Genomic DNA, 57158 nt, shown 5'->3' with positions numbered 1-57158 from the left:
GGGCGACGAGGTTGACGTCGTTCTCCAGGGCGAAGGGCACGCCGACCGCGGAGCGGAGCCGGTCGACGAGACCGGGCTCGTGCCAGCCGAGCAGGTGCTTGGCGTAGCGGAGCTCCCCCGTCTCGGGGTCGAAGGAGCCCGGGGTGCCCGCGACGACGGCGTCGAGGTCCGCGCGGGTCGTGCCCGCGGCCGCGGCCGCGGAGTCGAGCGCGCGGGTCACCGAGCCGACGGCGTCGGGCCCACGGCGGGTCACCTTCACGACCGCACGCCCGAGCTCGTTGCCGTGGAGGTCGACGACGGCGGCGGTGACGCGTCCGGGGCGCACGTCGAGCGCGCCGGCCCGCCCCGCGGTGGGGTCGACCTCGAAGAGCTCCGCCGCAGGGCCGGGGCTCCCGGTGCTGTGGCCGACGCTGCGCACGAGCCCGGCCTGCGACAGCCGGGTGAGCAGCTGGCCGCAGGTGGGCTTGGACAGCCCGGTCAGGGCACCGAGCTGCGTACGGGACAGCGGGCCCCGGAGGAGGAGGAGGTCGAGCGCGGCCCGGTCGTTGAGGGTGCGCAGGAGGCTCGGCGTCGCGGGGGCGGGCTCCGTCGTCACGCGCTCCTCCTGCCGGTAGTTAGGAAACCTTCCTTCTAGTCAGGGACCGTAGGAGGTCCCCGAGCCGCGGTCAAGGGCGTGCAGCGGGTCGTTGCGCAACCGTCACACGGCCGGTACGCGGGGCCGCTGTGACGCGGGTCCCCCGGGCTGGGGCGGCTGCGCCGGTGTGGCGCGCCCCGGGGCCGGGGACGGGAGGGGGACACGGACAAGACGCCCATACCGGCTCATCCCCACCTTCGGAGGACCCCCATGGCTCGCGACACCCTCTCCCGCTCCCTGCACGACCTCGGACTCGCCGCGTGGTTCGGCGGCACGCTCGCCAACGCGGTCGCCCTCAACCCGGCGGCCGGGGAGGCGGGCTCGAGCTCGCGCAGCGGTGCGGTCGCCAATGCCGGCTGGGACCGCTGGACGCCGGTCAACGCCGCCGCGATCGGCGCCCACCTCGTCGGCTCCGTCCTCCAGCTCGCCGGCAACAAGGGCCGGGTCGCCGGCCAGCAGGGCGTCGCGAGCATGGCCGTGGTCAAGACCGGCCTCACCGCGGCGGCGCTCGGCGTCACGGCGTACAGCCGCGTGCTCGGCTCGAGGGTCTCCTCCCTGCACGCCGTGCCCGCCGAGGACGGGACCACGCCGTCCGGGTCGACCCCGCCCGAGGTGGCGTCCGCGCAGCGCCAGCTGAGCGCGCTGCAGTGGGCGGTCCCCGCGATCACCGGCGCGCTCGTCGTCGTGAGCGCGTACGCCGGGGAGCAGCAGCGCGAGACCGAGGTGAAGACGGGCGTCGTGAAGCGCCTGCTGCCCGTCGGCTGACCCCGCCCGACGCCCGTACCCCGGCCCCGGCCGGCCCGCTCCCCGCGGGCCGACCGGGGCCGTCGTCGTCCTCGGGGAGGGGCGGTGCGCGGCGGGACGGAGCGCCTCGGAAGCCCGAAGGTCACGATTGGAAAACGGTATCGACAACGGTTGACACACCTCGGTGCCGGTGGCAAGGTCCAGGCATCCCCGATACGCCGGACCGATGGACGGGCCCCTCGGCTCTTCATCGATGTAGACCGCTCGTGGCGCAGCCGCGGCGGACTCCGGTGCGGGGGGAGCTGCCGCGGGCCCGCGGCCGCTCGCGCTCTTGCACGACCTCGCAGCAGTCAACGGAGAACGGAACGAGGATGAGCATGAAGACGTCCGTCGTGGTGAAGTCCAGTGCCCTGGTCGGCGTGCTGGCGCTCGCCGCAGCGTGCGGCGGCAGCAGCGGCTCGAGCAGCTCGAGCGCGGCGGCCTCGGGCGCAGCCGGGGGGAGTGGTGGCGGCAGCGGCAAGTCGGTGACGCTGACCTTCTGGCACAACTCGACCACCGGCGCAGGCAAGGCGTTCTGGGACAAGACCGCGGCGGACTTCACCGCCGCCCACCCCAACGTCAAGATCAAGGTCCAGGCGATCCAGAACGAGGACCTGGACGGCAAGCTGCAGACGGCGCTGAACGCCGGCTCCGGGCCGGACATCTTCCTCCAGCGCGGCGGCGGCAAGATGGCGGCGATGGCCAAGGCCGGTCAGCTGATGGACATCACCGGCGTCATCACCGACGCCACCAAGAAGGTCATCCCCGACGCCGCGCTCGCGGCCAACTCGATCGACGGGAAGACCTACGCGATGCCGGTCGCCGTCCTGCCGGGCGGCTTCTGGTACAGCAAGGACGTCTTCAAGAAGGCCGGCATCACCACGAACCCCACCACGGTCGCCGAGCTCCAGGCCGACGTCCAGAAGATCAAGGGGGCTGGCACGTCCGCCATCGCGCTCGGCGCGAAGGACGCCTGGCCGGCTGCGCACTGGTACTACTTCTTCGCGCTGCGGGAGTGCAGCCCGGACACCCTGAGCAAGGCGGCGTCGTCGATGACGTTCGACGACCCGTGCTGGCTGAAGGCCGGGCAGGACCTGCAGTCCTTCGCCGCGACCAAGCCGTACAACCCCGGCTTCCTCACCACCTCCGCGCAGCAGGGCGCCGGCTCGTCCGCGGGCCTCGTCGCCAACCACAAGGCGGCCATGGAGCTCATGGGCGCCTGGGACCCGGGCGTGATCGGCTCGCTCACCCCCGACAAGAAGCCGCTCGCCGACCTGGACTGGTTCCCCTTCCCGGAGGTCTCCGGCGGCCAGGGCAAGCCCGGCTCCATCCTCGGCGGCATCGACGGCTACTCCTGCTCGGCGAAGGCCGACAAGCAGGCCTGCGGCGACTTCATGAACTACATCGCCACCACGCCGGTGCAGGAGGGCTACTACAAGGCCTTCGCCGCCCCGCCCGTGAACACCGAGGCGCAGGCCGTGGTGACCGAGCCGTACCTGAAGAACGTCGTCAAGGCCTACTCGTCGGCGCCCTTCGTCTCGGAGTGGCTGGACACCGTCTACGGGCAGAACGTCGGCAACGCGCTGAACGTCGCGGTCGTGGACCTGCTCGCGGGCAAGACCGACCCGGCGGGCGTCGTGAAGGCGGTCTCCGCGGCTGCGAAGAAGGCCTGAGCTCCTCCGATGGCAGCCCACAGTGAGGGCACGAGCGCTGCGGCGCCGACTCGCACGGGCGTGGTAGGGGGCGGGGGCAGCGCGGCGGTCGCGCTGCCCCCGGCCCGCCGCCGCAGCCGGGGGAGCGGCAGCTGGCGCGCCCGGCTCGAGATCGCGCTCCTGTCCGCCCCCGCGCTGGTCGTCTTCCTCGCCTTCGTCATCTTCCCGGTCGCTATGGCCGCCTACTACGGCTTCTTCGACTGGCACGGCTACGGCAAGGCGACCGACTTCGTCGGCTTCAGGAACTACACGACCATCCTGGAGGACCCCGACTTCCATAGCGCCCTGCTGCACAACGGGCTCATCGTGGTGTTCTCGCTCGTCATCCAGGGTCCGCTCTCGATCCTCCTGGCGCTGCTGCTCAACCGCAGGATGCGCGGGCAGTCCCTGCTGCGCGTGCTGCTCTTCGTGCCGTACGTCATCGCCGAGGTCGTCGTCGGCACCGGCTGGTCGCTGATGCTGCAGACCGACGGCGCGGTGAACGGCCTGCTGCAGAAGGCGGGCTTCACCGCCCTGAAGACCGACTGGCTCTCCAGCCCGTCGGTGGCGATCTGGACGCTCATCGGCATCATCACGTGGAAGTACGTCGGCTTCGCCGTCATCATCATGCTCGCCGGCCTGCAGGGCATCCCCACCGAGCTCAACGAGGCGGCCGCGATCGACGGCGCGAGCTACTGGCAGATCCAGCGGCGCATCACGCTGCCGCTGCTCGGGCCCACGCTGCGCATCTGGGCGTTCCTCTCGATCATCGGCGCCCTGCAGCTGTTCGACCTCACGTACATCGTCTGGGGCCAGTACATCTCCTCGACCGCCGGCACCTCGACGATGGCGACGTACATGGTCTCCAACGGCCGCAACGCCGGCGCCTTCGGCTACGGCAACGCCGTCGCCGTCGTGCTCTTCCTGATCTCGCTCGTCGTCGCCCTCATCTACCAGCGCTTCGTGCTGCGGCGCGACACGCAGGGCGCCCTCACCGGAGGTGGTCGCTGATGTCCGCCGTCGCCGTCCAGGCTGCGCCGGCGCCCGTCGCCCCGCAGCCGCGCCGGTCCGGCCGCCCCGGGTGGGGCAGCCCGTCGGTCTACTTCGTCGCGCTGCTGCTCGTCGGGGTGATGCTGGCGCCCGTCATCTACATCATCCTCGGCGGCTTCCGGACGAACTCGCAGATCACCAACGACCCCTCGGGCCTGCCGCACCCCTGGGTCTTCTCCAACTACGTCGACGTGCTCACCGGCAGCACCTTCTGGCACGAGGCGTGGAACTCCGCGGTCGCCGCGACGCTCACGACCCTCGGTGTCGTCGCCTTCGGGCTCATGGTGAGCTTCGTGCTCGCCCGCTACCACTTCCGCGGGCGCGGGGTGATGTACGCGCTGTTCGCCTCGGGGCTGATGTTCCCGATGACGGTCGCCATCACGCCGCTCTACATCCTGGTCAAGGACCTGGGGCTGATGAACAGCCTCGCCGGGGTGATCCTCCCGCAGATCGGCTTCGGGCTGCCCACGACGGTCATCATCCTCGTGCCGTTCCTGCGGGCCATCCCCGCGGAGCTGCAGGAGGCCGCCGAGGTCGACGGGTGCAGCCGGCTCGGGTTCTTCTGGCGCATGGTGCTGCCGCTGTCGAAGGCCGGTGTCATCACCGTCGGCATCCTCGCCTTCATCGCCAGCTGGAACAGCTACCTGCTGCCGCTGTTCATCCTCAACAACGACTCGTCGTACACCCTGCCCCTCGGCGTGCAGGCCTTCGCCTCGGAGTACTCCGTGGACACCGCGAAGGTCCTGGCCTTCACCTCGCTCTCGATGCTGCCGGCCCTGGCGTTCTTCAGCCTGTTCGAGCGGCGCATCGTCGGAGGCCTCACGGGAGCCGTGAAGGGCTGAGCACCGGCCGCGAGCCGGGCCGCCTCCCCCACCGAAGGAGATCCCTCCGATGCCCCTGCCTGCCGTCCCGGACGTGTCGCCGCGCGTGCACGCGCTCCACGCGCGGATGACCCTCGAGGAGAAGCTGGCCCAGCTGGTGGGGTTCTGGGTGGACCAGGGGGGCGGTGCCGTCGCCCCCATGCAGGACGCGATGACGGGCACCCAGGACCCGGCCACGTCGGAGGAGCTCCGCGCGGCCACCCGCCACGGACTCGGCCACCTCACCCGGGTCTACGGGACGCGTCCCGTCGACCCGGGGGAGCGGGTGGCGTGGCTGTGGCGCCAGCAGCGGCGGCTCGTCGAGGAGACCCGCCTGGGCATCCCCGCGCTGGTGCACGAGGAGTGCCTGACCGGCCTGGCGGCGTGGCGAGCCGCGACGTACCCGACTCCGCTGGCGTGGGGCGCGTCGTTCGACCCCGACCTCGTCGAGCGCGCGGCGCGGGCGATCGGCGGCTCCATGCGGCAGCTGGGCGTCCACCAGGGCCTCGCCCCCGTCCTCGACGTCGTCCGCGACGCGCGCTGGGGCCGGGTGGACGAGTGCGTCGGCGAGGACCCGTACCTCGTCGGCACGGTGGGGACGGCGTACGTCCGCGGCCTGCAGTCCGCCGGCGTCCACGCGACGCTCAAGCACTTCGTGGGCTACTCCGCCTCGGTCGCGGGACGGAACCACGCCCCGGTGAGCGCGGGGCCGCGGGAGATCGCCGACGTCTTCCTGCCGCCGTTCGAGATGGCGCTGCTCGACGGCGGGGCGCGCTCGGTCATGAACGCGTACGTCGCGGTGGACGGCGTGCCGCTCGCCTCCGACCCGCACTACCTCACCGAGGTCCTGCGCGAGCGCTGGGGGTTCACGGGCGTCGTCGTCGCGGACTACTTCGCCGTGGACTTCCTCCACGTGACCCAGCAGCTCGCCGCGGACAAGGCCCGCGCCGCGGGGCTCGCGCTGCAGGCGGGCATCGACGTCGAGCTGCCGACGGGCGACGCGTACCTCGAGCCGCTCGCCGGTGCCGTCCGCGACGGCGACGTGGACGAGGCGTACGTCGACCGCGCGGTGCTGCGCGTCCTCGCGCAGAAGGAGGAGCTCGGGCTGCTGGACGAGACGTTCGCGGGCGAGCCGCCGGCCGCTCCGGACCTGGACTCCCAGGAGCACCGGGACCTCGCGCGCGACCTGGCCGCCGAGTCCCTGGTGCTGCTGGCGAACGACGGCACCCTGCCGCTCGTCGCCCCGCGCCGCATCGCCGTCATCGGTCCGAACGCCGACCGTCCCGAGGCGCTGCTCGGCTGCTACTCGTTCGTCAACCACGTGCTGGCCCACCACCCCGAGGTGCCGACGGGGATCGCCATCCCCACGGTGCTCGAGGCGCTGCGCGCCGAGCTGCCGTCCGCCGAGGTGGTGCACGCCGCCGGCTGCACCGTCGAGGGGGACGACCGCTCCGGCTTCCCGGGCGCGGTGGAGGCGGCCCGCGGCGCGGAGGTCGCGGTGGTCGTCGTCGGGGACCAGGCCGGGCTCTTCGGCCGCGGCACCGTCGGGGAGGGCAACGACGCCGAGTCCCTCGAGCTGCCGGGGGTGCAGCGCGAGCTCGTCGAGGCCCTCGTGGCGACGGGGACGCCGGTCGTGCTCGTCGTGCTGACCGGCCGTCCGTACGCCCTCGGCTGGGCCCTCGACGGCGAGGGCGCCGTCGCCGCTGCTGTGCAGGCGTTCTTCCCCGGGGAGGAGGGGGCCGTCGCCCTGGCGCAGGTCCTCTGCGGGCGCACCACGCCCTCCGGGCGGCTGCCCGTGAGCCTCCCGCGCAGCGCCGGGTCCCAGCCGTACTCGTACCTCCACCCGTTCCTCGCCGGGCCCTCCGAGATCACGAGCACGGACAGCACGCCGGTGCGGCCCTTCGGGTTCGGCCTGTCCTACACCACCTTCGAGCACCGCGACCTCGTCGTGGACCCGACCGTCGAGGCGGGTGGCTCGTTCGTCGCCCGCGTGCGCGTCACCAACACGGGCAGCCGCGACGGCGCGGACGTCGTGCAGCTCTACGCCCACGACCGCGACGCCAGCGTGGTCCGGCCCGTCGCCCAGCTGCTGGCGTACGCGCGGGTGGAGCTCGCCGCCGGCGCGGCCGCCGAGGTGGTCTTCTCCGTGCCCACCACGCGCCTGGCCCTGAGCGACCGGTCGATGGTGCGGGTCGTCGAGCCCGGACCGGTCGACCTCTGGGTCGGCAGCAGCTGCGCCCACCGCGAGGTCGAGGCGTCCCTCGAGCTCACCGGTGCCGTGCACGTCGTGACGTCCGGGGACCCGCGGCTCGTGGAGGTCAGCACCACCGCGCTCGACGCGCTCGGCGCGCCGGCCTGACCACCGCCCACCGCTGAGCCCACCACGAGTCCAGAGGAGCGCCTCGGTGCCCGCTGCCGCCAGGATCATCGTCAACGCCGACATCCCCGGCCCGACCATCAGCCGCCACGTCTACGGCCACTTCGCCGAGCACCTGGGGCGCTGCATCTACGGCGGGTTCTGGGTCGGCGAGGACGCGGAGACCCCGCACGTCGGCGGCATCCGCAAGGACGTCGTGGACGCCCTGCGCGAGCTGGCCATCCCCAACCTGCGCTGGCCCGGCGGCTGCTTCGCCGACGAGTACCACTGGCGTGACGGCGTCGGGCCGCGGGAAGCCCGCCCGCGCATGGTCAACACGCACTGGGGTGGCGTCGAGGAGGACAACTCCTTCGGCACGCACGAGTTCATGGCCCTGTGCGAGCTGCTCGGCGCCGAGGCCTACGTCGCCGGCAACGTCGGCTCCGGCAGCGTCCGCGAGATGAGCGAGTGGGTGGAGTACCTCACCCGCAGCGGTTCCTCGCCCATGGTCGAGCTGCGCAGGCAGAACGGCCGGGACGAGCCGTGGCCCGTGCGCTTCTGGGGGATCGGCAACGAGCCGTGGGGGTGCGGAGGTCACATGCGCCCCGAGGCGTACGCCGACCTCGCCCGCCAGTACGCGACGTTCTGCCGCGACTACGGCGACAACGTGCTCTACCGGGTCGCGGCCGGCGCTTCGGAGGACGACGTCGCCTGGACCGAGGCGCTCATGCGCGCCGTCGCGGAGCTGCGGACGGGCCCGTTCCCCGCGCTGCCGTTCCAGGCGGTCTCGGTGCACTACTACACGATCGGCGGCACCTGGACGGCGAAGGGCAGCGCCACCGAGTTCGACGAGGACGACTACTGGCGCACCATCCGGGCCGCGCAGCGCATCGAACCCCTGCTGCGCCAGCACATCGCGGTCATGGACCGCTACGACCCCGACCGCGAGGTCGGCCTCGTCGTCGACGAGTGGGGGACGTGGTGGGACGTCGAGCCCGGCACCAATCCGGGGTTCCTCTTCCAGCAGGGGACGATGCGCGACGCCCTGGTGGCCTCGCTGACGTTCGACGTCTTCCACCGGCTGGCCGAGCGCGTCGTCATGGCCAACATCGCCCAGACCGTCAACGTGCTGCAGGCGATGCTGCTCGTGGACGAGCAGACCGGCGCACTGGTGCGGACCCCGACGTTCCACGTCTTCGAGATGAGCACCGTGCACCACGACGCCGTCGCGGTGCCGGTGCACGTGGCCGCGCCGACGGGCGAGCGCGACGTGGACGGCACCGCTGTCCGCACGGTGTCGGCGTCGGCGAGCGTGCGCGACGGCCGCTGCCACGTGTCCGTGTCGAACCTCTCGGCCGAGCCGCTCGACGTCGAGCTCGACCTGCGCGGGAGCGCGGTCCGGACCTTCTCGGCGCGGCTGCTCGCCGCGGACGCCGGGGTCGCGCACAACACCGCGCAGCGGCCGGACGCGGTCGTGCCCCGTGCGGTGGACGACGCGCTCGTGCCGACGGCGGCGGGGGTCCGGCTCACCCTGCCGCCGCACGCCTTCGCGGTGCTGTCCGCGAGCTGACCCCGCCGGCCCGCCTCCCGGTGCGTGCGACGATGGGCGCGGGCGGTCGAGGGGGGTGGACGGTGGCGACGATGGCCGACGTCGCCCGGCTGGCCGGTGTCTCCACGAAGACGGTCTCCAACGTCCTCAACGACTACCCCTACATCCGCGCCCAGACCCGGGACCGGGTGCTCGAGGCGGTCGCCGCTCTCGGCTACCAGATCAACGCCTCCGCGCGGAGCCTGCGCTCCGGCCGTACCGGCGTCATCGGGCTGGTCGTGCCGGAGATCGGGCAGCCGTACTTCGCCGAGCTCGCGGACGAGGTGCTCGCGGCGGCACGGCAGCGCGGGCTCAAGGTCGTGGTGGAGCCCACGGGGTTCTCCCGGGCGAACGAGCTCGCGGTGCTGTCCGCCGCCCGCCAGCGCCTGGTCGACGGCCTGCTCTTCAGCCCCGTGGGCATGGGCCCCGAGGACGTCGCGCTGCTCGAGGTGGACTACCCCCTCGTGCTCCTGGGGGAGCAGCTGTTCTCGCCCGCGCTGGACCACGTGACGATGCACAACGTCGAGGGGGCGCGCGCGGCGACCGAGCTGCTGCTGGAGACGGGGTGCCGGCGCATCGCCGTGCTCGGCGCCCCCCACGAGAACCCCGGCGGCACGTCGGTCCTGCGCTACCAGGGCTACTGCTCCGCGCTCGCGGCCGCGGGCCTCGAGGTCGACGAGCGGCTGGTGGCCTGGACCGACGAGGGCTGGCGCCGCGGGCACGGGGCCAGGGGCATCGCCGGCGTGCTCGAGACCGGGGTGCGCCCCGACGGGGTCGTCGCGTTCAACGACGCGCTCGCGATCGGCGCCATGCACGAGCTGCAGGTACGCGGCCTGCGCGTCCCGGACGACGTCGCGGTCGTGGGCTTCGACGACACCGAGGACTCGCGCTTCACCCTGCCGGCGCTCACGACCGTGGACCCGGGGCGCCAGGAGGTCGCCCGGGTGGCCGTCGACCTGCTGTGGCAGCGGCTGCAGGGGACCGGGCCGGAGGGGCGGGTGCTGCACACGGCCGGCATGCGGCTCGTCGAGCGCGGGAGCACGCGCCCGCGCTAGGGGGAGCTACCGGCGGTGCCGCAGACGGTCGCGCCACGCCCTGCCGTCGGGGTCGTAGACCAGCCGCGAGACGGGGACGGCCCAGGCGCGGTCCCTGCGGCGCACCCGCTCGGGGACGTGCGCCCGCAGCCGGCCCGCGGGGCGCGGCCCCGTACGGCCTCCGGCGTACCACGCGTCGAGCGCCTCGGCGGAGGCGCGAGCGGCGAGGAAGGCGGACCGGGGGTCGAGCAGGTCGTCGTCCTCCGAGCCGTCCGCGGCGCGCTCGAGGTGCTCGCGCCACAGCGTGAGGCGCAGGTCGCGGGCGAAGGCGCGGGCCCCGTCGCCGCGCCCGCTCGGGTCCCGCGGCTCCCGCTCGTCCCTGGTCTCGTCGAGCACGGCGCAGGACAGCTCGCTGTCGTGGGTCCACGAGCGGCGGTTGAGGTTGTCCGACCCGACCATCGCCCAGGTGTCGTCGACCACGACGACCTTCGCGTGCACGTAGACGGGGACGCCCTCGGGGCTCTCGACGTCGTAGATCGCGAAGCGGTCCCGCCCCGCCGCCCGGCAGACGTCGATGGCGCGCTCGCGGCCGATGAGACTCGGGAGCGCCTGCCTGCCCTCCTTGTCGGCCCAGCGCGGGACCACGGCCACGAGGTGGAGCTCGGGGTCGCTGCGCAGCGCGTGCGCGAGCAGGCGCGCCACGCCGGGCGCCCAGAGGTACTGGTCCTCGACGTAGACCAGCCGGTGCGCGCGCGCGAGCACCTTGCGGTAGGCCGCGGCGATGCTCCGCTCGCCCAGCGGGGCGAACGGGTAGCGCCGCCAGCGGGCGGGGTAGGTCCGCAGGACCTGCACGAGGTGCGGGCCGGCCTCCGGCGGGTCCGGCAGCGGGTCCGGCAGCGCGCTGCCCGTGACGACCCCCGCGTGCCAGGTCCGGTCCCACAGCATGCGCAGCGGGCTCGGCAGGTCGAGCGGCGAGCTGCCGTCCCAGCGCTCGCGGAAGGTCAGGGACAGGTCGCCGACGGCCGGGCCCTGCACCTCCACCTGCACGTCGTGCCACGGCGGCCGCTCCCCGAAGACCGCCGGGAACGGCATCGGCTGCGGGTCTCCGGCGTGGTCGGCGTCGTCGTTGCGGCTGCGCGCGAGGTCGATCCCGCCGAGGAACGCCACGTCGCGCTGCGGCTCCCGCGGGTGCTGGGCGACGACGAGCTTCTGGTGGTGCGACCCGCCCCGCCGGGTCCGGGCGTCGAGCAGGAGGTCGCCGCCCACCTGCTGCAGCTCGCGGACGAAGGCGGCGTTCTCCTCCTCGCTCTGCTCCAGGGCGTGGGGCTGGGAGCGCCACACCAGGCCGCGCACGGCCACCCCCCGGCGCACCGCGCGGCAGAACGTCTCCGCGACCGCGGAGCCCGGCCGCTGCAGCAGCAGCTCGTCGCCGTCGACGCGGAACGCCAGCAGCGCCAGCTCGTCGCCGCGTCCCATCGCCTCGACGACCTCGTGCAGCCGCGCGAAGTAGGACCGGCCGTGGACGTGCGCCCGCACGAGGTTGCCCGCGGTCCAGGCCCGCACGGTCGAGGCCGGGGTGCCGCGCTCCTCAGCGGTGAGGAACCAGCCGTCGACGCTGCGGTCGTCGGCCCGGCCCATCCGTGGATCATGCACGACCGGTGGCCGGGGCACCACCGCCGGTCGGGCCGGTTCGACGAGCGTCTGTAGGGGCACAGATGATCAACGAGGAGGGACCCATGGACGCAGACCCCGCCGGCGCCGCCCGGCGCGCCGCCGACTCCCCGGTCGTGGACCGGGTCGCCCGCGTCGGCTTCGCGGCCCGCGGCACGACGTACCTGCTGATGGGGTGGATCGCCCTGCAGCTCGGCCTGGGGCACCACCCGCGCCAGCAGGCCAACCAGAAGGGCGCGTTCCAGGAGCTCGCGCAGCAGCCCGACGGCCCGGCGCTGCTCTGGCTGCTGGTGGTCGGCCTCGCCTGCTACGCGGTCTACCGGCTCGTCGACGCGGTCTGGGGCGGGCGGGGCGAGCCCGACGCCAAGAAGCGCGTCGCGAAGCGCGTCGGCTCGGCCTTCCGCGCCGGCGCGTACGCCGTGCTGACCTACGGCGCGTGGGCGGTGCTCCAGCACCGCAGCTCGTCGGCGGGGGAGGGCAGCGGCGCCGGCCTCATGCAGCACTCCTACGGCCGGTGGCTCGTCGCGGCGATCGGCGCGGGGCTCGTCATCGGCGGCGTCGCGCAGGTCGCGAGCGGCATCACGCGCCGCTTCGAGAAGCACCTCAAGACCGGCCAGATGGGCCCGCGCACGCGACGGGTCGTCGAGGCCGTCGGCATCGTCGGCACGACCGGGCGCGGCGTGGTCTTCGCCGTCATCGGCTGGTTCTTCCTCGACGCCGCACGCACCTTCGACCCGAAGAAGGCGGAGGGGCTCGACCAGTCGCTGCGCGAGCTCGTGGGCCACGGCGGAGGGCGTGCGGTCCTCGTCGCCATCGCGCTGGGGCTGCTGGCGTTCGGGCTCTACTCGTGGTGCGAGGCGCGCTGGCGCCGGACCGGCAAGGAGGGCCGGCTCTCCCCCGGCCACCTGCCGGGGGCCGACCGCGCGCGGGGGGCGCTCTCCCGGTGATGCGCGCCGCCGTCGTCTGCAACCCCAGCTCGGCGAAGGAGCCCGAGGCGCACCGTCGCGAGGTCGTGGCCGCGCTGGAGGCGCAGGGGTACGCCGCCCCCGCGTGGTTCGAGACGACCCCGGAGGAGCCGGGCGCCCAGCAGGCGCGCTCCGCTCTCGAGCAGGGCGCCGAGCTCGTGCTCGTCTGCGGGGGCGACGGGACCGTCATGGCCTGCGCCGGCGCGCTCGCCGGCAGCGGCGTCCCGCTCGCCGTGATCCCCGCCGGCACCGGCAACCTGCTCGCGCGCAACCTCGGCATCCCGCGCGACGTCCAGGGGGCGGTCGAGGTGGCCGCGCACGGCCGGCAGCGCGCGATCGACGTCGGGACGCTCGACGGACGGCCCTTCGTCGTCATGGCGGGCACGGGCTTCGACGCGGCGATGCTCGCGGACGCCCCGGCGGCGCTCAAGGGCGCGCTCGGCTGGCCGGCGTACGTCGTCTCGGCGTCGCGGCACCTGCTCGAGCGGCGCCGGACCTTCACGCTCGCGCTCGACGACCGGGCGCCCGTGCGCCGCCGGGGCCGCGGGGTGCTCATCGGCAACGTGGGCCGGCTCCAGGGCGGCCTCCCGGTCCTGCCGGACGCGGAGCCCGACGACGGCGCGCTCGACGTCGCCGTCATCCGCGCCCGGGGACTCGCCAGCTGGGCGCTGCTCGCCGCCTCGGTCGTGCTGCGCCGGCCGGACCCGCGCCGGTTGGAGACGTTCCGCGCCGAGCGCGTCGTCGTCACGAGCTCCGAGCCGCTCGCCACCGAGGCCGACGGCGAGGTGCTCGGGGAGGCCGCCAGGATCGAGGTCGCGCTCCGGCCGGGCGCGCTGGTCGTCATGGTGCCGGCGCCGTGAGGTCGACGCTGTGAGATCGACGAGGCTGGGCGCCCGCCTCGACCCCGACTCGCGCGGCGGGCTGCGCCTCACGCTCGCCGTGGCCGCGGCCTTCGTCGTGCTCGTGCCGTTCGCCCTGGCGCTGCTGGCGGTGCGCGACCGGTGGAGCCCGCTGCGGCGGCTGGACCTCGACGTCGCCTCCGGCCTGCACCGGCAGGCGGTGGGCTCGCGGGCGCTCGTGCGCTTCCTCGAGGGGGTGTCCGACGTCTTCAGCCCGACCTCCTTCGAGGTGGTCGCGGTCGTCGTGGCGGTCGTCCTGCTGCTGCGCCGGGCGCCCCGGCTGGCCCTGTGGCTCGCGCTGACGGTCCTGCTCAGCGACCCCCTGGACACGCTGGTCAAGGAGCTCGTGCGGCGCTCGCGGCCGAGCTTCGACCACCCGGTCCTCGTCCTGCACAGCTGGAGCTTCCCCTCGGGCCACGCCCTCGGCTCGGTCGTCGGCGTCGGGGCGCTGCTGCTCGTCGGCCTGCCCGCCGTGCCGCGGCGCGCTCGGCGCCCGCTCATCGCGCTCGGCGTCGCCGTCGTGCTCCTCGTGGGCTTCGCCCGCATCGCCCTGGGGGTGCACTACGTGAGCGACGTCGTCGGCGGCTGGCTGCTGGGCGCGTCGTGGCTGGCGGCGACCACCGCCGCCTTCCGCGCCTGGCGCCGCGACCTGCACGCCCCCGTGCGCCCCCTGACGGAGGGGCTCGAAGCCGGCGAGCCCGTACGCCGCGAGGTGCAGCGGTGAGCGCCCGGGTGCGGGTCGCCGCCCGCCTGGCCGGCGCCGCGGTCGCGGTGTTCGTGCTGGTGCTGGTGCTGGGCGAGCTGCTCACCCACGTCCTGGTCCACGGGTGGGTGGGCCGGACCGACGACGCGATCGAGCGCGCGCTCCTGCACCACCGCACCCCGACGTGGGACTCCCTCACCTACGCCGGCACCCAGCTCGCGGAGCCCACGACCATCGAGGTCGCCCTGGTCGTGCTCGTCGTCGCGCTGGCGGTGGCGACGCGGAGGGTGCTGCCCCCGCTGTTCCTCGCGCTGACCGTCGGCGTCGAGAGCGGGATCTACTTCGTCGCGAGCACGTTCGTCCCGCGCGACCGCCCGAGCATCCCGCGGCTCGGCGTCGGGGACCCGCACGCGAGCTACCCCTCCGGGCACGTGGCGGCCTCCATCTGCTTCTACGGCGGCCTCGCGGTCCTCGCCCTCGTGCTCACCCGCCTGCGCTGGCTCCAGGTCGTGCTGACGGGGCTCGCGGTCGTGCTGCCGCCCGCGGTCGGCCTCTGCCGGATGTACCGCGGCTTCCACCACCTGAGCGACGTGCTCGCCGGCGGGCTGCTCGGGCTGCTCTGGCTGGGGTCGACGACCGGGCTGCTCCTCCTGCCGGCCGTGCGACAGGACCGCGCCTCGGTGCGCGAGGCGCTCAGCGCCCCTCCTCGGCCTCCCGCACGGCGCTCGCCGCGTTGATCAGCGCGAGGTGCGAGAGGGCCTGCGGCAGGTTCCCGAGGTAGTCGCCGGTCCGCGGGTCGACCATCTCCGCGAGCAGCCAGGTCCCGTCGAGCTCGCCCAGCGTGCGGTCCATCAGCGCGCGCGCCCGGGGGACGTCCCCGGTGAGGGCGAGGGCCTCCACCACCCAGAACGTGCAGGCGAGGAACGCGCCCTCCTCGTCACTGGCGGAGGTGTAGCGGTGCACCCACGGCCCGCTGCCCAGCTCGGCGAGGACGGCGTCCACGGTCGAGCGCATCCGGGGGCCCCGGTCGAAGCCGAAGCGCGCTCCCAGCAGGATCCCGGCGTCGAGCTCGTCCGAGCCGGCCGCCATGACGTACGCGCCGCGCTCCTCCGACCAGCAGTGCTCGTCGACCCAGGCACGGACCCGGTCGGCCTCCCGGCGCCACCGCTCCCCGCTGCCCGCCAGCTCCCCGCGCTCGGCGAGGCGGGCGGCGCGGTCGAGCGCCTGCCAGCAGCTCATCTTCGACAGGGTGAAGTGCTGCTCCTCGTGGAGCTCCCACATCCCCGCGTCCGGGCGCTGCCACAGGTCGCAGCAGCGGTCGGCGAGGTCGGCGAGCAGCCGTGCGGTCCCCACGTCCAGGACGTGGCCGTCGTCGACGCAGAGGAAGACCGTCTGGAACAGGTCGCCGTACGGCCCGAGCTGCAGCTGCGTACGCGCGTCGTTGCCCTGCTTGACCGGGGTGCTGCGGCGGTAGCCGGGCACGTCGCGCACCGCGCTGCCGCCGGGCGGCTCGCCGGCGAGGGTGTAGAACGGCCGCAGCTCCGGCCGGTGGCGCTCGACGGTGGCGAGCAGCCACGCGACCGCGGCGTGGACCTCCTCCGCGAGCCCGCAGCGCAGGAAGGCGTCGAGGGTGTACGCCGCGTCCCGCACCCACGTGTAGCGGTAGTCGTAGTTCTTGTCCCCGCCGACGCGCTCCGGCAGCCCGAGCGTGGCGGCCGCGGCGATGGCGCCCGTCGGCGCGGACACGAGCAGCTTGAGCGCGAGCAGGCTGCGCTGCACGGCGTCGGGCCAGGGCCCGTCCCAGTGCACGGAGCGCGACCAGTCCTGCCAGCCGCGCACGGTCCGGTCGATCCGCTCGTCGACGGCGCGCGGGTCCGGCAGGTGGGTCGGCTCGCCCTGCGTCCCCACGACGGCCAGCAGGTGGCGCGAGCCCTCGCTCGTCTCGAACCCGCCCTGCACGAGGCGGTCCCCGGCCTCGGGCTCGCCGACGTCGCCGCAGCGCAGGCCCAGGACGAGGTCGTCGAGGTGCACGAGGACGTCACCGCTGCGGACCTCCGACCACGGGCTCAGCGTGCCGAGCGAGGTCCCCGGCTCGAACCGCCAGCCCATGCGCACGCGCCCGCTGAGGCCCTCGACCCGCCGGGCGAGCTCCGCCCACGGCAGGCGGCCGGCCACGCCGGTGTTCATCGCGTCGGTGACCCGCACCGTGCCCCCGGCCGTGGTGTACGTCGTGCTGACGACGTTGGTGTCCCCGACGTGCTCGCGCTCGGCCTCGTAGTCGTCCAGCGGGGCCAGCAGGAACCGGCCGCCGTGCTCGGGGTCGAGCAGGGCCGCGCAGGCGAGGATGCCGTCCATGCCGGGCACCGCCCACCAGTCGACGCTGCCGTCGAGGGCGATGAGGGCGACCGAGCGACCGTCCCCGATCCCGGCGTACGAGCGCAGCGGTGCGTAGCCGTCGGCGTCACGGCGGGGTCGGGTCACGGGCGGGGGCGTACCCGCATCGCGCCGCGCGATGCCGGAGGAGAGGCGCGTCACCGCTCCGCGCTGCTGACCTCGGCCAGGCGCTGCCGCAGGAAGGCGCGCTCCGCGGCGTTCGCCGTGAGCTCGAGCGCGCGCCGGTAGGCGACGGCCGCGCCGGCGGCGTCGCCGAGGCGGCGAAGCAGGTCGGCGCGGGTGGCGGGGAGGTACGGGTAGTCGGCGAGCCGGGGGTCCGTCGCCAGCTCGTCGAGGAGCGGCAGGGCGGCGGCCGGACCGTCGGCGAAGGCCACGGCCGCGGCCCGGTTGAGCGCGACCACCGGCGTGCCCCACACCGCCAGCAGCCGGTCGTAGAGGTGCACGACGCGCGGCCAGTCGGTCTGCTCCAGAGACGGCGCGACCGCGTGCACGCCGGCGATCGCCGCCTGGAGGGTGAACCGCCCCGGCGGGCCGGACGCCAGCGCACCGGCCGTCACCGTGAGCCCCTCGAGGACCGCGCGCTGGTCCCAGCGCGTGCGGTCCTGGTCGGCGAGGAGGAGCAGACGGCCCTGCTCGTCGGTCCGCGTGGCGCGGCGCGCGTCGGTGAGGAGCAGCAGGCCCAGCAGGCCGCGGGCCTCGGCCTGCTCGGGGAGCAGGGCGGCGAGAGCGCGCGCCAAGTGCAGGGCCCGGTCGCAGAGCTCCTCGCGGACGAGAGCGTCCCCCTGGCCGGCGGTGTGGCCGGTGCTGAAGAGCAGGTGCACGGCGGTGAGCACGCTGTCCAGGCGCTCGGGCAGCTCTGCCCGGCCGGGCACTCGGTAGGGGATCCGGGCGGCGGCGATCTTCTTCTTGGCCCGGGTGATCCGCGCCGCCATCGTCGGCTCGGGCACGAGGAAGGCCCGGGCGACGTCCGACGTGGGGACGCCGCACACCAGGCGCAGGGTGAGGGCGACCCGGGCCTCGGGGGCGAGGGCGGGGTGGCAGCAGGTGAACACCAGCCGGAGCCGGTCGTCGGGCACCGCGTCGTCGGGCCGGTCCAGCTCGTCAGCGTCGTCCGGGTCGACGCTCGCCGGCTCCACGAGCAGCGGGAGCTTGCGCCGCAGGGTGGCGTCGCGCCGCAACCGGTCCAGCGCCTGGTTCCGCGCCGCCGTGGTGAGCCACGCGCCGGGCCGCGCCGGGACGCCGTCCCGGGTCCAGGACCGCAGCGCGCTGACGTACGCCTCCTGCGCGCACTCCTCCGCGAGGTCGAGGTCGCCGGCGACGCGCACCGTGGCGGACAGCACGAAGGCCCACTCGGAGCGGTGGGCCTGCGCGAGCGCGGCAGCGACCGCGTCCGCCTGTCCGGCGGACGCGGTCGGCTCGTCGCGAGGAGCGGTCAGAACGGGTTGGCCTGCGTCGGGTCCACGACCGGGCGGACCTCGACGCCCCCGAAGGGGGCCGGGCACCCCTTGGCGATCTCCAGGGCGTGGTCGAGGTCGCGGGCTTCGACGACGTAGAAGCCGCCGAGGGCCTCCTTGGTCTCGAGGAAGGGGCCGTCCGTGACCGTGCTCCCGCCCCTGATCGAGGTGGCCGTCGTCGTGTTAGCCAGTGCCTCCCCGCCCGCCAGGGACCCACCGAGCTCGAAGACCTGCTTGACGAACACGCTGTGCGCATCGACCACCGCGCTCCACGCCTCGGGCGACATGCTCGCGTAGCCGGCCGGGTCGTCGTAGATGAGGATCGCGTACTTGGCCATGGCGGTGCCTCCTGCACTGGGTCACGGGCCGGCCTGTCCGGCTCGTCACCAGCGACGACGAACAGCCTGCCGCCGGATCGACAGCCAGGACAAGATCTCCTCGGCGATCTCCTGGGGAGCGTCCTCGAGCAGCCGGCAGTCCGCCCACCGACCCCTAGTCGGCCTCGCCCATGACCAGGCCCTCGATGGTGTGCTTCTGCGTGATCGGGGTCAGCTCGTCGACGACCGGGCAGCCGAGGTGCTGGCGCACCGACGGGGGGAGCTGCTCCCAGTAGTCGTGGGTGACCGCGAGGTCGTGGTGCTCGGCGTTGCCCGCGCCGGGGGCGTCGACGCCGATGACGAGGACCGGGCGCCACTTCTCCGAGAAGTTCTTGGTGCCGCGGTGGATCGTCAGCGCCGAGCGGGCGGAGATGTCGCCCATCTGCGGGTACTTGCGCACGGCCCGCTCCTCGTAGCGCGGGTAGTACGGCTTGGGCGGGAACATCTCGTGGCCGAAGTCCTCGGCCCAGTCCCACTGCGTGCCCGGCGCGATCTCGAAGGGGCCCATGTCCTCCTCGGTGTCGACCGCGGTGAGGTTGAAGGCGAGGCTGGTGAGCCGGCCCTCGAACCGCGTCGCGTCCGGCATGGGGAAGTCGCGGTGCCACGGCTGGTTGACCGCGCCCGCGAACGGGATGTCGAAGCCGACCTCGACGATCTGGTAGTCCGGGCCGAGCACCGACTCGGAGACCTTGCGGAACCACGGGTGGTCGACGATCTCGACGAAGCCGCGCAGCTGCTCGGGGTGGATCTCGACGTAGTAGCGCTTGGGGCCGCGACCGACCGCTCCGCCGGGACGGCTGCGCGCCTCCTCGAACGCCACGCCGATGTCCTCGCGCATGCGCTCCGTCGCCTCGCGGCTGAAGGCCCCCTTCTTCGCCGTGATGCCGTCGGTGTAGAGCGCCCGGACGATCTCGCGCGCCTCGTCGTCGGCCCCCGGCGGGACGGGGAGCTCGGTCGTGGTGCGGGTCACGGTCACGCTGGGCACGGTCTCGCTAGGCACGGTCTCGCTGGGCACGGTCGGTGCGCTCATCGGCGGGGCTCCTCCTCGGTCGCGGTCCCTCTACCTTGCCACGTGGTATTGCCACGTGGCAAGAGGCGGCGGCCTGGCACGATGGGCGCGACGGCGGGAGGGGGTGGCGGGTGGGACCGAGCATGCGCGACGTCGCCGAGCGGGCGGGGGTCTCGCCCCGCACCGTCTCCAACGTCGTCAACGACGCGCCCTACGTCGCGGCCGCGACCCGCGCCCGCGTCGAGCAGGCGATGCGCGAGCTGGGGTTCCGGCCGAACGCCGCCGCGCGCAGCTTGCGGCGCGGCCGCTCCGGGCTCGTGGCGCTCGTGGTGCCCGAGGTGGACTCGCCGTACTTCTCCGCACTGGCCGCCGAGCTCAGCGAAGTGGCGGAGCAGCGCGGGTGGACGCTGCTCGTCGAGCAGACCCACGGCGACCCGCAGCGCGAGCGGCGGCTGCTCGACGGCGTCCGCGCCCAGCTCGTCGACGGGGTCGTCTTCAGCCCGTGGGGCCTCGGCGCGGACGAGCTGCGCGACCGGCAGGACCCCGCGCCGCTCGTCCTGCTCGGCGAGCAGGGCGACGCCCGCGTCGCGGACCACGTCGTCGTCGACAACGTCGCCGCCGCCGAGGAGGCGACGGCGCACCTCGTCGCGCGCGGGCGCCGCCGGGTGGCCGCGCTGGGGGCCCGGTCGGCGTACGGCACGCAGACCGCCGCGCTGCGCCTCGAGGGCTGGGCCCGCGCCCTCACCGCCGCCGGGCTCCCGCGCGACCCGGCGCTCGAGCTCCCCGTCGCCTCGCTGCACCGCGCGGCCGGGGCCGAGGCCGTGCGCGCCCTGCTGGCGGCCCGTACGCCGGTGGACGCGCTGTTCTGCTCCACCGACGAGCTCGCCCTCGGCGCCCTGCGCGCCCTCCACGAGGGCGGGGTGCGGGTGCCCGAGGACGTCGCGCTGGTCGGCTTCGACGACATCGAGGACGGCCGCTACTCGATCCCGACGCTGACGACGGTCGCGCCCGACCTGCCCGCGATCGCCCGCGCCGCGGCCGACTGCCTGGAGCAGCGGCTCGCCGCCGGACGCGGCGACGGCCCGGGGGGCGCGCCTGGAAGCGCGCCACCCCGGGCCGTCGTCGTGCCGCACCGGCTCGTCATCCGCGAGTCGAGCGCGGGCCTCCGCGCCTAGCTACGGCTTGCAGGTCAGCGAGTGCGTGTTCGCGCCCGCCAGGCCGAGCTTCGCGCCCGGCGCCGCGTCGTCGCAGCCGATGACGTTGCCGGTGCCCAGCGGGTAGAGCGCGATGCCCCAGCCCGCCCACAGGCCCTGGACGACGTTGCCCTTGAAGGTGTTGCCGTTGCCGTAGCCCGTGTAGACGCTGTGCACCTGGAAGCCGTCGAGGTCGGCGCCCTGCGGGTTGCGCACGGTGTTGCCCTCGATGAGCCAGTTGTTGCCCTTGACGTCGACGGCCGAGTCGGCCGAGTTCTTGCCGGAGAAGCCGGTGCCGTCGAAGAGGTTGTTGCGCAGGGTGCCGGAGTCGGTGCCCTCCTTGAGGTCCGCGCCCTCGGCGGGGATGTTGCGGAAGACGTTGCCCTGGACGAGGTTCCGCTCCGAGTTGTCGCGGCCGTCGGTGCAGTTGTACTTGGCCCAGTTGGAGTTCGCCGAGCCGACGTAGACGCCCTCGCCGTACTGCGGGTTGTTGATGCCGGTGTCGTGCACGTAGGAGTTCTCGAGCACGCTGTCGGTCGTGCACGAGCGGAAGTGGACGCCCTCGTCGCCGACGTCGAAGACCTCGACGCCGTCGAGCACGGTGCCGTGCGACCCGTCGAGCACGATGCCCTTCGAGCCGTGGGCGACGGTGATGCCGGTGATGTGCCAGTAGCTGCCGGTGATGTGGAGACCGTAGTCACCCGAGGCGTTCTTGGTCCGCAGCATGGCGGCGCGGGTGCCCTGCAGGGTGATCGGCGCAGTGGCGGTGCCGCTCGCGGTGGCCTCGTACCGGCTGCGCGCCAGGTGCTCGCCGTCGGTGAGGGTGATGACGTCGCCCGGGTGGGCGGTGGTCAGCGCCGCACGGATCTCGGCCTCGGTGCTGACGGTCCAGTGGCCGTCCGCGGGGCGCGCGACGCCGGTGCCGACCGGCGTGGTGGGGACGCCGGTCGAGGGCGCCGAGGTGCCGGGGGCGGGGCTGCCCGGAGCGGGCGGCGCGGAGGGGGTGCCGGTGCTCGGCGGCGTCGCGGGGGAGCTCGGGGCGGGGGCCGTCGACGCGGGCGGGGACGGCGGCGTCGGCGTCGTGCCGACGACCGACGTGGTCCACGAGGCGTCGACGCGCCCGCTCGCGGTCTCGATCCGCAGCTTGTGGGCGCCCGGCGCCGCGACGCTGATGGTCGCGGGGTCGGCGGTGAGGCCCGAGCCGAGGAAGTTCCCGTCCACCACGAGCTTGTACGCGCCGGCGGGCACGTCGAGGCGGAAGGTCGTCGGCTCGGTGGAGCCGTTCAGCGCGGCCAGCGCCACCAGGGGCGTGGTCGTCGAGGGCACGTCGGCGGAGGCCGCAGCGGGCAGGCCGAGCGTGGCGGCGGCACCGAGAGCGGTACCGGCAGCGGTCGTCATCAGGAGGAGGGATCTGCGCACGACAGAGGTTTCGTCGCTGCAGCAGCCGGTCTTCAGTGGGTCTGAGGTCCTAGGCCCGATTTCGCCTGATCGGACCAACGGCCCAGGACCTCGCTGTCACACAGTGCCACGGAGGTCCGGAGGTCCGCGCGCTGAGTGGCCGCGGGCTCACCCGGACGAGTGAGGTGCGGCCGGGACGACTACCGCCCCGGGCGCCCGAGCTCGAACCAGACGGTCGTCCCGCGCGACGTCCGCTCGGTGCCCCAGGCGTCCGCGAGCGCCTCCACGAGCGCGAGCCCGCGCCCGCGCACCGCGGCCGGCTCGGCCGCCTGCGCCGCCGGGAGGGTCGACATCCCCTGGTCGCTCACGAGCACGAGCAGGCGGTGCGGATCGACGTCGGCCTCGACGGTCGCCCCGCTGCGCGCGTGCAGCAGCGCGTTGGTGACGAGCTCGCTCGTGCAGAGCAGGGCCACCTCGACCACGGACTCGGGCAGCTCGATCGCGGTGAGCGTGCGGCGCAGCCAGGAGCGGGCCTGGCCGGCGGACGTGCTCTCCGCGGGCAGCTCCACACGGCCGACGCGCCGCTCGCCCGGCTCCACCCCGACGGCGACCAGGGCGATGTCGTCGGTCCCGGCGCCCATCTCGTCGAGCACCCGGGCGCACGCGCGGCGGGGGTCGGCGTACGCCTCGAGCCCGGCGACGGTCTCGCGCAGCCGGTCCAGCCCGAGGTCGAGGTGCTGGCCGGGGACCTCGACGAGCCCGTCGGTGAACATCAGCAGCAGGTCGCCGTCGCGGAGCACGACGTCGGTGGCGGCGCGGGGTGCCGGGAGGCCCAGCGGCGGACCGGCGGGGACGTCGAGGAACTCCCCGCCCCGCCCGCCCTGCGCCCGGCGGAGCAGGGGAGGCGGGTGCCCGGCGGTCGCGGCGCGCAGCGCTCCCGTCGCCGGGTCGAGCACGGCGACGAACGCGGTCACGAAGGTCTCGGGGCCCAGGCTGGTGACGAAGGGGTCGAGGGCGGCGAGGATCCCCGTCGGCTCGTCCTCGCGCAGCGCGACGACGCGGAGGGCGGCGCGTACCTGGCCCATGACGGTCGCGGCGAGCACGCCGTGGCCGACGACGTCGCCGATCGCGAGCAGCAGCCGCCCGTCGGCCAGCGAGAAGGCGTCGTAGAAGTCCCCGCCGGCGCTCGTGCCCGGGGCGCTCGGGACGTAGCGGGCGCCGATGCTGAGCCCCGGCACGTGCGGCATCTCCGCGGGCAGCATGCTGCGCTGGAGCAGCTCGGCGTTGCCGCGCTGCTCGTCGAAGCGCTGCGCCCGGGCGAGGGCCTGCCCCACGAGGCTCGCCGCCGTGAGCAGGGCCGCCTGCTCCTCGGTGGTGAGCACCCGGTCCTGCTCCCAGCCCAGGGAGAGGGCCCCCTGGACCTCCGAGCTCGAGAGCGGGACGCAGGCGACGGAGCGCAGCGGGGCGCTCAGCGGCTCGTCGCGCAGCGAGGGGTACGCGTCGAGGTCGCCCGCCGCCAGCCACATCGGCCGGCCGGTGCGCGACACCTCGACCGAGGGGAGCGCGGCGCTCGCCGACAGCCGCGACCAGAGCAGCGGCAGGCGCCGGGTGCTCTCGTCCTGCTCCTCGATCCCCGCGCGCCGGGTGATGCGCAGCGCCGTGCCCTCGAGCAGCACGACGCGGGCGTGGTCGCTGGCGACCGCCTCGACGGCGTGGCGCAGCGCCTCCCGGGCGACGTCGTCGACGGAGGCGGCGGAGGACAGCCGGCTGGCGAGCTCGGCGACGGTGCGCACGGCGCGGGCCGACTCCGAGCTCTCCACGACCACGCTGAGCACGCCGAGCACCTCGCCGTCGTCCGACCGCGCGGGCGTGTACGCGCGCGCGAAGTGGACGTGCTCGACCGGCCCGTCGGGCCCCTGCCGGCGCACCGGCAGCAGCGTGCTCGTCTCGCTGAAGGCCTCCCCGGTCAGCCGCACGCGCTCGACGACGTCACCATGGCCGGGCAGGTCCCAGTTCTCGGGGAAGACCTCGCGCGCCGGGCGCGCCCAGCACTCCGGGTGCTTGGCGCCGAGGAGGGCGGCGTACGCGTCGCTGTAGACGAGCACCGCCTCCGGGCCCAGCGCGAGGGCCATGGGCAGGGGGGACCCGAGCACCGTGCTGACGACGGCGTGCAGCCCCGCCGGCCAGGTCGCCGGCTCGCCCAGCGGCGTCGACGCCCAGTCGGTGGCGTCGAGGAGGGCGCTGACCTGCACGGGGCCGATCCTAGGCGCCGTGGTCCGCGGACGCGCTCCCCCCACCCGGGGGTCGTCGCGAGCGGGGCGGGAACCGTCCACCACCCTCGCGCGTTTAGAGCAACCCGGCGCGGAGATCACGAAGCCCGTGGACCTACGCCTGAAGATGAGCCTCCTCGACTACGTGATCCTCGCGATCTACTTCCTCGGGGTGCTCGGGATCGGCTTCGCCGCCCGCCGGAGCATCAAGACGAGCCTCGACTTCCTGCTGTCGGGACGCTCGCTGCCCGCCTGGGTCACCGGGCTCGCGTTCATCGCGGCCAACCTCGGGGCCACCGAGATCCTCGGGATGGCGGCCAACGGCGCGCAGTACGGCATCGCGACGGTCCACTACTACTGGATCGGCGCGATCCCGGCGATGGTCTTCCTCGGCATCGTCATGATGCCGTTCTACTACGGCGCCAAGGTGCGCAGCGTGCCGGAGTTCCTGCGGCTGCGCTTCAACGACTCCACGCACCTGCTCAACAGCATCATCTTCGCGCTGAGCGCGGTGCTCATCGCCGGCGTCAACCTCTACGCGCTGGCCATCGTCATGCGCGCGATGCTGGGCTGGCAGCTGTGGTTCTCGATCGTCATCGCCGCGGCCTTCGTCCTCGTCTACATCACGCTGGGCGGGCTCTCCTCGGCGATCTACAACGAGGTCCTGCAGTTCTTCGTCATCCTGGCCGGGCTGATCCCGGTGGTCATCCTCGGCCTGAAGGAGATGGGGGGCTGGGGCGGCCTGGAGAAGCGCGTGCGCACGGCACAGGGCGGCGGGGAGAACCACCTGCACGCGCTGCAGGGCACCGGGGTCGGCAGCGTCACCAACGCGATCGGCGCCAACTGGATCGGCATCGTGTTCGGCCTGGGCTTCGTGCTGTCGTTCGGCTACTGGACGACCAACTTCGCCGAGGTGCAGCGCGCGCTCTCCGCCCGCAACACCAGCGCGGCGCGGCGCACCCCGCTCATCGGAGCCTTCCCGAAGCTGTTCATCCCGGCGCTGACCGTCATCCCCGGCCTCATCGCGCTGGTCGTGGTGAAGAACCTCAAGGACACCCCGGACGGCGGCTACAACAACGCCATCCCGTACCTCATCGAGCGCTACCTCCCGAGCGGCATCCTCGGCGTGGCCGTGACCGGCCTGCTCGCGGCCTTCATGGCCGGCATGGCGGCGAACGTCTCGAGCTTCAACACGGTCTTCACCTACGACATCTGGCAGCAGTACATCGCCAAGGACCGCGAGGACGAGTACTACCTCAAGGTCGGCCGCGTCGTCACCGCGGTCGGCGTCGTCATCGGCATCGGCACCGCGTTCATCGCCGCCGGGTTCAGCAACATCATGAACTACCTGCAGGCGCTGTTCTCGGTCTTCAACTCCCCGCTCTTCGCGACGTTCATCGTCGGCATGTTCTGGAAGCGGATGACCCCGAAGGCCGGCTTCTGGGGGCTGCTCACCGGCACGTTCGTCGGTCTGTTCGTCTACCTGGGCTACAAGTTCTGGGGCATCTTCGACTTCGGCTCCGACCTCGAGGAGTCGTTCTACGGCGCCGGCGCGGCGTTCCTCTCCGACGTGGTCGTCTCGGTGGTGGTGAGCATGGTCACGGCGCCCAAGCCCGACTCCGAGCTGCGCGGCCTCACCTACGGCGCCGGCACCCGCGAGGCGGCCGCCGACCTCGCCAGCGGCGACGAGGCGTGGTACCGCAAGCCCGCCCTGCTCGGCGGGGTCGCGGTCGCCATCTCGCTCCTGCTCTACATCCCGTTCGCGTGAGCCCGGCTCCGGGCGCAGGAAGGTCGACCGACATGGCAGACGACACCAGGCAGGACCAGAGCGAGGTGCAGGCGGAGTCCGCCAGCGCGGCGCGGCTGTTCGACGTGCGGCGCATCATCGGGGGGCTGTTCGTCGTCTACGGCGTGCTGCTCACCGTCGCCGGGCTCGTCGACGGCGACGGCGCGAAGAAGAAGGCCCAGGGGGTCGACATCAACCTCTGGTCCGGCATCGCCATGCTGGTCGTCGGCGCGCTGTTCCTGCTGTGGATGCGGCTCAGCCCGAACAAGGCGCCGGACCCCGACGAGGTCGACACCGACCGGCCGTCCTCCCACTAGCCGTGCAGTCCCACTAGCCGCACAGCACGAGAGCCGGGCCCCGTCGCAGGGGCCCGGCTCTCGTGCGCGGAGGGGAGGGGGTCAGGCCGCGAGCGGCGAGCCCCAGCTGCCCGAGAACGCGATCTCCCCGAGGGGGAGGCGCTCGCGCGGGGCGACCTCGCGCTCCTGGAGGTGCTCGGGGAGTTCAGCGACGTCGCCCAGCGTGCCGACGGCCAGCACGGCGTACGCCTCGTAGCCCTCGGGCACGCCGAAGCCCTCCTTCACCTGCGCGGCGTCGAAGCCGCCCATCTGGTGCACGAACAGGCCCTCGGCGTGCGCCTGGACGGTGAGCTGGCCGACGGCGAGGCCGAGCTCGTACGCCGTCCACTTGTCGCCCTCCGTCACGGGGGCGAGCGCGACGACGAGCGCGCCCGCTGAGCCGGCCCAGGTCTGGTTGCCGGGCGCGAGCGCGTCGAAGACGCCCTTGAACGTCTCGTCGTCGCGCAGTCCGACGAGGAAGCGCCAGGGCTGGCGGTTCATCGCGCTCGGCGCCCAGCGGGCGGCCTCGAGCAGGCGTGTGACGACGTCTCCGTCGAGCCGGCTCACGGCGTCGTACGCACGGGGGCTGCGCCGCTCCAGCAGGAGCGGGTGGAGCTGCGGGGTCGAGGTCATGGCGTCATCCTTCCGGTGGTGCTTGAACTCTCAAGCAACGAGCCTGCCCGGTCTGTTCCCGGCCCGCACGCCGGAGAGCGGCGGGAATCGCGTGGCCCCGCTCACAGTTGACCGGGGCGCCGAGGTGGTTGAGAATGCAACTACCCGCTCCCGAGGAGGCTCCCGTGCCTGCCGTGTCCGCCGACCTGCTGACCCTGCCCCGCGTCGCCGCCGTGCCGGCAGCCTCGCGCCAGCGCCGCGTGCGCTCGGTGACGACCGCGCCGCAGGGCTACGAGGGCGAGGGCTTCCCCGTCCGCCGCGCCTTCGCCGGCGTCGACCTGCGCGACCTCGACCCCTTCATCCACATGGACCAGATGGGCGAGGTCGACTACGCACCGGGCGAGCCCAAGGGGACGCCGTGGCACCCGCACCGCGGGTTCGAGACCGTGACGTACATGATCGACGGCACGTTCCTCCACCAGGACTCCCACGGGGGTGGCGGCGTCATCACCGACGGCGGCACCCAGTGGATGACGGCCGGTGCGGGCATCCTCCACATCGAGACCCCGCCCGAGGAGCTCGTCATGTCCGGCGGGCTCTTCCACGGCGTCCAGCTGTGGGTCAACCTGCCGCGGGCGCAGAAGATGACGCAGCCGCGCTACCAGAACCTCGAGGGCGGCTCGGTCGCGCTCACCGCCTCCTCCGACGCGGGCGCGCTGCTCCGCGTCATCGCCGGTGAGGTGGCCGGCGTCCGCGGCCCGGGTGCCACGCACACGCCGATCGCCGTGGCGCACGCGACCGTCCTGCCCGGCGCGCAGCTGCGCCTGCCCTGGCCGACCGGCTTCAACGCGCTGGTCTACGTCCTCGCCGGCGAGGGCACCGTCGGCCCGGAGCGCCGCCCGGTCCGTACGGGCCAGCTCGCCGTCCTCGGCGAGGGCGACGACCTCACGGTCCGCGCCGACGCCACCCAGGACGCCCGGCACCCCGCGCTCGAGGTGCTGCTGCTCGGCGGCCAGCCGCTGCGCGAGCCCGTCGTGCAGTACGGCCCGTTCGTCATGAGCACCCGCGCCGAGGTCATGAAGGCGTTCGAGGACTACCAGGCCGGCCGGCTCGGGACCATCCCGGCCGACGCGCTGCTCCCGCACGGCGCCGGCGGGGTGCGCAGCACGGAGGACTAGCGGGGGAGGGGGCGGGCAGGAGGCCGTCATGCGCGACCAGCTCGACCACGCGTGGGGGTCCGCCGCCCTGCCCGTCCCCGAGGCGCCGCCGCTCGACCCGAGCACGCCGGTCCCGGACGACCCCGGGCCGCTCCTGCCGGACGACCCGACCGAGCTCCCGCCGGCCCCCGTGGAGCCCTCGCCGGACGCTGCGCCGCCGCCCGTCCCCCCTCCGCCCTCCCTCCCGCCGGGCTGAGGCCCCGCTACCCTGGCGCCGTGGACGGGGGGGTCCGGGGGACGCAGCCGGCGGCAGGGGTCCCGGCTGCCCTGCCTCCCGAGCTGCTCTCCAGCGTGCTCGACGCCGTCCCCGTCGCGACCCTCGTGCTCGACCCCACCGGCGCCGTGCTGGCCTGCAACGCACTGGCCGAGTCGCTGCTGCGCCTGCCGCCGGACTGGGCGGGGCTCTCCATCCTCGAGGGGCAGGACCCGACCTTCGTCCGCGCCGTCGGGCGGCTGCTCGCCGGTGACCCCGTGGCCCGGGAGACGCGGGTGCGCCTCGGTGACGGCGGGTGGCGCTCGCTGTCCTGGAAGGCCAGTCCGCTCGTCGCCGCGGACGGCACGCGCGTCGGCGCCGTGGCGATCGTCGAGGACACCTCCTCGCGGCAGGCGGCCCGCCGGGACGCGGCCCTGCTCGACGCGCTGTTCCGCGAGGCGCCCGTGGGCCTCACCGTCTACGACGCCGAGCGCCGGGTCACGCGGGTCAACCGCTCCATGGAGCAGATCGACGGCCGCCCCGGCGGCGAGATCGCGGGCCGGCGCATGCCGGAGCTGCTGCCGGTCCTCGGGGACACCCTCGACGCGGTGCTCGGGCGGGTGCTCGCGACGGGCGAGCCCGCTCCCGACGTCGAGCTGACCGGGACGGCCCCGGGCACCACCGGCGAGGGGGAGCGCACCTGGGTGCACTCGCTGTTCCGCCTGGAGCACGGCGGGCAGGTCGTGGGGGCGGGTGACGTCGTCCGCGACGTGACCGACCAGCGCGCGGCCGAGCGCGAGCGCGCCGCCGCCGCCGGCCGGCTCGCCTTCACCGTCGCGGCCGGCGAGCAGCTCGCCGCGTCGCTCGAGACCGAGGCCGTGCTCGACGTGCTCTGCCGGCTGGCGGTCCCGGCCGTCGCCGACCACGTCGTGGTCGACCTGCTCGAGGACTCGGGCCGCCTGCGGCGCCGCGCGTCCCGCCACACCGGCGTCCCGCCCGCGGGACGGCCGTCCGGCGCGCTCGCGGACTACCCGGAGGGGCACCCGGTCGAGGTCGCGGCGCGTACGGGCCGGCCCTGGCTGCTCGTCGACGCCGTCGCCGGCCTCGGGGCCGTGCCGGAGGGCGCCGACCGCGAGTTCGTCCGCACGCAGGGCGTCACCAGCGTCCTGGTCCTGCCGATGCTCGTCGCCCGGCGGGTCGTCGGCGTCGTCAGCCTCCTGTTCTCCGCCAGCGGCCGGCACTACGACGAGGCGGAGGCCGCCCTCGCGCGCGACCTCGTGAGCAGGGCGGCGGTCGCCGTCTCCAACGCGCTGTCGTACGAGCAGCAGCGCTCCGCCGCCGTGGCCCTCCAGCTCGGCCTGCTGCCCAAGGTGCTCCGCTCGGTGGAGGGGCTCGACGTCGCCTGGCGCTACCTCCCGGGAGCGACCGGGACCCAGGTCGGCGGTGACTGGGCCGACGTCCTCCCGCTGCCCAGCGGGCGCACCGCGGTCGTGGTCGGCGACGTCATGGGCCGCGGGCTGCGCGCCGCAGCGGTCATGGGCCAGGTGCGCACCGCGCTGCGCGTGCTCGCCCACCAGGACCCGCCGCCGGCCGAGGTGCTGCGGGCGCTCGACGTCGCCGTGGCCGATCTCGCCGAGGGACAGCTCGTGACCTGCGCGTACGCCGTCTTCGACCCCGCGCGCAGCAGCCTGCGCATCGCGAGCGCGGGCCACGTGCCGCCGGTGCTCGTTCGCCCGGAGGGCGTCCCCGTGGTCCTCGGCGCCGAGCAGGGCCTCCCCGTGGGCGTGCCGCTGGGCGTGCGGGCGGGGCTGGGCTACGAGGACGTCGAGGTGCCGCTCCCGGCGGGAGCGGGGCTCGCGCTCTACACCGACGGGCTCGTCGAGTCCCCGGGGCAGGACATCGACGCCGGCATCGCGGGGCTCGTCGCGGCGCTCGGCGAGCGGGCGTGGGACGACCTCGAGGAGACCTGCGAGCGGGCGCTCGCCGCCGGCGTACCCCATGTGCCGGGGCACCCCGACGACGTCGCGCTCCTCCTGGTGCGCGCCACCGGGACGCCGCCGGGGAGCGTAGTCACGCTGCGGCTGCCCCCGGACCCCGCCGCCGTCGCACCGGCCCGCGCGGCCTTCGCGGAGGCGCTGCGCCGCTGGGGGCTCCACGACGACGACGCGGCGACGGTGGGGGAGCTGCTGGTCAGCGAGGTGGTGACCAACGCGATCCGCTACGCGCGCGGCGAGGTCGGGCTCACGGTCCGGCTGGGGGAGCGGGCCGTGCACGTCGAGGTCGAGGACGCCGACACCCGGATCCCGCGGCTGCGCCACGCGACGCTGGAGGACGAGGGCGGGCGCGGGCTCGCCCTCGTGCAGGCGCTCGCCCGCAGCTGGGGCGCGCGCCCGCTGCCCGCGGGCAAGGTCGTCTGGTTCGCGCTCGGGCTCGGCGGCGGCTCAGCCTGAGCGGACCAGCCGCAGCACCGGGACGCCGAGCTCCGGGCGCGGCAGCTGCTCCTCCTGCTCCTCGGTCCCCTCGAGCACGACCAGCGCGAGGTCCGGGCGCAGGCCGGCGAGCGTGGCGAGCTGGGAGGGGCGCACCCAGGCCAGGCGAGGGTCCTGCTGGGCCGCGGCCTGCGCGCGCACGGCGGCCGCCGCCTCGGGGGAGGGCGGTCGGGCGATCGACGCGGCGAGCTTCGAGGCCTCGACGGTCGGGCGGGGCTCCTCCGGCTCGCCCGGGTGCGCGGGCGGCGGCGTCCCCGGCGTCACCCACGCCGTGCTCCCGGACGTGCAGAGCGCCGCGAGCAGGCCGGTCGACGCGGGGCCGGCGTCGTGTGGCAGGTGCACCACGGCGTCCCCGCCCTCCTGCAGGTCGAGCACCGCGGCGAGCTGCTCGTCGTCCACCTCGGCCAGGCCGAGCTCGGCCGCGGCCTGCGCGACGGCGAGCCCCTGCCCGACCGGCAGCGGCCACCGGGGGACCGAGGCGCCGGGCCACACGTAGTCGAGGTCGGGAGCCTCGCCGGGGAAGACCGCGGCGTACGACTCCGGCTCCTTCGCGACCAGCCGTGAGCGGTGACTGCGGTGCACGGCCTCGTCACCGAGCCAGGGCGGCAGCTGCCCGGTGTCGCGCAGCTCGCCCCACTCCGGGACGCGCCCGCCGGTGAACTCCAGCAGCAGCCCGCGGGTCGCGTCGACCCGCCCGCGCCGCTCCCACGCCTCGATGCAGGCCAGGCCGTAGCAGACCAGCGCCGGCACGAAGCCCCGCCACATCCTGCTGACCGGGTGGTTCTTCCACCCGTAGTCCGGCCAGGTCAGGGCGCGCAGGACCTGGAACGTCTCCACGCGCTGCTTGCCGAGGCGGCGGTCGTCGAGGACCCGCGCGCTCGCGACGAAGCCGGGGTGGGGGAGGAAGGTCTGCACGCCGCGAGCCCTACCCGCCCCGGGGAGATCCAGACGGTCGCGGCTCCTCGGTGGCAGCATCGGGCCATGAGCGTCGTGCCCAGTGCGTCCTACTCGGTGACCGTGCGGTTGGAGGTGCCGGCGGCCGGTGGCTCCGTCAGCCGGCTGACCACCGCCGTGGAGCAGGCGGGCGGCATCGTCACCGCCCTCGACGTCACGGCCTCGGGCCCGCAGCGGGTGCAGATCGACGTGACGATGGCCGCGCGGTCCTCCGAGCACGCCGGCGAGCTGGTGGAGGCGCTGCGCGCCCTCGACGGCGTCGCGATCGGGCGGGTCAGCGACCGGACCTTCCTGCTCCACCTCGGCGGCAAGATCGAGGTGACGTCCAAGGTGCCGATCCGCAACCGCGACGACCTCTCCATGGTCTACACGCCCGGGGTCGCGCGCATCTGCCTGGCGATCGCGGACAACCCCGACGACGCGCGCCGGCTCACCATCAAGCGCAACACCATCGCGGTCGTCACCGACGGCTCGGCGGTGCTGGGGCTGGGGAACCTCGGCGCCACGGCCGCACTGCCGGTGATGGAGGGCAAGGCGGCGCTGTTCAAGCGGTTCGCCGGGATCGACGCGTTCCCGCTGTGCCTCGACACCCAGGACGTCGACGAGATCGTCGAGACCGTGGTGCGGATCGCGCCGGTGTTCGCCGGGATCAACCTCGAGGACATCTCCGCGCCGCGTTGCTTCGAGGTCGAGGCGCGGCTGCGCGAGCGGCTCGACATCCCGGTGTTCCACGACGACCAGCACGGCACGGCGATCGTCGTGCTCGCCGCGCTGACCAACGCGCTGCGGGTCGTCGGCAAGCAGCTGCCCGCCGTGCGCATCGTCATGGCCGGCGCCGGCGCCGCGGGGACGGCGATCCTCGAGCTGCTGCTCGCCGCCGGGGCCGTCGACGTCGTCGTCTGCGACGAGCACGGTGCCCTGCACCCCGACCGCCCTGGCATCGACGAGCGGCTCTGCGCGCTGGCCCGGCGGACCAACCCGCGCGGCTACGCCGGGAGCCTCGCCGGAGCGGTGGAGGGCGCCGACGTGTTCATCGGCGTCTCGGCGCCGGGGATCCTCACGGGAGCGGACGTCGCGACGATGGCGCCGCGCTCGGTGGTGTTCGCGCTGGCCAACCCCGACCCGGAGATCGACCCGGCCGAGGCCGCCGAGCACGCGGAGGTCGTCGCCACCGGCCGCTCCGACGCGCCGAACCAGATCAACAACGTGCTGGCGTTCCCCGGGGTGTTCCGCGGGCTGCTCGACGCCCAGTCGCGCACGGTGTCGCAGGAGCTCATGCTCGCCGCCGCTCGCGCGCTCGCGGGCGTCGTGCGCGCCGAGGAGCTCAACGCGGCGTACATCGTCCCGAGCGTCTTCCACCCCGGCGTGACCGAGGCGGTCGCGGGCGCGGTGTCGGGGGCGGCGTCCGGCAGCGCGGCCGGCTGATGCTGCGCGCGCGCCCGCTGCTGCTCGCGGGGTTCGCCCTCGCGGTCGCGGTCCAGCTCGTCGCGGTCTACGCGCCGCGCGCGCCCAGCGAGGGGGGCGTGCCGTACGTCGACAAGGTCGTGCACCTCACGATCTTCGCCGCGCCGGCCCTCCTCGGGCTGCTGGCCGGCCTGCCCGCGCGCTGGCTGCTGCCGGTGCTCGTCGTGCACGCCCCGGTCAGCGAGCTGCTCCAGGCGCTCGTCCTGCCGCACCGCGACGGCGGCTGGGACGACGCCCTTGCGGACCTCGTCGGCGTGGGAGTGGGATGGTGGGCGGCGAGGAGAGGGGTCCGGCGCAGCGGAGCGAGGGGGTCGGGGTGGCGGGCGACGAGCACGGTCGGGGAGCCGCGCTCTCGCGAGCGCTGACGGGGCGGCTGCTGGTGGCCGCGCCCTCGCTGGTCGACCCGAGCTTCGCGGGCACGGTCGTCCTCGTCATCGACGCCGACGAGTCCGGCGCGCTCGGCGTCATCCTCAACCGCACGAGCGAGATCGAGGTCGCGAGCGTGCTGCCCGCGTGGGCCGCGCTGTGCGAGCCGCTGCCGCGGGTGTTCGAGGGCGGGCCGGTCGCGCCGGAGAACGCCCTGGCCCTCGGCCTGCTGCACGCCGCCCCCCGCATCGGGCAGGAGGAGCCGCCGGGCTGGCGCGAGGTGAGCGGCGCCGTCGGGCTGGTCGACCTCGACACCGAGCCCAGCGTGCTCGCCGGCTCGCTCGCGGGGTTCCGGGTCTTCGCCGGCTACGCGGGGTGGGGGCCGGGGCAGCTCGAGGGCGAGATCGCGGCCGACGCCTGGGTGGTCGTCGACGCGACGTACGACGACGTCCTCCCGGCCGCGCCCGAGCAGCTCTGGCGCCGGGTGCTGCGGCGCCAGCGCGGGCCGGTGTCGCTGCTCTCGGGGTGGACGGCGGACCCGACGCTCAACTGAGCGGTGTCCGCCGGAGCGACGCCGCGGGCGGCCGGCCCGTGCGTACGATGACCGCCATGAGCGCACCTGGTCTGGACGAGCCCGGCGGCGGCACCGGCACCCTGCTCGAGCAGGAGGTCGAGACCGTCCACCGGACGAGCAACGACGACGGCGACCACGAGCGCTTCGCGCACTACGCGCCGAAGGACAAGATCACCGAGGCCATGGTCACCGGCAGCCCGGTGACGGCGCTGTGCGGCAAGGTCTGGGTGCCGAGCCGCGACCCCAAGCGCTACCCCGTGTGCCCCACGTGCAAGGAGATCTACGAGGGGCTCCCCACGGGCGACGACGGCAGCGGCGACCGGGACTCGTAGGGCCCGTCCGCCTCGGCCGGTGCTGGTCGTGGCTAGCCGGTGATGCGGGCGGCGCGGCGGTGCAGGCGCTCGGCCTGGATCTCGCCGCCGAGCGCGAGCCCGAGCAGCACCGCGATGCCGGCGAGCACGGCGAACGCCGGCACGTGCTCGGTGCAGGCGTAGGCGACGGTGAAGGCGACCGTCGTCACGACGCCCTGCACGGCGGACGAGGTGCGCGAGTGCTGGGCGGTGATGCCCGAGCTGCGCCCGTCCAGCCAGGCGAAGGCCGGCGCGGTCAGCGCGGCGACGGCGGCGGTGATCGCGGCCAGCGTCAGCGCGTCCAGGGCGAGCGTCACGGCCTGCTCCTTCCGGTCGGGGTCTCGGTCTGCCCATCGGAGGGACAGACCAGCAGGTTAAGCGTTTCGGAGCAGGCGGCGGCGGGCAACCGCGCGATCCCTCCCCGGCGGACCGGCTCCCTCGTCCCCGAGCGCCGTGGTCCTCCGTCCGGGTGGTCCTAGGTGCCGCGGGGCGTGAGGAGCCGCACACTGCCTGCCTGCTCGCGGGGAGCCTGCCGAAGGGCAGGGGTGCTCGCGACCGTCCTGCTCGTCTCCGGCTTCTCCTTCGGGCTCTGCACCCAGCTGCCCCAGCTCCTGCGCACCGTCGTGCGCCGACAGACGGCCGGGCTCTCGGCGCTCGGCGTCCGCATGGGGATGACGGCGAACGGGCTCTGGATGGGGTACGGCGTGGCTGCCCACGACGGCGCGCAGCTCGGCTGCAACGCGCTGCTCGTCACCTTCGGCGTGCTCACGGCCCGCGCCCACCGCCGGCACAGCGGCGCCCCCGTCCCCCGCCGGCTCGACCTCGGCGTGCTCGTCCTCTGGGCGCTGTGGGCGGCCGCGGCGCTGAGCGCCCAGGCGGACCTGCTGGCCCGCACCGGCGCCGTGCTCGGCCTGCTCGTCGGCCTCCCGCAGCTCCTCCGGCTGGTCCGCACCCCCGACGCCGCGGGCGTGGCGCCGGGGACGTACCTGCTCTCGCTGGGTGCGGGCACGTGCTGGGCGGCGTACTGGCTCGTCGTCGGCCGCCCCCTCGTCGCCGCGTCCGCGGGGTACTGCGCGCTGCTCGCCCTCACCGGGCTGGTGCTGCTGCTGGGCCGGCCGCGGGTGGCGGCGCGGCGGGAGCTGGTGCTCGCGGCGTAGGGGCCGCTCGTCGCGTCCCGGGCCACGACGGGGAGCGACCCGCCGCGACGCGGACGACATCTCCTCCCTGCCGCGGCGCGTTGCTCACCGCGGCGTGCTGGCCGCCGAGCGGGGGCTGTGGATGACGCCCTGCAGGGGTCGTCGGGCGGCCACACTCCCCGGGTGCCCCGTACGCAGCTGCTCGACGAGCGCCGACCCTTCACCCGCGCCGAGGCCCTGCGCGCGGGCTGGAGCGACCGTGAGATCGCGCGCGAGGTGCGCGCCGGCCGCTGGGTGCGGCTGCGTCACGGGGCCCTGCTGCCCTCCGCCGTGCACGAGGCAGCCCAGGGCGCGGCCCGGCACCGGCTCGACGTCCTCGCCCACCAGACCCGCTTGGCCGGTGACGCTCCGGCGAGCGCTGCGTCGGCCGCGCACCTGCTCGGGCTTCCGCTGCTCACGCCACCCACGCAGGTCGAGCTCACGAGCGCGACAGCGGCGGCGCGGCGGCGCACCGAGCTGCGGGTCTGGCACCGCCCGCTCCCCGAGGGGCACGTGACGACCGATGCCGAGGGCGTCCTGGTGACGAGTCCCGCGCGCACCCTCGTCGACCTCGCCCGCCGCGCACCCGTGGAGGAGGCCCTCGTGGTGGCCGACGCCGTCCTGCACCGCCGGCTCGCCGCGCCGGAGGACGTCGCCGAGGTCCTGGCGGTGGGGCAGCGGTGGCCCGGCGCCCGCGCTGCCGCGCGTGTCGTGGGCCTGGCCGACGGGCTGGCCGAGTCCGCGGGGGAGACGCTGACCCGGCTGGACCTGCTCGCGCTGGGGCACCACGACCTCGTGCTGCAGCTGCCGGTGCAGGGCGCCTCCGGCCGCTGGTACCGCGCGGACATCGGCCTGCCTGCCTCGCGCGTCCTGGTGGAGTTCGACGGCGCGGTGAAGTACGACGAGCGGGCCGCGCTGCTGGCGGAGAAGGACCGCGAGGACGACCTGCGGCTCGCGGGGTGGGCGTTCGTGCGCGTCCGGTGGCGCGACCTCGGTCAGCACGGACTGCTGGCGGACCGGCTGGAGCGGGCGGCCGCGGCGCGTACGAGGTCACAGCGCTGAGCGACGCGCTGCGACGGGGAGGGACTGCGCTCCGCGCGGCGGCGGGTCGCTCAGCGTGGTGGGCCGGGACGACTGCCCGACACGCGATACCACGGCTCCGCGGACTCGCCGCAGCGCGCGGTCGCCCGGGCATGTCGGCCCGGCGCTCGGGTTAGCCTCGTCCTCGCCCATGAGCACCACCGCCGCCTCCTCGCTCCCGCCCGCGTACCCCGGCCGGGCCCCCTGGGGCACCGCTCCCAAGCTCCGCGCCTGGCAGCAGGCCGCGCTGGACGCGTACCACGAGCGGGGCCCGCGCGACTTCCTCGCGGTCGCGACGCCCGGCGCCGGCAAGACGACGTTCGCGCTGCGCCTCGCCACAGACCTGCTGCAGCAGGGCGTCATCCGCGCGGTGACGGTCGTCGCGCCCACGGAGCACCTCAAGCGGCAGTGGGCCGAGGCCGCGCACCGCGTCGGCATCGAGCTCGACCCCGAGTTCAGGAACGCCCAGGGTGCGCACGCGGCCGGGCTGACCGGCGTCGCCGTGACGTACGCGCAGGTGGCCATGGCCCCGCTGCTGCACCGCGCGCGCACCGAGGCCCGCCCGACCCTCGTCATCCTCGACGAGGTGCACCACGGCGGCGACGCGCTGTCGTGGGGAGAGGCGGTGCGCGAGGCCTTCGAGCCCGCCCGGCGGCGGCTGGCGCTGACGGGGACGCCGTTCCGCTCGGACACCGCGCCGATCCCGTTCGTCACCTACGCCCGCGGCACCGACGGCGTGCGCCGCTCGCTCGCGGACTACACCTACGGCTACGGCGAGGCGCTGCGCGACGGGGTCGTCCGCCCCGTGATCTTCCTGGCGTACGGCGGCAACATGCGCTGGCGCACCAGCGCGGGCGACGAGATCGCGGCGACGCTCGGCGCGGACCCGCTCACCAAGGACCTGACCAGCCAGGCGTGGCGGACGGCGCTCGACCCGTACGGCAACTGGGTGCCGCAGGTGCTCGCGGCGGCGGACAAGCGCCTCACGGAGGTACGCCGCCACGTCCCCGACGCGGCGGGCCTCGTCATCGCCACGGACCACACGACCGCGCGGGCCTACGCCGCTCGGCTGCGGGCGATCTGCGGCGAGGCTCCCGCGGTCGTGCTGAGCGACGACCCGACGGCGAGCAAGCGGATCGGGGAGTTCGCGGCGGGCACCAGCCGCTGGATGGTCGCGGTCCGCATGGTCTCCGAGGGCGTCGACGTGCCGCGCCTCGCGGTCGGCGTCTACGCGACGAGCACGAGCACGCCGCTGTTCTTCGCCCAGGCCGTCGGCCGCTTCGTCCGCGCCCGGCGCCGCGGCGAGACGGCGAGCGTGTTCCTGCCGACGGTGCCCGTGCTCATGGAGCACGCGGCCAACCTCGAGCTGGAGCGCGACCATGCCCTGGACAGGCCGGTCGAGGAGGGGGACTTCGACCCCGAGGCAGGGCTGCTGCAGGAGGCGAACCGGCGGCGCGACAGCCCGGACGGCGGCGCCGACGCGCTGCCCTTCGAGGCGCTCGAGGCCGAGGCGACCTTCGACCGGGTGCTCTTCGACGGTGGCGAGTTCGGCATGCAGGCCGAGGTGGGCTCCGACGAGGAGCAGGACTACCTCGGGCTGCCCGGGCTGCTCGAGCCGGACCAGGTCAGCGTGCTGCTGCGCCAGCGCCAGGCCAAGCAGATCGCGAAGCGCCCCGCCCCGGTCCCCGAGCCCGCTGCCGCGCCGATCGCGGCCGACGCGCTCGCCGGGCTGCGCAAGGAGCTCAACGCGCTGGTCGCCGCCTGGCACCACCGCACCGGCCAGCCGCACGGCGTCATCCACGGCGAGCTGCGCCGCACCTGCGGCGGCCCGCCCAGCTCGACGGCCTCCGCCGAGCAGGTCCAGCAGCGGATCGACACGATCCGCGGATGGCACGCCAAGGGGCGCCGGCTCGCCTGACGGGCGCCTGGTCCGCTCCGCTCCCGCTTCGTGCCAGGCTGTGCGGGCACAGGCAGGTGAACAGGAGGGAAACGACGCATGGCGTTCCGGCTGCGGCCCCAGGAGCCAGAGTTCTACGACCTGTTCGGCGAAGCCGGCCGCAACCTCGTCGTGGCGGCCCGGCTGGTCCAGGAGCTCGCGTCGGCGCCGCCGGCGGAGCGGGCCGGCGTCGTCGAACGGCTCCGTGAGGTCGAGCACGCGGGCGACGACGTCACCCACCGCATCCTCAAGAAGGTCAACACGAGCTTCGTCACGCCGTTCGACCGTGAGGACATCTACGCCCTCGCCAGCCGCATCGACGACGTGCTCGACCTCATGGAGGAAGCCGGCGACCGGGTCGTGCTCTACGACGTCGACGGGCTGCCCGCCAAGACCCGGGAGGTCGCGGACGTGCTGCTCGCCGCCTCGGAGCAGACGGCGGACGCACTGCCGCGGCTGCGGTCGATGAAGGGGCTCGAGTCGTACTGGATCGAGGTCAACCGGCTCGAGAACGAGGCCGACCGGCTCTACCGCGACATGATCGGCGACCTGTTCCGCAGCGGGGCCGACGCCCTGCACGTGATGAAGGTCAAGGAGGTGCTCGACACCCTGGAGGCTGCCGCCGACGCGCTGGAGCACGTCGCGGACGCGGTGCAGACCGTGGTCGCCAAGGAGTCCTGAGCACGTGGAGACCTTCGGCCTGGTGGTCTTCATCGTCGTCGCCCTGGGCTTCGACTACACCAACGGCTTCCACGACGCGGCCAACGCGATCGCGACGACGGTGTCGACGCGGGCGCTGCGACCGCGTACGGCGCTGGCGCTCGCCGCCGTCATGAACCTGCTCGGTGCGCACATCTCGACCGCCGTCGCCAACACCGTCGGCGGGGTCATCTCGCCCCCTGCCGGCAGCCACGGCCTCGCGCTCGTCGCGGCCGGGGTGCTCGGCGCGATCGCGTGGAACCTCGTCACGTGGTGGTTCGGCATCCCGTCCTCGAGCTCGCACGCGCTCATCGGCGGGCTCGTCGGGGCCGCGCTGGCGGGCGGCGCGGGCGTGCACTGGCACGCGATCCAGAAGAAGGTCCTCGTGCCGATGGTGGTCTCACCCGTCGTCGGCGCCGTGCTGGGCTTCGCGTTCATGCTGCTGCTGCTCTGGCTGTTCAAGCCGGTCAACCCGCACCGGGCCAAGCGCGGCTTCCGGGTGGGCCAGATCGTCGCGGCCGCCGCGATGTCGCTCGGGCACGGGCTGCAGGACGCGCAGAAGACGATGGGCGTCATCACGCTGGCGCTCGTGACGACCGGGCACCTGTCGCACTTCGCGGTGCCGTTCTGGGTCGTGCTGGCGTGCGCGCTCTCGCTCAGCGCCGGGACGTACGCCGGCGGCTACCGGATCATGCGCACGCTCGGGCGTCGAGTGTTCAAGCTCGACAGCACGTCGGGGTTCGCCGCGCAGACGGTCGCCTCGGGCGTGCTGTACGCGACCTCGCACTGGGGGCTGCCGGTCTCGACCACCCACGTGGTGACGAGCTCGCTCACCGGCGTGGGCGCGACGCGCAGCCTCTCGGCGGTGCGCTGGAACATCGCCGGCGGCATCGTCGTGGCCTGGGTCGTCACGCTGCCGGCCGCTGGGCTCGCGGGGGCGCTGGCCTACGCCGTCGTCAACGTGCTGGCGTAGCCGCCGGGCGGGGGTCGGCCTCCGCCACCGCGTGCCAGCACGAGCGGGGGCAGCCGCAGGTGCGGGTGCTGACCGGTCGCGTCCGTCGAGGCATGCCAGCCCCCTCCCTCTCGCTCGGGTGTCCTGTCTCCCATCGGCAACGACCCCCGGCCGCTGAACGTCCCGGACCGGTGCGAGAGTGGCGCCGTGCTGGCGCCGCGGGAGTCGACGAGCCGGGAGCACCGGCGGCTGGACGGGCTGTGGGACTTCGCCCTCGACCGCGACGGCCGCGGTCGGGCCGAGCACTGGGAGCGCGGTCCGCTGCCGGGTGCCCGGCCGATGCCGGTGCCGGCCAGCTGGAACGACCTCGTGACCGACCGGGACGAGCGCGAGCACGCCGGCGAGGTCTGGTACCAGCGCGAGGTGCGCGTGCCGCGCGCGTCCGCTGGGCGGCGTACGGTGCTGCGCCTCGACGCCGCCACCCACGCCGCGACCGTCTGGGTCGACGGCACCGAGGTCGCGCGGCACGAGGGCGGCTACACGCCGTTCGAGGCCGAGGTGACCGGGCTCGTCCACGGCCGCGAGACCGTGCGGGTCACGGTCTGCGTCGACAACCGCCTCTCGCTGCACACGATCCCGCCGGGCGTGCTCGTCGAGGAAGAGGGGCGCCCGCCGCGCCAGGTGTGGTTCCACGACTTCGAGAACTACTCCGGGCTGCACCGCCCGGTCTGGCTGCTGACCACACCGACGGCGTACGTCGCGGACGTGGTCGTGCGCACCGGGCTCGCGGGCGGGGCGGGCACCGTCGCGTACGACGTGACGACGGTCGGCGAGGGCCGGACGTCGGTCCGGCTGCTGGACGCGGACGGCGCGCAGGTGGCGGCGCAAGAGGGCGCGAGCGGCGAGCTGGTCGTCCCCGGGGCGGTGCCGTGGCGGCCGGGAGCGGCATACCTCTACACCCTCGAGGTCCGCCACGGCGAGGACGTCTACCCGCTCGCCGTCGGCATCCGCACGGTCCGCGTCGAGGGCGCGCGGCTGCTCGTCAACGACGAGCCCGTGGAGCTGCACGGCTTCGGCATGCACGAGGACGTCGCGCTGCGCGGCAAGGGCCACGACGACGCCCGGATGGTGCGCGACTTCGCGCTGCTGCGCTGGATCGGGGCCAACTCCTTCCGCACCTCGCACTACCCGTACGCCGAGGAGGTCCTCGACCTGGCCGACCGGGAGGGCGTGCTCGTCATCTCCGAGACGGCAGCGGTCGGGCTGCACCTCTCGCTGATGACGGGAGTGACGATCCGCGGTGAGAGCACCTTCGGGCCCGGCGCGATCGACGAGGTGACGCAGCGGGCTCACCTGCAGGCCGTGCGCGAGCTGGTCGAGCGGGACCGCAACCACCCGTGCGTCATCGCGTGGTCGATCGCCAACGAGCCGGACACCCGGGTGCCGGAGGCGCGCGACTACTTCGCCCCGCTGTTCGCCGAGGCGCGCCGGCTCGACCCGACGCGGCCGGTGACCTTCGCCAACGTCGCCGGCGCCGGGCCCGACGTCTGCACGGTGAGCGGGCTGGCGGACCTGCTGTGCCTCAACCGCTACTACGGCTGGTACGTCGACCAGGGCGACCTCGCCGCCGCCGAGGCGCACCTCGAGGCGGAGCTGCGGGCCTGGCGCGCGGCGTACGACAAGCCCGTCCTGCTCAGCGAGCTCGGCGCGGACGCGGTCGCCGGGCTGCACTCGCTGCACGCCCGGATGTGGAGCGAGGAGTACCAGCGCGAGCTGCTGGCCATGACACTGCGGGTGCTGCGCCGGGTCGACGGCGTCATCGGCGAGCACGTGTGGAACTTCGCCGACTTCGCGACGGCGCAGCAGTTCCACCGCGTGGTCGGCAACCGCAAGGGGGTCTTCACCCGCGACCGCGAGCCGAAGCAGGTCGCCCACTGGCTGCGCGAGCAGTGGCGCGGCGGCTACTCGGGCGGCTGGCCCCAGGCGTAGGTCTGCTTGACGAGCTTGAGGTAGACGAAGGTCTCGGTCCCGCGGATGCCGGGGATCGTGCGGATGTGGGTGTTGAGCAGCTCGATGAGCTGGTCGTCGTCCTGGCAGGTGATCTCGCACAGGACGTCGAACGTGCCGGCGGACAGCACGACGTAGTCGACCTCCTCGATCTCCGCGAGGTGGCGGGCGACCTCGCGGGTGTCGCCGTCGACGCGGATGCCGACCATGGCCTGCCGGGCCAGGTTGACGGTGAGGGGGTCGGTCACCGCGACGATCTGCATGACACCGGAGGCGAGCAGCCGCTGCACCCGCTGGCGCGCGGCGGCCTCCGACAGCCCGACGAGCTTGGCCAGGGCGGCGTACGACGCCCGGCCGTCGGTCTGCAGGTGCGCGATGAGGGCACGGTCGATGGCGTCGAGGCCCCTGCTGCGCGAGCTGCTGTCGGTGCGGCTGCGCGAGCTGCTGTCGGTGCGGCTGCGGGCGGTGCTGTCGGTGCGAGCGGTGGGCACGAGACGTCCTCTCCTCACGAGTGCCCGCTCAGTGTGCCGAACGCCCTGGCCAGCAGGGACGACCGCCCCGTGCGCAGCTCCTCGCCGTCGGCCATCGTCATGGTGCGCAGCCCGGCGTTGACCTCCGCCCAGCGCAGTGGCTCCGGCTCCCACGACCGCGACACGTGGCCCACCCAGGGCAGCCGGGTCAGGGCCGTGTCGCGCCCGAGCAGCAGGTCGGCGAGGGTGCGGCCGGCGAGGTTCGCCGCGGCGACGCCGTCGCCGACGTAGCCGCCCGCCCAGGCCGTGCCGGTGGCGCGGTCGAGGCCGACGGAGGGCGCCCAGTCACGGGCGATGCCGAGCGGTCCGCCCCAGCGGTGGGTGAAGCGCGCGCCCCGCACCGCCGGGAAGAGCTCGACCAGCGTGCGCTGCAGGGCGTCGTGCGTCCGGTCGTCCCGGTCGTAGCGCGGGGAGATCCGCGACCCGAAGTGGTACGGCGCCCCCCGTCCGCCGAACGCCAGCCGCCCGTCGGCGGTGCGCTGGCCGTAGATGATGAGGTGGCGGTAGTCGCTGAAGGTCTCGCGCTGCTGCAGGCCGATCTGCTCCCACACCGCCTCGGGCAGGGGCTCGGTCGCCACCATGAGCGAGTAGACCGGCGCGAGCCGGCGGCGCTGCCCGGGCAGCCGCGCGGTGAAGCCCTCGGTGGCGCGGACGACCCAGCGGGCGCGCACCTCACCGCCGGAGGTGCGCACGACGCCGGGCTCGAGCGCGGTGGCGGGGGAGTGCTCGTGGATGACCGCGCCGCGGCGCTCGACGGCCTCGGCCAGCCCGCGGACGAGCCGGCCCGGGTGCAGCGCGGCGCAGTCGGGGGTCCAGGTCCCGCCGAGGGCGCCGCTCATGCAGACGCGCTCGCGGGTCCCGGCCGCCGAGAGCAGCTCGACCTGCTCGCCCCAGCGCTGCGCCTCGGCCGCGTGCTCGCGCGCGCGGGCCAGCTGCACCGGCGTACGCGCCACGACGACCGTGCCGCCCTTGGCCGCGCGCGCGTCGATGCCCTCGGCGCGGGCGGTGTCGAGCACGGCGTCCACGGTCTCGCGCAGCGCGGCCGCGAGGTCGCGGGCGGCCGCCTCGCCGTGGCGGGCGGCGACGGCCGCGGAGGACTGCGGCCACAGCGCCGAGCACCAGCCGCCGTTGCGGCCGCTGGCCCCGAACCCGACGGTCTCGGCCTCGACGACGACGACGCGCAGCGAGGGGTCGGCGGCGAGCAGGGAGTGCGCCGTCCACAGCCCGGTGAAGCCGGCCCCGACGACCGCGACGTCGGCCTCGACGGCGCCGTGGAGCGGCGGGCGGGGGGTGCGTGCGCCGGGCTCGTCGTCGTGCCACAGTGGGACGGCGAGGGGGTGTGCGTCGGTCACGAGCGGCATCCCTACCTCAGGTGTGTTTCGGCGATGCAAACCGTAGCGCGACACCGCTCCTTGCGATGGATTCCCTTGATTCCGCCGGACTGGTCTGCGATAAAGGACGGGTCCGGCGCACCGAGGGAGATCGAGACCGCATGACCGTGACCGAGCAGCTGGTGGACGAGAGCCCGACGGACCTGGGCGGTGAGGCCGCGCGCCTGTCCGCCTCCGCGCGCGACCACCTCTGGATGCACTTCACCCGGATGTCGACCTACCAGCAGGCCGAGGTCCCCATCATCACGCGCGGCGAGGGCGCGTACATCTGGGACGCGCACGGCCGCCGCTACCTCGACGGGCTCGCGGGGCTCTTCGTCGTCCAGGCCGGCCACGGGCGCCGCGAGCTGGCCGAGGCCGCCGCGCGCCAGGCCTCCGAGCTCGCCTTCTTCCCGGTGTGGAGCTACGCGCACCCCGGCGCGATCAGGCTCGCGGAGCGCCTCGCCGAGGCCGCCCCCGGTGACCTGAACCGCGTCTTCTTCACGACGGGCGGCGGCGAGGCCGTCGAGACCGCGTGGAAGGTCGCGAAGCAGTACTTCAAGTACACCGGCAAGCCGATGAAGCACAAGGTCATCTCGCGCGCTGTGGCCTACCACGGCACGCCGCACGGGGCCCTGTCCATCACCGGCATCCCGGACGCCAAGAAGTACTTCGAGCCCCTCGTCCCGGGCGCGGTCAAGGTGCCCAACACGAACTTCTACCGCGCGACCGAGCACGGCGACGACCTCGAGGCCTTCGGCCGGTGGGCCGCCGACCAGATCGAGCAGGCGATCCTGTTCGAGGGCCCCGACACCGTGGCCGCGGTCTTCCTCGAGCCGGTGCAGAACTCCGGCGGCTGCTTCCCGCCGCCGCCCGGCTACTTCGCCCGGGTGCGCGAGATCTGCGACCAGTACGACGTGCTGCTCGTCTCCGACGAGGTCATCTGCGCGTTCGGCCGACTCGGCACGACCTTCGCCTGCGAGAAGCTCGGCTACGTCCCGGACATGATCACCTGCGCGAAGGGCATGACGTCGGGCTACTCGCCCATCGGCGCGATGATCGCGACCGACCGCATCATGGAGCCGTTCCTGCAGGGGCAGAACTACTTCCCGCACGGCTACACCTTCGGCGGCCACCCCGTCTCCGCGGCGGTCGCGTTGGAGAACCTCGACATCTTCGACCGCGAGGGGCTGAACGAGAACGTCCTCAAGAACGAGGGCGCGTTCCGCGCGACGCTGGAGAAGCTCAACGACCTGCCGATCGTCGGCGACGTCCGCGGCGACGGGTACTTCTACGGCATCGAGCTCGTCAAGGACAAGGCCACCAAGGAGACCTTCGACGACGACGAGTCCGAGCGGCTGCTGCGCGGGTTCCTCTCGCGGGCGCTGTTCGAGAACGGGCTCTACTGCCGGGCCGACGACCGCGGCGACCCCGTGGTCCAGCTCGCACCGCCGCTGATCTGCGACCAGTCGCACTTCGACGAGATCGAGCAGATCCTGCGGGCCACGCTGACCGAGGCGTGGTCGCGCCTGTGACGGCCCTCGAGGGACTGGTCGGCCACTGGGTGGAGGGGAAGCACCTCCCCGGGAGCGGGGAGCGTCGAGGGGACGTCTACGACCCCGCGACCGGGGAGGTGCGCCGCCAGGTGGCGTTCGCCGAGGAGGCCGACGTCGATGCGGCGGTCGCGGCGGCGGACGCGGCGCGTACGGCGTGGCGGGACACCTCGCTGAGCAGGCGCACCGCGGTGCTCTTCGCGTTCCGCGAGCTGCTCGCGACCCGCCGGGACGAGCTGGCCGCGATCATCACCGCCGAGCACGGCAAGGTGCTCGACGACGCCCAGGGCGAGATCGCCCGCGGCCTCGAGGTGGTGGAGTTCGCCTGCGGGCTCGGCCACCTGCTCAAGGGCGAGCACGCCGAGGGCGTCTCCACCGGCGTCGACGTGCACTCGCTGCGCCAGCCGGTGGGGGTGTGCGCGGTCATCAGCCCGTTCAACTTCCCGGCCATGGTGCCGCTGTGGTTCGTGCCCGTCGCGATCGCGTGCGGCAACACCGTCGTGCTCAAGCCGAGCGAGAAGGACCCGTCCGCGTCGCTGTTCCTGGCCCGGCTCTGGCAGGAGGCCGGGCTGCCCGACGGCGTCCTCAACGTCGTGCAGGGCGACCGCGTCGCCGTCGACCGCCTGCTCGCGCACCCCCGGGTGCGCTCCGTGTCGTTCGTCGGCTCCACCCCGGTCGCCCGGCACGTCTACGAGACGGCCACCGCGGCCGGCAAGCGCGTGCAGGCGCTGGGCGGCGCCAAGAACCACATGGTGGTGCTGCCCGACGCCGACCTCGACCTCGCGGCCGACGCGGCGGTCAACGCGGGCTTCGGCTCCGCCGGCGAGCGCTGCATGGCCGTGAGCGTCGTCGTGGCGGTCGAGCCCGTGGCCGACGACCTCGTCGCGCGGATCGCCGAGCGGGCGCGCACGATCCGCGTCGGCGACGGGCGCCGCTCGTGCGAGATGGGCCCGCTGGTGACCCGCGAGCACCGCGACCGGGTGGCGGCGTACGTCGCGGCGGGCGAGGCCGACGGCGCGAAGGTCGTGCTGGACGGCCGGCAGGTCGAGCCCGATGCCGACGGCGACGGCTTCTTCCTCGGCCCCACGCTGCTGGACGGCGTGCGGCCGGAGATGAGCGTCTACACCGACGAGATCTTCGGCCCGGTGCTCAGCGTGGTGCGCGCCGCGACGTACCAGGAGGCCGTCGACCTCGTCGACGCCAACCCCTACGGCAACGGCGTCGCGATCTTCACCAACGACGGCGGCGCCGCGCGGCGCTTCGAGCACGAGGTCGAGGTCGGCATGGTCGGCGTCAACGTGCCGATCCCCGTGCCCGTGGCGCAGTTCTCCTTCGGTGGCTGGAAGTCCTCGTTGTTCGGCGACCTCCACGCCTACGGCCCCGACGGCGTCCGCTTCTTCACCCGTGGCAAGGTCGTCACCACGCGCTGGCCGGAACCCGGTGGCGCACGCGGCCTCGACCTCGGCTTCCCCCGCAGCAGCTGAGACAGGAGACGACTCCCATGGCGCGAGAGGTCCTCAACACCATCGGCGGCAAGCAGGTGCCGGCGGCCGACGGGCGGACCACCGACCTCCTCGACCCGAGCACCGGCCAGGTCTTCGGCACGGCGCCGCTGTCGAGCCAGGCCGATGTCGACGCGGCGGTGTCCGCTGCGGCGCAGGCGTTCGAGGGGTGGCGCGACACCACGCCCTCCGAGCGGCAGCTCGCGCTCCTGCGCATCGCCGACGCGATCGAGGCGCGGGCCGACGAGTTCGTCGAGCTCGAGTGCGAGAACACCGGCAAGCCCCGCGGCCTCACCGCCAGCGAGGAGGTGCCGCCGATGGTCGACCAGATCCGCTTCTTCGCCGGGGCGGCGCGCGTCCTCGAGGGCCGCGCCGCGGGCGAGTACCTCGCCGGGCACACCAGTTTCATCCGCCGGGAGCCGGTCGGCGTCTGCGCGCAGGTGACGCCGTGGAACTACCCGATGATGATGGCGGTCTGGAAGTGGGCGCCCGCGATCGCCGCCGGCAACGCGGTGGTGCTCAAGCCGAGCGACACGACGCCGGTCACCACCGCGCTCATGGGCGAGATCCTCGCGGAGTTCCTGCCGCCGGGGGTGTTCAACGTCGTGTGCGGCGACCGCGACACCGGCCGGGCGCTCGTCGCGCACCCCGTGCCGGCGATGGCCTCGATCACCGGCTCGGTCCGGGCGGGCATGGAGGTGGCGAAGGGCGCGGCCGAGGACCTCAAGCGCGTGCACCTCGAGCTGGGCGGCAAGGCCCCCGTCGTCGTCTTCGACGACGCCGACCTCGAGGCCGCGGCCGAGGGCATCGCGGGTGCGGGCTACTTCAACGCCGGCCAGGACTGCACGGCCGCTACCCGGGTCCTCGTCGCCCCCGGCGTGCACGACGACGTCGTGGCCGCGCTGGCCGAGCAGGCTCGCGCGACGCGGACCGCCGGCCCCCAGGACCCCGACGCCGCGTACGGACCGCTCAACAACGCGAGCCAGCTCGCCCGCGTGTCGGGCTTCCTCGAGCGGCTGCCCGACCACGCGTCGGTCGACGCCGGTGGTGCCCGTGTGGGGGACCAGGGCTACTTCTACGCGCCCACCGTGGTCTCCGGGCTGCAGCAGGGCGACGAGATCGTCACCGACGAGGTCTTCGGCCCGGTCATCACGGTCCAGCGCTTCGACGACGAGGACAAGGCCGTCGCGTGGGCCAACGCCTCGCAGTACGGTCTCGCCTCCAGCGTCTGGACCAAGGACCACGGCCGGGCGATGCGCATGGCCAAGCGGCTGGACTTCGGCTGCGTCTGGATCAACACCCACATCCCGCTGGTCGCCGAGATGCCGCACGGCGGCTTCAAGCACTCGGGCTACGGCAAGGACCTCTCGATGTACGGCTTCGAGGACTACACGCGCGTCAAGCACGTGATGTCGAACATCCTCGCGTAGCGCGACTCCCTCCCCCCGACTCCCACTCCTCCGAAGGAGGCCTGGTACATGGCCGCACCTCTGTCCGTCCCCGGCGTGATCGCCGACGGCTCCCCGAAGGGGCTGAAGGGCGGGGCACTCGGACTGCTGTCCTCGGTGGTCATCGGCGTGGCGTCGACGGCGCCCGGCTACAGCCTCGCCGCCACCCTGGGCTTCATCGTCGTGGCGGTCGGCCTCCAGTCGCCGGTGATCATGCTGCTCGCGTTCGTCCCGATGTACCTCATCGCGGTGGCCTACCGCGAGCTCAACGCGATCGACCCCGACTGCGGCACGGGGTTCAAGTGGGTGGCCCGCGCGTTCGGGACGCGCAGCGGGTGGCTCAACGGCTGGGTGCAGATCCTCGCGGACGTCGTCGTCATGGCGAACCTCGCGCAGATCGCCGGCCAGTACGGCTTCCTCCTGTTCGGCGCGGACGGCCTCGCGGCCAGCACGTTCTGGACCACCGTGGCCGGCGTCCTGTGGATCGCGGTCATGACCTACATCTGCTACCGCGGCATCGAGGTGTCCGCGCGCTTCCAGCAGGCGCTGCTCGGCGTGGAGCTGCTGACGCTCGCGGTCTTCGCCGCCACAGCGCTCATCAAGGTCTACAGCGGGCACGGGGCCGCGGGGTCGATCCACCCGTCGCTGTCGTGGTTCAACCCCTTCGACATCCCGTCGTTCTCCGCCCTGTCCGAGGGCATCCTGCTCGCGGTCTTCATCTACTGGGGCTGGGACACCGCGGTCTCCATCAACGAGGAGAGCGCCGACAAGACCCGCACCCCGGGCCGGGCCGCCGTCATCTCGACGGTGCTGCTGCTCGTGACCTACGTCGTCATCTCCGTCGCCGCCCAGTCGTACGCCGGGGTGGGGGACAAGGGCATCGGGCTCGCCAACCCGGACAACAGCGGTGACGTCTTCGCGGTGCTCGGCGACGCCGTGCTCGGCTCGGCGCTCGCCAAGGTGCTCATCATCGCGGTGCTCTCGTCCGCCGCGGCCTCGACGCAGACGACGATCCTGCCGGCGGCGCGCACCGCGCTGTCGATGGCGGCGTACAAGGCGGCGCCCGACGCGATGGCGCAGATCCACCCGCGCTACAAGACCCCGGGCTTCTCCACGCTGCTGATGGGCGGCGTGTCGATCGTCTTCTACGTCGGGCTGACGCTCATCTCGGGCAACGTGCTCGCGGACTCGATCGCGTCGCTGGGCCTGTTCATCGCGTTCTACCTCGGCGTGGCGGGCATCGCGTGCGCCTGGACGTTCCGCGACGCCGTGCGGTCGGGGGCGCGCGACGCCTGGGTGAAGGTCGTCATGCCGCTCATCGGCGGTGTGCTGCTCCTGGCCGCCATGCTCAAGACCGGCAAGGACACCTTCGCCTCCGACTACGGCGACACGTCCTTCGGCGGCGTCGGCGGGGTGTTCCTGCTCGGGGTCGGCGGCCTGGTGCTCGGCGTCGTGCTCATGGTCGTCTGGAACGCGCTGGCGCCGACGTACTTCACCGGCCGCACGTTCGAGCCCGTCGGCGGGGAGCAGCCGGAGGTCCTGACGATGGTCGACGAGATGCCGTTGGCCCGAGGCGAAGGAGCGCTGCCGTGAGGATCGGCATCCCGCGCGAGGTGAAGCGCCACGAGTACCGCGTGGCCGCCACCCCCGCCGGCGTCCACGAGCTGGTCGCCCACGGCCACGAGGTGGTCGTGGAGCAGGACGCGGGCGCGGGCTCCGCGATCCCGGACAGCGACTACGTCGCCGCCGGGGCGAAGGTGCTCGAGTCCGCGGACGACGTCTGGGGCGAGGCGGACCTCGTGCTCAAGGTCAAGGAGCCCGTGGCGGAGGAGTTCCACCGCCTGCGCGAAGGGCTCGTGCTCTTCACCTACCTCCACCTCGCCGCGTCGCGCGAGTGCACCGACGCCCTGGTGTCGTCGGGCGTGACGGGCATCGCGTACGAGACGGTGCAGCTGCCGAACGGCGCGCTGCCGCTGCTCGCCCCGATGAGCGAGGTCGCGGGCCGCATGGCCCCGCAGGTCGGAGCGCACTTCCTCGAGCGCGCCCACGGCGGGCGCGGCGTGCTGCTCGGCGGCGTACCGGGCGTGCGGCCCGGCAAGGTCGTCGTGCTCGGCGCCGGTGTCAGCGGCATGAGCGCGGTGCAGATCGCCGTCGGGCTCGGCGCCGAGGTCACCGTGGTCGACCGCGACGTCCCGAAGCTGCGCGACGCGGACCGCGTCTACGGCGGGCGGGTGAAGACGGTGGCCTCCACCGCGTACGAGATCGAGCGGCTGGTCGCGGAGGCGGACCTCGTCATCGGCGCGGTGCTCGTGCCGGGCGCCGCGGCGCCGAAGCTCGTCACCGACGCGATGGTCTCCTCGATGCTGCCGGGCTCCGTGCTCGTCGACATCGCGGTCGACCAGGGCGGCTGCTTCGAGGGGTCGCACGCGACGACCCACGACGACCCGGTGTTCGCCGTGCACGACAGCCTGTTCTACTGCGTGGCCAACATGCCGGGCGCGGTCCCGGCGACCTCGACGCGGGCACTGACCAACGTCACCCTGCCGTACGCCGTGGAGCTCGCCGACCGCGGCTGGCGCGACGCGGTGGCGGCCGACGCGGCCCTGCGCGGCGGCGTCAACGTCGTGGACGGCGCGGTCGTGCACCCGCAGGTCGCGGCCGCCCACGGCCTCGAGGTCGCGACCTTGTAGCCCTGCGGGGACTCGCCCCCCTTGCTCGTGATCATGCACATCCTGGGACCCCAGGATGTGCATGATCACGGGGGAGGGTCGCGGTGCGTCAGGTGCGGGCGCCGAGCAGCTCCACGGTGTCGACGAGGCGGTTGGAGAATCCCCACTCGTTGTCGTACCAGCCGAGCACCTTCACCGTGCGGCCGTTGACCGCGGTCAGCGGCGCGTCGAAGATCGCCGAGGCCGGGTTGCCGACGATGTCGCTGGAGACGATCGGCGCCTCGCTGTAGGCGAGGATCTCCTTGAGCGGGCCGTCGGCGGCCGCCGCGTACGCCGCGTTGACCTCCTCGACGCTCGTGTCCCGCGCGACCGTGACCGTGAGGTCGGTGATCGAGCCCGTCAGCACGGGCACGCGCAGCGCGAAGCCACTGAGCCGGCCGTCGAGCTCGGGGAGCACGCGTCCGATCGCCTTGGCCGCCCCGCTGGAGGTCGGCACGATGTTCTGCGAGGCGGCGCGGGCACGGCGCAGGTCCTTGTGGGGGCCGTCCTGCAGCATCTGGTCCTGGGTGAACGCGTGGACCGTCGTCATCAGGCCCGTCTCGATGCCGACCGCCTCGTGGAGCACCTTCGCCAGCGGCGCCAAGGAGTTCGTCGTGCACGAGGCGTTCGAGACGATGTGGTGCACGGCGGGGTCGTAGCGGTCGGAGTTGATGCCGTACGCGATGGTGAGGTCGTCGCCCGTCGCGGGCGCCGACACGAGCACCTTGCGGGCGCCCGCGTGGAGGTGCGCGCGGGCCTTGGCGGCGTCGGTGAACACGCCGGTGGACTCGACGACGACGTCCACGCCGAGCTCGCCCCAGGGCAGCGAGCCGGGGTCGCGCGAGGACAGCACGCGGATCTCGCGGCCGCCGACGAGGAGGCGGTCCCCGTCGACCTCGACGGGCTGCGGGAGCCGGCCGTAGGCGGTGTCGTAGGTCAGCAGGTGGGCGAGCACGGCCGGGGCCGTGAGGTCGTTGACGGCCACGACCTCGAAGGCCGCGTCCCGGCCGAGGGCGCTGCGCAAGAAGCTGCGGCCGATGCGGCCGAACCCGTTGATGGCGACGCGCACGTCGTCTCTCCTCTCGTTGGTGACGAGCATCACTGTACCTACTGGTATGTACGGCTGTCACGCGCGTATCCTCGAACGCCATGGACGACGCGCGCTCCCGGCTGCTGGAGAGCACCCAGGAGCTCCTGTGGGAGCGGGGCTACACCGGCACGAGCCCGCGGGCGATCCAGGAGCGCGCGGGCGTGGGCCAGGGCAGCATGTACCACCACTTCAGCGGCAAGCGTGACCTCGCGGCCGCGGCGATCCGGCAGACGACGGAGGAGTTCCTGCCCGGGTGGCGCGCGGTCCTCGCGGGGCCGGGGACGCCGCTCGAGCGGCTGGAGGCGTGGCTGCGCCGAGAGCGCGACATCCTGCGCGGCTGCCGGATCGGGCGCCTCGTGCAGGACAAGGAGGTCGTCGACGACGAGGCGCTGCGCGGCCCCATCGACGAGGTCTTCAGCGGCACCATCGGCGTGCTCGCCGGCCTGCTGCGCGAGGGGCAGGAGAGCGGGGAGGTGCGGGCCGGCATCGACCCCGACCAGGTCGCCGCGATGATCCTGTCGGTCGTGCAGGGCGGCTACGTCGTCGCGCGCGCCCACCAGGACCCGGAGCGCTTCACCGCGGCGGTCGAGGGCGTGCTGGCGCTGGTGGCGGCGCCCGGCCGCTGATCCCGGGCAGGGGCCCTGGGGAGCGTGGCCGGGCGCCCGCCGGCCCGGCTCAGGAGTTGGGGCGCTTGCCGTGGTTGGCCTTCTTCTTCTTGCGCGCGCGGCTGCGGCGTCCGTTCTTGCCCATGTCCGGTCCTCCCTCCCTGCTGCGTGGCGATCCCGGGCAACCTACCCCGGATCGCGGCGGAGCCCGGATTGCGGGTTGCATTTGTGTAAAGACTCTTGACGCAGGTCCTTCCGCGCGCCACGGTGGCCGGAGAGCCGCCGGTCGCAGCGGCAGGGACAGCAGGAGGAGCGCGTGGAGCGCAGAGTCGTCGTGCGGCACACCGGACTGGCAGGGGGCGTCGCGCTCGCGCTCGTCCTCGCGGCCTGCGGAGGCGGGACGGGGGCGTCGAGCAGCTCGTCGGGCTCCGGCGGGGGAGCGTCGTCCAGCAGCGGCAGCGGTGGCGGCGGCAAGGTCAGCTCGATCACGCTCATGGCGGCGGAGTACTCCAAGGACCACACGGCGGCGTTCTGGAACGACTTCGCGCAGAAGTACCAGGCCAAGACGGGCATCAAGCTCAACGTGCAGGTCGTCAGCTGGGACGACATCGACCAGCAGGCGAGCACGGCGATCCAGAACAGCAACCCGCCGGACATCCTCAACCTCAACGCCTACGCGAGCTACGCCAAGGACGGGCTGCTCTACAGCAGCGACGAGGTGCTCGACCCCGCCGTGAAGTCCGACGTCCTCGACGCGTTCGTCAAGAGCGGGACCTACCAGGGCAAGCTCTACGGCATGCCGGACCTGTCCTCGGCCCGCGCGCTGTTCTACAACAAGACGCTGTTCCAGCAGGCCGGCATCAGCGCGCCGCCGAAGACCTGGGACGAGTTCGAGGCCGACGCGAAGAAGGTCTCCGCACTCGGCAAGGGCACCGTGGGCTACGCGATGCCGCTCGGCCCGGAGGAGGCGCAGGCGGAGTTCTCCATCTGGCTGTTCAACAACGGCGGCAACTGGAAGACCGACGGCAAGTGGACGATCAACAGTGACAAGAACGTCCAGACGCTGACCTTCCTCAAGAAGCTCGCCGTCACCGACAAGGTCACCGAGAACAACCCCGGCAAGACCAACCGCACGGACGGCGCGTTCGCGCTGTTCTCCAGCGGCAAGGCCGGCATGGTCGTGGGCTTCTCCCCGCTGCAGGGCCAGCTCGACAAGGACAAGAAGGTCGACTACGGCATCGCCCCGATGCCCACCTCGGACGGCAGCACGCCGCAGACGTACGGCGTCACCGACTACCTCATGGCCTTCAAGAAGAACGGCAACCAGGACGCCGTCAAGGCCTTCTACCAGCTCTACTACCAGCCCGACGAGGTCAACACCTTCATCAAGGCCGAGGGCTTCCTGCCGGTGACGAAGTCCGGCGTGCAGACGTTCGCCAGCGAGGCCTCGCTGAAGGTCTACCTGGACACGCTGCCGCAGACGCACCTCACGCCCACCGACGACCCCGCCTGGGACAAGGTGAAGCTCGCGGTGCAGCAGGGCATCGGCGCCGCGGTCGGCCCGAGCGGCGACCCGAAGAAGGTCCTCGACGGCCTGCAGCAGCAGGCGGAGGCGGGTAGCTGAGCATGCCGGAGGCGACCACCGCTCCGCCCTCCGGGTCCGCGGTCCAGCCGGTGCGGGCGACCTCGCGTCGCCCGCGCCGGCCGGGCCCGCCCGGCTGGGTGGCGCTGCTCTGGCTGGGGCCCGCCCTCGCGCTCATCCTCGCCGTCGTCGTCTACCCGGCGGTCGCGCTGGTCCGGGCCTCGCTCGCCCGCTACTCGATCACGGGCCTGCGCACGGGCTCGGCCGGCTTCGGCGACTACCGGCGCGTGCTCCACCACCCCGACCTCGGGCGGGTGCTGTCCAACACGGCGATCTGGGTGGTCGGCGTCCTCGTCCTCACGATCCTCGCCGGCCTCGCCGTGGCCCAGCTGCTGTCGAAGGACTTCTGGGGCCGGCGGCTCGTGCGGTGGGCCGTCATCGTGCCGTGGGCGGCCTCGCTCGTCATCACCGCGCGGCTGTTCACGCTGCTGCTCGACTACTACCACGGCGTCGTCAACGAGATCCTGCTCGACCTCCACGTCATCAGCAGCCCGGTCGACTTCCTCGGCAGCGACAGCTGGATCCTGCCCTCGATGATCGCGGTCGGGGTGTTCGTCTCGGTGCCGTTCACGGCGTACGTCTTCCTCGCGGGGCTGAACTCCATCCCGGGCGACGTCTACGAGGCGGCCCGGATGGACGGCGCGACCGGCTGGCAGACGTACGTCCGCATCACGCTGCCGCTGCTGCGGCCGGCGCTGCTCGTGGCGACCGTGCTCAACATCATCTACGTCTTCAACTCGTTCCCGATCGTCTACACGCTCAACGACCGCAACCCGGGGTTCGGCCATGACACGAGCATCACGTTCATGTACAAGCTGGCCTTCAAGAGCTCGGAGCACGACGTCGGGATGTCAGCGGCCGCCGGTGTGGGCAACGTGCTGCTGATCCTCGTCGTCGTCGCGGTCTACCTGCGCTTCGTCGCGCGCGACGAGGTGGAGGACTGATGAGCGCCACCCTGCCCGTGCGCCGCCGCCCCCGCTCCGCGCGCGGCCCGCTGCTCTCGCTCGCCGGGTTCCTCGTCGCGGCGGTCTTCCTCGCGCCGTACGCCGTGATGGTGCTCGACGCGCTGCGCCCCGCGAGCGATGTGCTCGCGACGCCGCCCTCGATCCTGCCGCGCACGTGGAGCGCCGCGTCGTTCGGCGACGTCATCACCGACACGCGGTTCCTCCACTGGCTGCGGACGTCGCTGGTCGTGTCGCTGGCCTCGACGGTGGTCGTGCTCCTCGTGAGCGTGCCGGCGGCGTACTACGCCGCGCGGTTCCGCTTCCGGGGCCGCAAGGCGTTCCTCCTGCTCATCCTCGTCACGCAGATGTTCTCGCCCACCGCGCTCGTCGTCGGGATCTACCGCGAGTGGTTCGAGGCGACGATGGTCAACACCTACCTCGCGCTGATCCTCACGGACGCGGCGTTCAACCTCGCCTTCGCGATCTGGATCCTCCAGGGCTTCTTCGCGGCGATCCCCCGCGAGGTGGAGGAGGCCGCGAACCTCGACGGCTGCGGCAGGATGGCCGTGCTCACGCGGATCCTGCTGCCGCTCGCGCGGCCGGGGCTGGTGACGGCGGTCATCTTCACCTTCATCGCCGCGTGGAACGAGTACGTCGTCGCGCTGACCCTCATGCAGGACGACGCCAAGAAGCCCCTGACCGTCGGCATCAGCTCCTACGTCACGGGCTACGAGCAGAACTGGGACCAGCTGTTCGCCGCCTCGGTGATCGCGATCGTCCCCGTCGTCGTGCTCTTCGCCCTCATCGAGAAGCACCTGGTGGCCGGTCTGACCGCCGGGAGCGTGAAGTAGCGCGTGGACTCCGCGGAGCTGCGGCGCCTGGTCGCCGCCTGCGTGATGCCCGGGTTCACCGGGAGCCGGGTGCCCGGCTGGGTGCTGCGGGCCCTGGACGACGGGCTCGCCGGGATCTGCGTCTACGGCCACAACCTCCAGGCCCCGGGGCCGCAGGAGGCGGCCGCGGCGCGGGTGCGGGCGATCGCCGCCGAGCTGCGGGCCGCCCGCCCCGACGTGCTCGTCGCCCTGGACGAGGAGGGCGGCGACGTCACCCGGCTCGAGTACCTCACCGGCTCGAGCTACCCGGGCAACCTCGCGCTGGGGCGGGTCGACGACGTGCAGCTGACGCGCCGGGTGGCGCGCGCCGTGGCGGCGGACCTGCGGGCCGCGGGGGTCAACGTGGACTTCGCCCCCT

General features: G+C 74.1%; 52 protein-coding genes (2 of these 52 running past the window's edge). 37 read left to right on the top strand and 15 right to left on the bottom strand.

The annotated features are described in order from the left end of the window. Window positions 1-595 carry the 5' portion of an ROK family protein gene (locus EV189_RS08920; RefSeq protein WP_130492548.1) on the bottom strand. The gene continues 578 nt to the left of window position 1, outside the view, so 595 of the gene's 1173 nt are visible here — the first part of the coding sequence; its start codon is at window positions 593-595; the stop codon falls past the left edge of the window. A gap of 249 nt (window positions 596-844) precedes the next feature. On the opposite strand from EV189_RS08920, the gene EV189_RS08915 reads away from it, so the two are divergent. From EV189_RS08915 to EV189_RS08885, 7 genes are all read left to right on the top strand, one after another. After that, entirely contained in the window at window positions 845-1399 is a 555-nt protein-coding gene (locus tag EV189_RS08915) for a hypothetical protein (RefSeq protein ID WP_130492547.1), read from the top strand. A gap of 356 nt (window positions 1400-1755) precedes the next feature. Continuing rightward, on the top strand, window positions 1756-3090 hold the full coding sequence (locus EV189_RS08910) for an ABC transporter substrate-binding protein (protein WP_130492546.1): 1335 nt from the start codon (window positions 1756-1758) through the stop codon (window positions 3088-3090). 9 nt (window positions 3091-3099) lie between these two features. Continuing rightward, the gene (locus tag EV189_RS08905; protein ID WP_130492545.1) at window positions 3100-4119 is read left to right on the top strand and encodes a carbohydrate ABC transporter permease; all 1020 of its coding nucleotides are present in this window, start codon (window positions 3100-3102) and stop codon (window positions 4117-4119) included. Beyond that, the gene (locus EV189_RS08900; protein ID WP_130492544.1) at window positions 4119-5000 is read left to right on the top strand and encodes a carbohydrate ABC transporter permease; all 882 of its coding nucleotides are present in this window, start codon (window positions 4119-4121) and stop codon (window positions 4998-5000) included. The genes EV189_RS08905 and EV189_RS08900 overlap by 1 nt, the downstream gene beginning before the upstream one ends. A gap of 49 nt (window positions 5001-5049) precedes the next feature. After that, window positions 5050-7377: a beta-xylosidase/alpha-l-arabinosidase gene (locus EV189_RS08895; RefSeq protein ID WP_130492543.1), complete on the top strand. Its 2328-nt coding sequence runs from the start codon at window positions 5050-5052 to the stop codon at window positions 7375-7377. Between the two features lie 46 nt (window positions 7378-7423). Next, window positions 7424-8944 (top strand): alpha-N-arabinofuranosidase, encoded by a 1521-nt coding sequence (locus EV189_RS08890; RefSeq protein ID WP_130492542.1) that lies wholly within the window; start codon window positions 7424-7426, stop codon window positions 8942-8944. 71 nt (window positions 8945-9015) lie between these two features. After that, window positions 9016-10017 carry a LacI family DNA-binding transcriptional regulator gene (locus EV189_RS08885; RefSeq protein WP_130492541.1) on the top strand — a complete coding sequence of 334 codons (1002 nt, stop codon included), beginning with the start codon at window positions 9016-9018 and terminating at the stop codon, window positions 10015-10017. A gap of 6 nt (window positions 10018-10023) precedes the next feature. On the opposite strand, the gene EV189_RS08880 is transcribed toward EV189_RS08885, so the two are convergent. Next, entirely contained in the window at window positions 10024-11634 is a 1611-nt protein-coding gene (locus EV189_RS08880) for a phospholipase D family protein (RefSeq protein WP_130492540.1), read from the bottom strand. A gap of 98 nt (window positions 11635-11732) precedes the next feature. Between EV189_RS08880 and EV189_RS08875 the strand changes: the two genes are divergently transcribed. Genes EV189_RS08875 through EV189_RS08860 form a run of 4 tightly spaced genes read left to right on the top strand, consistent with a single transcriptional unit; the run spans window position 11733 to window position 14971 of the window. After that, window positions 11733-12614 (top strand): DUF1206 domain-containing protein, encoded by an 882-nt coding sequence (locus EV189_RS08875; RefSeq protein ID WP_165400212.1) that lies wholly within the window; start codon window positions 11733-11735, stop codon window positions 12612-12614. Beyond that, window positions 12614-13492, top strand: coding sequence for a diacylglycerol/lipid kinase family protein (locus EV189_RS08870; protein ID WP_231116271.1), 879 nt, complete (start codon window positions 12614-12616; stop codon window positions 13490-13492). Before EV189_RS08875 ends, EV189_RS08870 begins: the two co-directional genes overlap by 1 nt. A 10-nt stretch (window positions 13493-13502) precedes the next feature. Continuing rightward, a complete protein-coding gene (locus EV189_RS08865; protein WP_130492537.1) occupies window positions 13503-14255 on the top strand; it encodes a phosphatase PAP2 family protein in 753 nt (250 codons plus the stop codon). Next, window positions 14252-14971 (top strand): phosphatase PAP2 family protein, encoded by a 720-nt coding sequence (locus EV189_RS08860; protein WP_165400211.1) that lies wholly within the window; start codon window positions 14252-14254, stop codon window positions 14969-14971. Before EV189_RS08865 ends, EV189_RS08860 begins: the two co-directional genes overlap by 4 nt. On the opposite strand, the gene EV189_RS08855 is transcribed toward EV189_RS08860, so the two are convergent. The 4 genes from EV189_RS08855 to EV189_RS08840 form a co-directional block, all read right to left on the bottom strand. Continuing rightward, the gene (locus EV189_RS08855; protein WP_130492536.1) at window positions 14928-16715 is read right to left on the bottom strand and encodes a glycoside hydrolase family 15 protein; all 1788 of its coding nucleotides are present in this window, start codon (window positions 16713-16715) and stop codon (window positions 14928-14930) included. The genes EV189_RS08860 and EV189_RS08855 overlap by 44 nt on opposite strands. Before the next feature lie 50 nt (window positions 16716-16765). After that, window positions 16766-17968, bottom strand: coding sequence for an RNA polymerase sigma factor (locus EV189_RS08850; RefSeq protein ID WP_130492535.1), 1203 nt, complete (start codon window positions 17966-17968; stop codon window positions 16766-16768). Between the two features lie 92 nt (window positions 17969-18060). Beyond that, complete coding sequence (locus EV189_RS08845; RefSeq protein ID WP_130492534.1) at window positions 18061-18420, bottom strand: YciI family protein; 360 nt, start codon at window positions 18418-18420, stop codon at window positions 18061-18063. A gap of 154 nt (window positions 18421-18574) precedes the next feature. Then, window positions 18575-19489 (bottom strand): phytanoyl-CoA dioxygenase family protein, encoded by a 915-nt coding sequence (locus tag EV189_RS08840; protein WP_130492533.1) that lies wholly within the window; start codon window positions 19487-19489, stop codon window positions 18575-18577. Window positions 19490-19599: 110 nt separating this feature from the next. Between EV189_RS08840 and EV189_RS08835 the strand changes: the two genes are divergently transcribed. Beyond that, complete coding sequence (locus tag EV189_RS08835) at window positions 19600-20643, top strand: LacI family DNA-binding transcriptional regulator (protein WP_130492532.1); 1044 nt, start codon at window positions 19600-19602, stop codon at window positions 20641-20643. Here the strand turns inward: EV189_RS08835 and EV189_RS08830 are convergent, their stop codons facing one another. Continuing rightward, window positions 20644-22059: a right-handed parallel beta-helix repeat-containing protein gene (locus EV189_RS08830; RefSeq protein ID WP_130492531.1), complete on the bottom strand. Its 1416-nt coding sequence runs from the start codon at window positions 22057-22059 to the stop codon at window positions 20644-20646. It abuts the gene before it with no gap. 200 nt (window positions 22060-22259) lie between these two features. Further along, window positions 22260-24311, bottom strand: coding sequence for an ATP-binding SpoIIE family protein phosphatase (locus EV189_RS08825; RefSeq protein WP_130492530.1), 2052 nt, complete (start codon window positions 24309-24311; stop codon window positions 22260-22262). 145 nt (window positions 24312-24456) lie between these two features. Between EV189_RS08825 and EV189_RS08820 the strand changes: the two genes are divergently transcribed. Then, window positions 24457-26097: a sodium:solute symporter family protein gene (locus EV189_RS08820; RefSeq protein ID WP_130492961.1), complete on the top strand. Its 1641-nt coding sequence runs from the start codon at window positions 24457-24459 to the stop codon at window positions 26095-26097. A gap of 32 nt (window positions 26098-26129) precedes the next feature. Further along, entirely contained in the window at window positions 26130-26432 is a 303-nt protein-coding gene (locus tag EV189_RS08815; protein ID WP_130492529.1) for a hypothetical protein, read from the top strand. A gap of 81 nt (window positions 26433-26513) precedes the next feature. Here the strand turns inward: EV189_RS08815 and EV189_RS08810 are convergent, their stop codons facing one another. Further along, window positions 26514-27083: a nitroreductase family protein gene (locus tag EV189_RS08810; protein WP_130492528.1), complete on the bottom strand. Its 570-nt coding sequence runs from the start codon at window positions 27081-27083 to the stop codon at window positions 26514-26516. A 164-nt stretch (window positions 27084-27247) separates the two neighbouring features. Between EV189_RS08810 and EV189_RS08805 the strand changes: the two genes are divergently transcribed. The 3 genes from EV189_RS08805 to EV189_RS08800 are packed head-to-tail and all read left to right on the top strand — an operon-like array spanning window position 27248 to window position 30922. Further along, entirely contained in the window at window positions 27248-28240 is a 993-nt protein-coding gene (locus EV189_RS08805) for a pirin family protein (protein ID WP_130492527.1), read from the top strand. Window positions 28241-28268: 28 nt separating this feature from the next. Beyond that, complete coding sequence (locus EV189_RS20165; protein WP_165400210.1) at window positions 28269-28475, top strand: hypothetical protein; 207 nt, start codon at window positions 28269-28271, stop codon at window positions 28473-28475. A 20-nt stretch (window positions 28476-28495) separates the two neighbouring features. Further along, complete coding sequence (locus EV189_RS08800; RefSeq protein ID WP_165400209.1) at window positions 28496-30922, top strand: SpoIIE family protein phosphatase; 2427 nt, start codon at window positions 28496-28498, stop codon at window positions 30920-30922. On the opposite strand, the gene EV189_RS20455 is transcribed toward EV189_RS08800, so the two are convergent. After that, a complete protein-coding gene (locus EV189_RS20455; protein ID WP_196788541.1) occupies window positions 30914-31876 on the bottom strand; it encodes an MSMEG_6728 family protein in 963 nt (320 codons plus the stop codon). The genes EV189_RS08800 and EV189_RS20455 overlap by 9 nt on opposite strands. A gap of 66 nt (window positions 31877-31942) precedes the next feature. Between EV189_RS20455 and EV189_RS08790 the strand changes: the two genes are divergently transcribed. The 4 genes from EV189_RS08790 to EV189_RS08775 are packed head-to-tail and all read left to right on the top strand — an operon-like array spanning window position 31943 to window position 34651. Beyond that, window positions 31943-33340 (top strand): NAD-dependent malic enzyme, encoded by a 1398-nt coding sequence (locus EV189_RS08790; protein ID WP_130492525.1) that lies wholly within the window; start codon window positions 31943-31945, stop codon window positions 33338-33340. Further along, the gene (locus EV189_RS08785) at window positions 33340-33744 is read left to right on the top strand and encodes a VanZ family protein (protein ID WP_196788540.1); all 405 of its coding nucleotides are present in this window, start codon (window positions 33340-33342) and stop codon (window positions 33742-33744) included. The genes EV189_RS08790 and EV189_RS08785 overlap by 1 nt, the downstream gene beginning before the upstream one ends. Further along, window positions 33696-34298: a YqgE/AlgH family protein gene (locus tag EV189_RS08780; protein ID WP_231116203.1), complete on the top strand. Its 603-nt coding sequence runs from the start codon at window positions 33696-33698 to the stop codon at window positions 34296-34298. Before EV189_RS08785 ends, EV189_RS08780 begins: the two co-directional genes overlap by 49 nt. 56 nt (window positions 34299-34354) lie before the next feature. Then, entirely contained in the window at window positions 34355-34651 is a 297-nt protein-coding gene (locus EV189_RS08775) for a DUF3039 domain-containing protein (protein ID WP_130492523.1), read from the top strand. Between the two features lie 32 nt (window positions 34652-34683). Here EV189_RS08775 and EV189_RS08770 read toward each other — a convergent pair whose 3' ends face one another. Continuing rightward, a complete protein-coding gene (locus EV189_RS08770) occupies window positions 34684-34986 on the bottom strand; it encodes a hypothetical protein (RefSeq protein WP_130492522.1) in 303 nt (100 codons plus the stop codon). 228 nt (window positions 34987-35214) lie between these two features. Here EV189_RS08770 and EV189_RS08765 point away from each other — a divergent pair, with 228 nt between their 5' ends. From EV189_RS08765 to uidA, 6 genes are all read left to right on the top strand, one after another. Then, complete coding sequence (locus EV189_RS08765) at window positions 35215-35826, top strand: PQ-loop repeat-containing protein (protein ID WP_130492521.1); 612 nt, start codon at window positions 35215-35217, stop codon at window positions 35824-35826. Window positions 35827-35988: 162 nt separating this feature from the next. Continuing rightward, a complete protein-coding gene (locus tag EV189_RS08760; protein WP_165400208.1) occupies window positions 35989-36906 on the top strand; it encodes a type IV toxin-antitoxin system AbiEi family antitoxin domain-containing protein in 918 nt (305 codons plus the stop codon). 169 nt (window positions 36907-37075) lie between these two features. Next, complete coding sequence (locus EV189_RS08755) at window positions 37076-38842, top strand: DEAD/DEAH box helicase (protein WP_130492519.1); 1767 nt, start codon at window positions 37076-37078, stop codon at window positions 38840-38842. 78 nt (window positions 38843-38920) lie between these two features. Next, the gene (locus EV189_RS08750; protein WP_130492518.1) at window positions 38921-39541 is read left to right on the top strand and encodes a DUF47 domain-containing protein; all 621 of its coding nucleotides are present in this window, start codon (window positions 38921-38923) and stop codon (window positions 39539-39541) included. Between the two features lie 4 nt (window positions 39542-39545). After that, window positions 39546-40532 carry an inorganic phosphate transporter gene (locus EV189_RS08745; protein ID WP_130492517.1) on the top strand — a complete coding sequence of 329 codons (987 nt, stop codon included), beginning with the start codon at window positions 39546-39548 and terminating at the stop codon, window positions 40530-40532. A 186-nt stretch (window positions 40533-40718) separates the two neighbouring features. Then, window positions 40719-42500, top strand: coding sequence for a beta-glucuronidase (gene uidA, locus EV189_RS08740; RefSeq protein ID WP_130492516.1), 1782 nt, complete (start codon window positions 40719-40721; stop codon window positions 42498-42500). Here uidA and EV189_RS08735 read toward each other — a convergent pair. Then, complete coding sequence (locus EV189_RS08735) at window positions 42473-43009, bottom strand: Lrp/AsnC family transcriptional regulator (RefSeq protein ID WP_130492515.1); 537 nt, start codon at window positions 43007-43009, stop codon at window positions 42473-42475. The genes uidA and EV189_RS08735 overlap by 28 nt on opposite strands. Window positions 43010-43023: 14 nt before the next feature. Continuing rightward, window positions 43024-44409, bottom strand: coding sequence for an NAD(P)/FAD-dependent oxidoreductase (locus tag EV189_RS08730; RefSeq protein ID WP_130492514.1), 1386 nt, complete (start codon window positions 44407-44409; stop codon window positions 43024-43026). Between the two features lie 224 nt (window positions 44410-44633). Here EV189_RS08730 and EV189_RS08725 point away from each other — a divergent pair, with 224 nt between their 5' ends. From EV189_RS08725 to ald, 5 genes are read left to right on the top strand one after another with little or no spacing between them, the layout of a single operon-like run. Further along, a complete protein-coding gene (locus tag EV189_RS08725) occupies window positions 44634-45953 on the top strand; it encodes an aspartate aminotransferase family protein (protein WP_407938125.1) in 1320 nt (439 codons plus the stop codon). Continuing rightward, the gene (locus EV189_RS08720; RefSeq protein ID WP_130492512.1) at window positions 45938-47455 is read left to right on the top strand and encodes a CoA-acylating methylmalonate-semialdehyde dehydrogenase; all 1518 of its coding nucleotides are present in this window, start codon (window positions 45938-45940) and stop codon (window positions 47453-47455) included. Before EV189_RS08725 ends, EV189_RS08720 begins: the two co-directional genes overlap by 16 nt. Window positions 47456-47472: 17 nt before the next feature. Continuing rightward, a complete protein-coding gene (locus EV189_RS08715; protein WP_130492511.1) occupies window positions 47473-48903 on the top strand; it encodes a gamma-aminobutyraldehyde dehydrogenase in 1431 nt (476 codons plus the stop codon). A gap of 48 nt (window positions 48904-48951) precedes the next feature. Beyond that, the gene (locus EV189_RS08710) at window positions 48952-50514 is read left to right on the top strand and encodes an APC family permease (protein WP_130492510.1); all 1563 of its coding nucleotides are present in this window, start codon (window positions 48952-48954) and stop codon (window positions 50512-50514) included. After that, window positions 50511-51611, top strand: coding sequence for an alanine dehydrogenase (gene ald / locus EV189_RS08705; RefSeq protein WP_130492509.1), 1101 nt, complete (start codon window positions 50511-50513; stop codon window positions 51609-51611). Before EV189_RS08710 ends, ald begins: the two co-directional genes overlap by 4 nt. Before the next feature lie 88 nt (window positions 51612-51699). Here the strand turns inward: ald and gap are convergent, their stop codons facing one another. Continuing rightward, window positions 51700-52698: a type I glyceraldehyde-3-phosphate dehydrogenase gene (gene gap / locus EV189_RS08700; RefSeq protein WP_231116201.1), complete on the bottom strand. Its 999-nt coding sequence runs from the start codon at window positions 52696-52698 to the stop codon at window positions 51700-51702. A gap of 80 nt (window positions 52699-52778) precedes the next feature. Between gap and EV189_RS08695 the strand changes: the two genes are divergently transcribed. Next, complete coding sequence (locus EV189_RS08695) at window positions 52779-53345, top strand: TetR/AcrR family transcriptional regulator (RefSeq protein WP_130492507.1); 567 nt, start codon at window positions 52779-52781, stop codon at window positions 53343-53345. A 49-nt stretch (window positions 53346-53394) separates the two neighbouring features. On the opposite strand, the gene EV189_RS21115 is transcribed toward EV189_RS08695, so the two are convergent. Next, window positions 53395-53469, bottom strand: a complete 75-nt coding sequence (locus EV189_RS21115) for a 50S ribosomal protein bL37 (protein ID WP_407938124.1) — start codon at window positions 53467-53469, stop codon at window positions 53395-53397. Window positions 53470-53640: 171 nt separating this feature from the next. Here EV189_RS21115 and EV189_RS08690 point away from each other — a divergent pair, with 171 nt between their 5' ends. The 4 genes in view from EV189_RS08690 to EV189_RS08675 are tightly spaced (at most 3 nt apart) and all read left to right on the top strand, a layout consistent with a single transcriptional unit that may run on beyond the window. Further along, window positions 53641-54948, top strand: a complete 1308-nt coding sequence (locus EV189_RS08690) for an extracellular solute-binding protein (RefSeq protein ID WP_130492506.1) — start codon at window positions 53641-53643, stop codon at window positions 54946-54948. 2 nt (window positions 54949-54950) lie between these two features. Continuing rightward, window positions 54951-55910, top strand: a complete 960-nt coding sequence (locus EV189_RS08685) for a carbohydrate ABC transporter permease (protein ID WP_130492505.1) — start codon at window positions 54951-54953, stop codon at window positions 55908-55910. Continuing rightward, window positions 55910-56761 carry a carbohydrate ABC transporter permease gene (locus EV189_RS08680; protein ID WP_130492504.1) on the top strand — a complete coding sequence of 284 codons (852 nt, stop codon included), beginning with the start codon at window positions 55910-55912 and terminating at the stop codon, window positions 56759-56761. Before EV189_RS08685 ends, EV189_RS08680 begins: the two co-directional genes overlap by 1 nt. A gap of 3 nt (window positions 56762-56764) precedes the next feature. Next, a protein-coding gene (locus tag EV189_RS08675; protein ID WP_231116200.1) for a glycoside hydrolase family 3 protein crosses the window boundary here: on the top strand, window positions 56765-57158 show its 5' end (the start). It continues 1082 nt past the right edge of the window; only the first 394 of its 1476 coding nucleotides appear in the window; it begins with the start codon at window positions 56765-56767; its stop codon lies off the right edge, out of view.

The sequence above is a fragment of the Motilibacter rhizosphaerae genome (assembly GCF_004216915.1).
GTDB lineage: Bacteria > Actinomycetota > Actinomycetes > Motilibacterales > Motilibacteraceae > Motilibacter > Motilibacter rhizosphaerae.
Note: the sequence above shows the minus strand (reverse complement) of the source record. Positions and strands in the feature narration are given on the sequence as shown.

Coding starts and splice junctions, on each gene's coding strand:
- EV189_RS08730 (WP_130492514.1), bottom strand. CDS start 44,409: ATGCCGCTCGTGACCGACGCACACCCCCTCGCCGTCCCACTGTGGCAC.
- EV189_RS08845 (WP_130492534.1), bottom strand. CDS start 18,420: ATGGCCAAGTACGCGATCCTCATCTACGACGACCCGGCCGGCTACGCG.
- EV189_RS08755 (WP_130492519.1), top strand. CDS start 37,076: ATGAGCACCACCGCCGCCTCCTCGCTCCCGCCCGCGTACCCCGGCCGG.
- EV189_RS08815 (WP_130492529.1), top strand. CDS start 26,130: ATGGCAGACGACACCAGGCAGGACCAGAGCGAGGTGCAGGCGGAGTCC.
- EV189_RS08900 (WP_130492544.1), top strand. CDS start 4,119: ATGTCCGCCGTCGCCGTCCAGGCTGCGCCGGCGCCCGTCGCCCCGCAG.
- EV189_RS08875 (WP_165400212.1), top strand. CDS start 11,733: ATGGACGCAGACCCCGCCGGCGCCGCCCGGCGCGCCGCCGACTCCCCG.
- EV189_RS08830 (WP_130492531.1), bottom strand. CDS start 22,059: ATGACGACCGCTGCCGGTACCGCTCTCGGTGCCGCCGCCACGCTCGGC.
- EV189_RS08895 (WP_130492543.1), top strand. CDS start 5,050: ATGCCCCTGCCTGCCGTCCCGGACGTGTCGCCGCGCGTGCACGCGCTC.
- EV189_RS20165 (WP_165400210.1), top strand. CDS start 28,269: ATGCGCGACCAGCTCGACCACGCGTGGGGGTCCGCCGCCCTGCCCGTC.
- EV189_RS08685 (WP_130492505.1), top strand. CDS start 54,951: ATGCCGGAGGCGACCACCGCTCCGCCCTCCGGGTCCGCGGTCCAGCCG.
- EV189_RS08915 (WP_130492547.1), top strand. CDS start 845: ATGGCTCGCGACACCCTCTCCCGCTCCCTGCACGACCTCGGACTCGCC.
- EV189_RS08870 (WP_231116271.1), top strand. CDS start 12,614: ATGCGCGCCGCCGTCGTCTGCAACCCCAGCTCGGCGAAGGAGCCCGAG.
- EV189_RS08885 (WP_130492541.1), top strand. CDS start 9,016: ATGGCCGACGTCGCCCGGCTGGCCGGTGTCTCCACGAAGACGGTCTCC.
- EV189_RS08785 (WP_196788540.1), top strand. CDS start 33,340: ATGCTGCGCGCGCGCCCGCTGCTGCTCGCGGGGTTCGCCCTCGCGGTC.
- EV189_RS08750 (WP_130492518.1), top strand. CDS start 38,921: ATGGCGTTCCGGCTGCGGCCCCAGGAGCCAGAGTTCTACGACCTGTTC.
- EV189_RS08910 (WP_130492546.1), top strand. CDS start 1,756: ATGAAGACGTCCGTCGTGGTGAAGTCCAGTGCCCTGGTCGGCGTGCTG.
- EV189_RS08710 (WP_130492510.1), top strand. CDS start 48,952: ATGGCCGCACCTCTGTCCGTCCCCGGCGTGATCGCCGACGGCTCCCCG.
- EV189_RS08680 (WP_130492504.1), top strand. CDS start 55,910: ATGAGCGCCACCCTGCCCGTGCGCCGCCGCCCCCGCTCCGCGCGCGGC.
- EV189_RS08715 (WP_130492511.1), top strand. CDS start 47,473: ATGGCGCGAGAGGTCCTCAACACCATCGGCGGCAAGCAGGTGCCGGCG.
- EV189_RS08725 (WP_407938125.1), top strand. CDS start 44,634: ATGCACTTCACCCGGATGTCGACCTACCAGCAGGCCGAGGTCCCCATC.
- EV189_RS08775 (WP_130492523.1), top strand. CDS start 34,355: ATGAGCGCACCTGGTCTGGACGAGCCCGGCGGCGGCACCGGCACCCTG.
- EV189_RS08905 (WP_130492545.1), top strand. CDS start 3,100: ATGGCAGCCCACAGTGAGGGCACGAGCGCTGCGGCGCCGACTCGCACG.
- EV189_RS08810 (WP_130492528.1), bottom strand. CDS start 27,083: ATGACCTCGACCCCGCAGCTCCACCCGCTCCTGCTGGAGCGGCGCAGC.
- EV189_RS08695 (WP_130492507.1), top strand. CDS start 52,779: ATGGACGACGCGCGCTCCCGGCTGCTGGAGAGCACCCAGGAGCTCCTG.
- EV189_RS08820 (WP_130492961.1), top strand. CDS start 24,457: ATGAGCCTCCTCGACTACGTGATCCTCGCGATCTACTTCCTCGGGGTG.
- EV189_RS08790 (WP_130492525.1), top strand. CDS start 31,943: ATGAGCGTCGTGCCCAGTGCGTCCTACTCGGTGACCGTGCGGTTGGAG.
- EV189_RS08840 (WP_130492533.1), bottom strand. CDS start 19,489: ATGAGCGCACCGACCGTGCCCAGCGAGACCGTGCCTAGCGAGACCGTG.
- EV189_RS08880 (WP_130492540.1), bottom strand. CDS start 11,634: ATGGGCCGGGCCGACGACCGCAGCGTCGACGGCTGGTTCCTCACCGCT.